Genomic DNA, 54,074 nt, shown 5'->3' on the forward strand with positions numbered 1-54,074 from the left:
CTGCGCCTGTGACACAGCAGCGCAAACGCGCGTGCCCGCGCGATTACGCCGTGTCGTCTGCCATTAAACCGCGTTGCTGAGGTTTTTCTGCGCAATCCAGTCCGGCCGCGTCGTTGCGGCACCAAAGTGATACCCTTGCAGACAGTCCACCCCCAATTTCACCAGCACGTCTGCGTCAGCCTGAGATTCAACAAATTCGGCAACTGTGAGCATGTCGAAATGCTTGGCAATAGTGACCATAGCGGAAGTGAGCGCCTGGTTGTCCGGGTTGCGTGAAATCCCCTGAATGAATTGCCCGTCGATTTTGATGGCGTCAAAATAGAAATCCTTGAAATACCGCAGCGCAGTATAGCCCGCGCCAAAGTCGTCCATTGCGAAACAGATGCCCTTGACCTGAAGCCGGTCCATGAAGTCAATCACCAGTTCCGGAACGGTCATGGCCGAGCTTTCAGTAATTTCCAGAATCAACCTTTCGCCAATCGTCTGGTTGCGGTTAAGCCAGCGATCCAACGTCTTGTTCCATGCGAGATAGCCAATCGACCGGGCCGATAGGTTGATCGACAAACGCAAATCCGGGTTGTCATTGAGCGCGCGCAATCCCAATCCCAGCGCGAGGGTATCCAGTTTGCGCCCCAACTCTGACGTTTCGATCGCGTCCATGAATGCACCGGCCGGTATAACGCGGCCAGATGCATCCAATACGCGGACAAGCCCTTCGTGAAACGCCACCTTGCTTTGGTCGCGTGCCTGCATCACTGGCTGATACGCCAACAATACCTGTTTATGCTCAACCGCAGCCGTGACCATTGAAATGGTTTCGCGATCTCGTGACGAGACGGCAAAGGCGAGAGGGCTGTCGCTGCCCGCTGGTACATCTGCGAGTGCTTTTCTGTTCGGTCCAGGCATGTTGATCCTCGTGCTGACTTGATGTCGTCACATTGACCGCACAGAGCCTAAAATCGAGTTAATATTCCTATTTTGTTCTAATTTTGCATATGCTTTAATCAAGCCAAAGATATTGAAGTTTAAGGGGAAAACATGATCACCCGTTGCGATTGGGCTGGTCCGGACCAAATTTATCTGGACTATCATGACACCGATTGGGGCGTTCCAGAGTTCGATAGCCGCGCGTTGTGGGAGAAATTGATTCTCGATGGTTTTCAGGCGGGTCTAAGCTGGATCACTATATTAAAGAAACGCGAAAACTTCCGTACGGCATTCGACGGGTTCGAGCCTGCTATCATCGCCAACTGGGGCGCGCCGGAGGTCGAAAGACTGCTATGCAATCCCGGCATTATCCGCCACCGTGGCAAGATCGAAGCCACGATTACAAACGCGCGGGTTTGGTGCGAGATCGAAGCGGAGCAGGGCTTTGACCGGTTCTTATGGAATTACATGGACGGGCGGCCCTTGCAAAACGCTTTCCGGCACCAATCCGACGTGCCGACGCAAACACCGCTATCGCTACAGATTTCCAAGGATCTTCGCGCGCGGGGCTTCAAGTTTTGTGGGCCGACAATCGTCTATGCATTTATGGAAGCGGTCGGCATGGTCAATGATCATCTCGTGACCTGCCACCGCTACGAAGAAATAGCGGATATGGGGCGTTGACTCTGTGCGCGTGGCGCGTATAAGCGCGGCTTCATTGGTGTTGGTGGCTCCCGCGAGGGATCGCCTGTCAGGAGAAATCCAGAGGACAACGCCCTTCATCGCCTGTTTTCGGGCCTTATATCGAAGGAGATCAGCCGTGACAAAACGCACGTCTGCCAAGCACAAAATCGATCGCCGCATGGGCGAGAACATCTGGGGTCGTCCCAAATCACCCGTAAACCGCCGCGAATATGGCCCCGGCCAGCACGGCCAGCGCCGCAAGGGCAAGCTGTCCGATTTCGGCATCCAGCTGCGCGCAAAGCAAAAGCTCAAAGGCTATTACGGCGATCTGACGGAAAAACAGTTCCGTCGCATCTATGCCGAAGCCGAGCGTGTGAAGGGCGATACCGGTGAAAACCTGATCGGTCTGCTTGAGCGTCGTCTGGACGCTGTAGTTTACCGCGCAAAATTCGTTCCAACTGTTTTTGCCGCACGCCAGTTCGTGAACCACAAGCACGTGCGCGTAAACGGCCAGATCGTGAACATCCCATCCTACCGCGTCAAAGAAGGTGACGTGATCGAAGTTCGGGACCGTTCCAAGCAAATGGCAGCGATCATCGAAGCCACACAGCTTCCAGAGCGTGACGTACCTGATTACATCGAAGCGGATCACTCCAAGATGACCGCGACCTTCGTGCGCACGCCGTCGCTTGGCGATGTGCCTTATCCGGTCATGATGGAACCAAACCTCGTCGTCGAATTCTACGCGAAGAACTAAGAGTTCGATTGAACAACATTACATTAGGCCGTGCTGGTGCAGCACGGCCTTTTTTATTTCACCGATCAAAACGGCGCGCGTTCGAAAGCCAGGGTTTCTCGACTTTGATACCTTGGTAGATTGCATGCATAAACATATGCGCCGTTACCGGGTCAGACGCGAATGGCGGGCGCCGAAAACGGCCTTCCTTCTCGCCGGGTGACGCCTGAAAGATCACTTTGTCCGCTTTCACCGTCATGGCGACGTCGATTTGGTCAATCGTCTCAGGATCCACGGCAGTTGGATCTTTCGTCAAGATCGCGAAATCAGCCTGCTTGCCCGGTTCAATCGATCCTTTTTCCGTTTCTTCAAAGTGTTGCCACGCAGGCCATAGCGTCATCGCTTTCAGTCCGGTCATGACATCAACGCGCTGTTCTGGGCCGAGAATATCACCCGTCCGTGTGCGCCGGGTGACGGTTGCGTCCAGGACGCGCATGCTGTCTGGGAATGCAACCGGTGCATCATGATGCGTGCCAAACATCAAACCACGCTGTCTGATCCAGCCTGTGGGCGAGATGTTGTCTGCATGCGCCGGTCCGACAGTATGATCGCGATGCCAGTCGCCCCAGTAAAACGTGTGCATTGGAAACACGGATTGAAAGACACCAAGCCGCTGATAGCTGTCTACCTGATCCTCGCGCTGGAACTGTCCGTGGATCAGGACCGGACGGGTCGGTTTTTGCCCATACTCTTTTTGCGCGGTATCCAGTGCGGCGATAAGCATATCTGACGCGCCTTCACCGTTGGCGTGCGTGATGATCTGAATGTCGTTCTCATAGGCCCAGCTGACCGCCTGTTGCGTTTGTTCCATACTGGCGGAGGCATAACCCGCATAGCCGGGAGCATAGTCGCCGACGGGGTCGTAGTAGGGCCTGTCGCGCAATGCGGTGAAACCTTGCGGAGAGCCGTCAATCGTCAGTTTGGCGCCGCCGACCCGCACGCCGTTGATGTAGGCGTCGGATACGTTTGCTGCGATAAAGTCTCGCGCGACGAGAACATCCGGATAGGCCACAACGTCAATCGTGATATCGCCTTCGGCAGCCACGACTTTGAGCACTTCGACCACATCCGGTGAGGCGCGCCCTTCCTGCGCGGTCGTATAGCCATAGCTAGCCCACAAGGCCGACCCTGCGCGCGCAAATGACTTCATGCCGTCAATGCCCAGCCCGCCCAATAGCGGGACCAACGCCGAAAAGAATGCGTTTTCCTCTAAAACACCCGTCGGTTCCCCGTTTTCATCAACGCGGATGATGCCTCCGGGCGGGGATTTCGTGCCTTTTTCGATGCCTGCCAACTCCAGAGTTTTTGAGTTGGCCACGCCGAAGTGGCCGGACTGATGTACGATGATGACTGGCGTATCAACCGAGATCGCATCAAGATCTTCACGGGTCGGCGGGCGCTTTTCAGCAAGTTGGCTTTCATCATAGCCAAACCCTATAATAAGGTTCATGCTTTCGACTGTTTCGGGATTGGCTTCCGCCCAGTCGCGCAGTGTCTTTTGCAAAGACGCGATGTCGGTATTGGGTCCGTCCGGTGGTGGCAGCAAGTTTGCCGAAAGCGCCTGCAGACCGCCCATAACAACATGCCCGTGACTGTCGACAAAGCCGGGGACCATTGTATACCCGTCCAAGTCTTGCAGGACAGTGTCCGCCCCCTGATGCGCCATGAGCGCTGCGAGATCGCCGGTTGCTAGAATGCGACCATCCTTGACTGCCACGGCCTCGACGCGCGGCGCAGCATCATTCATCGTCAGGATAGGCCCACCAGTCCAGATCGTGTCCGCAATTTCCTGAGCCAGAGCGCCGGTTGGCAACAAAGCGATCTGAACAACTGCAAGAAGCTTGTTCATTCTATTCCCCCTTTCGATTTCACAGCGGTAGCCTTCCGAACAAAATAGCGCAGCAATCGTGTTTGCAAATCCTTTCCGGTGCCAATTGATAGCGCAGGCGTCCGGCATTGACGCACCCTTCCTCGTCATGCGACACGCGCGCAAGATAATCAGGAGGCGTTCATGTCCACATATCCAACATACGGGCGGATTGAAGGCCCCATTGTCATGATTGGCTTCGGGTCGATCGGGCGCGGTACTTTGCCTCTAATTCAGAGGCATTTTGACTACGATCCAGAACAGCTGGTGGTGATCGAGCCGAATGCGGATGCTGCTGCAACGCTTACGGGGCAAGGTGTGCGCCATATCGCGCAGAAAATCACGCAAGATAATTACCGCGATGTGCTTGGGGCTCTCTTCAGCCAAGGTCAGGGTTTTTGCGTCAACCTCAGTGTCGATACCTCTAGTCTGGAATTGATGAAATTCTGCCGCGAACTGGGCGTCCTTTATATCGATACAGTCGTTGAGCCGTGGGAAGGCTTTTATTTCGAGACTACGGAAAATGCGCAGCGCACCAATTACGCGCTCCGCCAGAAGGTGCGCGATGAAAAGGCGGCCAATCCCGGCGGTACCACGGCGGTGTCGTGCTGCGGCGCCAATCCGGGCATGGTCAGTTGGTTTGTGAAAGAGGCATTGCTGACCCTTGCGCGCGACACTGGCCACGATGCAACTGTTCCGGTTGATCGCAAGGGGTGGGGCGCTTTGATGCAGTCGCTCGGCGTCAAGGGTGTGCATATCGCAGAGCGGGACACGCAAGCGCGAGAGGTTCCGCGCCCGCGTGGGACATTTGTAAATACGTGGTCCGTTGAAGGTTTCATCTCAGAGGGCTTTCAGCCTGCGGAACTCGGGTGGGGAACACATGAGACATGGATGCCGGACAACGCCCATTCTTATGACACGGGCTGTCAGGCAGCGATCTGGCTTGAGCGACCGGGCGCTGTTACGCGCGTGCATACGTGGTGTCCGACCCCGGGGCCGCAGTTTGGCTTTCTAGTGACCCATAACGAAGCGATTTCGATTTCGGATTATTATACCGTTGGGGCAGCTGATGCGCCGGAGTTTCGTCCGACCTGCCATTATGCCTACCATCCATCTGATGACGCAGTGCTGAGCTTGCACGAAATGTTCGGTTCAGGTCGCCAGCAACAGGTACACCACATTCTGGACGAAAACGAAATCGTCGAAGGTATCGACGAATTGGGCGTGCTGCTCTACGGGCACGAAAAAAACGCCTTGTGGTATGGGTCTCGGCTGAGCAACGAAGAGACCAGAACGCTGGCCCCGCATCAGAACGCAACCGGGCTGCAAGTAACCTCGGCAGTTCTGGCCGGCATGGTATGGGCGCTGGAAAATCCGCAAGCCGGCATTGTTGAAACCGACGAAATGGATCACGCGCGTTGCTTGGAAGTGCAGCGACCCTATCTTGGTCCGGTTGAGGCGCATTACACCGACTGGACACCGTTGCAGGATCGCTGGGAGTTGTTCCCCGAAGACATCGACGAAAGCGATCCGTGGCTATTTCGGAACGTGTTGGCCAGTTGAGTGTGGCGTGTGACAGCGGCTAAAGCTAAGGTCCGCCAGACAGGAGATAATTCGATGACCAACGCTCTTTGCCCGCAGCCGGGCATCATGGACATCGCGCTTTATCAGGGAGGCGCGTCGAAGATACCCGGGCAAACCGAACCGTTGAAGCTGAGCTCCAACGAAAACCCCTTCGGCTGCAGCCCTGCGGCCACGCAGGCCGTCGCAGACGCCGCAATCAACATGCACCGCTACCCGTCCACCGATCATGGCGCATTGCGCGAGGCCATCGCCGAGATACATGATATTGATGCGGATCGGATTATCTGCGGCGTCGGATCGGACGAAATCCTGAACCTGCTGGCCTATGCTTATGCTGGTCCCGGTGACGAGGTCTTGTACCCTGAACATGGGTTTTCCATGTACCGCATCTTTGCGCTAACGGCGGGGGCCACGCCGGTCGTCGCACCTGAAACAGACAGGCGTGTCGATGTCGACGAGATTATTGGCCGGATCACAGACGCGACGCGGCTGATTTACATCGCAAATCCAGCCAATCCGACGGGCACAGCGCTAGAGACAGCTGATCTTGTCCGCCTTGCAGATGCGGTCCCGTCGTCATGCTTGTTGGTGCTTGACGGCGCTTATGCTGAGTACTCCCCGGGATATGATGGCGGCGTGGGGCTGGTGGACGCCCGCGCCAATGTGGTGATGACGCGAACGTTTTCCAAGCTTTACGGTCTGGGTGGCTTGCGCGTGGGGTGGGGTTACGCGCCCCGTCAAATCATCGATGTGCTTAACCGTTTGCGCGGGCCTTTCAACCTGTCCACTGTGGCGCTTGCGGGGGCAGAGCAGGCCGTGCGTGACCGCGGATTTGTCGAAAAGTGCTTAACGGAAAATGCCGAGCAGCGTATGCGTTTGACCCTCGGGCTGCGTCAGCTTGGTATCGCGTGCGATGAAAGCCATGCAAACTTCGTTCTTGCGAGATTTGCGGATGAGCAAGAGGCGGTGGCGGCAGATGCGCATTTGAAAGCTGCGGGTATTCTTGTGCGGCTGGTAAAGGGGTACGGGTTTCCACAAGCGTTGCGCATCACTGTGGGCCGCGCGGATGACATGACCCGCGTCTTGCAGGCGCTCGCAACATTCAAAGAGGTCGCATGAGCCAGCAACAACCCTACAAACGCGTGGCACTGATTGGGCTTGGCTTGATCGCGTCGTCGATGTTCTGGGCGATGAAGCGTGCCGGAATGTCCGCTGAAGTGACGGGATATGCCAGGTCGCAGGAAACGCGCGAAACCGCGCGACGTATTGGTCTGTGTGATCGCGTCTGCGACACCATGCGCGAGGCCGTCGAAGGCGCGGACCTGGTCGTGATGTGCGTGCCGGTAGGCGTTATGGGTAAGGTCGCCGAAGAGATTGCCCCGGCGCTAAGCCACGGGGCGACACTCACTGACGTCGGATCAGTCAAACGTGATGTGCTGGCAAGCGTGTTGCCCCATCTTCCAGACGGGGTGCACTTTATCGCCGGACACCCTTTGGCAGGTACGGAACATTCGGGTCCTGAATCCGGATTTGCAGAGTTGTTTGACAATCGCTGGTGCCTGCTGGTGCCCGCCGAAGGCAGCGACCCTGAAGCCGTCGCCCGGTTGCGCGCTTATTGGGAAGGCTTGGGAAGCAATGTTGAGGAAATGGATGCAGATCATCACGATCTCGTACTGGCGGTCACCAGCCATGCGCCGCACCTGATTGCCTACACGATGGTGGGGGTTGCGGACGATCTGCGCCGTGTCACGTCGAACGAAGTCATCAAATACTCTGCCACAGGGTTTCGTGACTTTACCCGGATCGCCGCCTCCGATCCAACGATGTGGCGGGATGTATTTCTGAGCAACAAGGACGCCACGCTGGAAATACTCGGGCGATTCACCGAGGAGCTATTTGCGCTGCAGCGTGCGATCCGCACAGGGGATGGTGATCATCTGCACGACTATTTCACACGAACTCGCGCGATCCGTCGCGGCATCATTGAAGCTGGGCAGGATACAGACGCGCCAGACTTCGGGCGCGGCACCAAGTCGTGAGGTTTTTGGCGGCGCTACTGGTTTGTTGTGCCGGGCTGGCTGACGCTGCGCCAATCGAAAGCTCGTTGCGCCCTGTAGGACGCCCCGCTTCTACCGCAGGTGGGCCGGTGCAGTTGGAGCCCTCTGGCGCAATAGCGCAACCGGCGCGCGCGCCGCAGTCCATCGCGGGTGTCGCGTCGAAACCCGCGATGGCACAGTCTTTGCGACCGGCACGACGCCCCCGCAGCGTGGAGCAAATCGGCCGCGAACAGGCGCGTCTGCGTCGCCGCGGCGCTGTCTGCGGGGATCTCGGCATTCAAGGTGACGAGATAGGCCGCGTTTTGGGGCGCATTCGCGGGTGTGGTGTTACAGGTGCTGTGCGGGTGCGCAGCGTGTCCGGAGTGGGGCTTAGCCAAGGTGCTGTCATGGACTGCACCACCGCCAAGGCGTTGAAAAAATGGGTCGATAACACAGCCAAGCCGGTTCTGCGCAGTCAGGGCGGTGGGCTGGAAAGGTTGCGCGTCGCTGCGCATTACGCGTGTCGCACGCGTAATAATCAACCCGGCGGGCGCATTTCAGAGCACGGACGCGGCAGGGCCATCGACATTTCAGCGGTCAAGTTACGCAACGGTCGCGAAATAACGGTTCTGAAAGGCTGGAACGACCCGACCAGCGCGCAAATCATGCGCAAGCTGCATGCTGGTGCTTGTGGTCCATTCGGTACGGTTTTGGGCCCCAACTCTGACCGGTTCCACAAGGATCACTTTCACTTTGACACGGCCCGCTACCGGTCCGGAACCTACTGCCGCTAGGGAATGCGCACCGGAGCCAACTGTGCCACAGGAATAAAGCCCAGAAACAACCGCCCGTCGCGCGCCTCAAAGGCGATGTCCAATGCGTCAGCGTTGCCGCCACCATTCGCGATCATACCCAAAATATTTTCGAATTGCGGTCTTGCCTGCTGCGGCAGCAAGTCGGCGTTTTCCAACAAATCAAGCATACCGCGCCAGTTGCGCGCTTGAAACGACATCGCACCATTTGCAAGGCCACGATCGTCAATTTGCAGGGATGCCGCCGCGCGCAGTTGCATCGGGCCCCAAGTGGCGTCTGCCAGCGTCAAATCGAATTGTTGCGGTTGCGGACGCGATACTTCAAGCGTTTGGATATCGATGGGGCGGGTCAAACGCACTTTCAAGTCCAATTGCAGACTATCAAAGCTTTCCGGCACAGCTTGCGGCACGCGCAAGGCTGTGCGGGCCGTTGCAGCGGGGCGCAGTCCCGCAACACTTGCCGTCAGGCGGTAAGCGCTGGCTTCTTCGGCGTCTTGCGTCAGCGTGACATCGAGCCCGTCAGCGCTAAGCTTTCTGTCGCCAAAGACATCAACCTGCCACGCCGCACTACTCAGAACGAGGCTTTGCAGTTCTAACGCCTCGCCTGGATGCAGGCGCATCTCGGCGCGGCCAGATTTAATGAATAGCGTGCTTTTTGCGCGCGGCGTCGCAAAATTGATGCCGTCTTGAGGCAAATCCAGTGTGACATACCCCGGCCACCAGGCAGGGGCAGAGAACGTCAGCACCCCCGCGTCAAAGGCCAAACCGGTTTGCGGGTCACCCAATGCAGGTGCCTCGATGGTGGCATTCAAATGGAACGGAAACCCGCTGATGTGCACGCCGCGCAAATCTGCTTGCCATCCATCGGCACGACGCGCGTCGAACCAAGCGTTGATCTCGCGCGACAGGTTGTAACTTGCAAAAAGCCACCATGTGCTCCAGATCGCTGCACCAAATAGCAATATCCAGATCATTCGCCGCACGGTTTGCCTCTTTTGTTTTGCCAGTAATTGAGGTTTACGCATCTCAAGATAGGAGCGAGAGCGCAATGACAATGTGGGTCTTTGGATACGGAAGCCTGTTATGGAATCCTGGCTTTGAAGTGGCAGAACAGGTTATCGCCCGACTACCGGGTTACGCTCGGTCGTTTTGCATGCGATCGATCCATCACCGCGGGACCGAGGATAATCCGGGTCTTGTCCTCGCGCTGGACGAACAGCCGGACCACGCGTGCGAAGGGGTGGCCCTCGCGGTGCGCGCAGGTCACGAGGACAAGACACTTGCCTATCTGCGAGAGCGTGAATTGATCTCTTCGGCCTATGTCGAACGCGAATTGAACATTGATCTTGTTGACGGGCGTCGGGTGCAGGCGCTGGTTTATGTCGTGGCCCGTGACCACGTTCAGTACTGCGGTGGTTTGCCATTGGAAGAGCAGGCGCAAATTATGTCGCGCGCGGTGGGCGGGATGGGTCCAAACACCGAATATCTGTTCAATACAACGGCGCATTTGAGCGAAATCGGACTGCACGACCCGGATTTGGACTGGTTGAGCCAACGGGTACGCGCGCTGATCTCATAATTTCTTGGCGCTACAGGTTGTTTTCTGTGTAAAATGCGCCCAGAGCAGAACAATAACGGTCAGGAGCAGGGCCGATGACGATGCCAGATCTCGAAACGAGACCCGTTTTTTCGCAGCCAGTGCGACAGATCACGCTGATGCTGATCGTTTTGGGGCTGTCTGGCGCTGGTAGTTTCCTCGCCTTGCCGCGCGTTTTGCCTGTTTTTGAGGCAAATCCATACCTCAACGGCTTTATCATCTTTGTATTCCTGATTGGCGTGCTGGCATGTTTTTATCAGGTCTTTCAGTTGATACGCTCGGTGCGCTGGATCGAACGCTTTGCCACCAACACGTTGGATTCCAGCATCAAGCCGCCTTTGCTGCTCGCGCCGCTGGCTTCGCTGTTACGACAGCGCGGCGCGCGGATGCAGGTCAGCGCCACCTCAACCCGGTCTATTCTCGATTCCGTCGCGACCCGTATCGACGAAATGCGCGAAATCACCCGGTACATCGTAAACATGCTGATTTTTCTGGGTCTGCTGGGCACGTTCTACGGTCTGGCAACCACGGTTCCAGCGGTCGTTGATACGATTCGCAGCCTCGCGCCGGAAGAAGGTGAGGGCGGTGTGCAGGTCTTCAACCGCTTGATGTCCGGACTGGAAGCCCAATTAGGCGGTATGGGGGTCGCCTTTGCGTCCTCACTTCTTGGTCTGGCCGGGTCCCTTATCGTTGGTTTGTTGGAATTGTTTGCCGGTCATGGCCAGAACCGGTTCTACCGTGAACTTGAAGAGTGGCTTAGTTCGATCACACGGATGGGCTTTACCTCTGGCGAAGAAGTTGGCGGCGATCAGACCGGAATGGCTGGTGTGGTCGATCACATGGCCCAGCAAATGGAGCAGCTTCAACAGATGTTTCTCCGGTCCGATGCAAGCCGCACCGAAGTGAACGAGACGCTGGCCGCTCTGGCCGGATCAATCGACCGGATGTCACAGCGGATCGAGGGCGCAGACCCCGCCAGCGCAGCGATGGAGCGCGTCGCCGCCGGGCAGGAACGGCTTATTGCGTTGATTGAAAGCCAGGGACAGGGGGACGGTATTGATGCCGAAAGCCGGATGCGCCTGCGTTCGATAGATGTGCAGATGCTGCGCATCCTCGAAGAAATTTCGGCGGGCCGCCAAGAGAGTATGGCTGAGCTGCGGATGGACATTAACCGGTTGGCGGATGCACTGAGACCACGCAGGGCGCGTCCTGCCATCAAACGCGGTCCAGAGGACATCTGATGGCTCTTTCGCGACGCACCGGCGCACGGTTTCAGGCCTCTATCTGGCCGGGCTTTGTCGATGCCATGACCGGACTTCTGCTGGTGCTGATGTTCGTGCTGACCATTTTCATGGTGGTTCAGTTCGTTCTGACAGAGCGGATCACCGGACAGGAAACAGAACTTGACCAGTTGGCCGGAGAGGTCGCGGCACTCGCGCAGGCGCTCGGCCTCGAGGAGCAAACGTCTGAGCGGTTGCGCGAACAGGTCGGCGCGCTGGATGCTACACTCAACGATGCAGAAGAGCGGATCGCTGCGCTCACTGCCACGCGCGACGCGCAGGCTGCCGCGCTGAACGAGGCTCAATCTCAGATATCCAGTTTCGAGGCGCAGGTCGCGTCGCTTATCGCGGAACGGGACAATGCGTTAGGTACTGTAACGCAGCTTGAGCAAACCCGAGACGACTTGGAAGCAGCACAGGCCGAGTTGTTGAGTGAACAAGAAGCATTGAACCTTGCACTGGCGACCGCACGCACCGAAATCGATGCACAGGCCGAAACGGCCCGTCTGGCCGCCGCTCGACGTGAAGCGCTGGATGCGCTGGTCGCCGAACTTCGTGCGCGCACGCAAGAGGCGGATGGCCAGATCGCCAGCCTGACGCAAGATCTTGACGCAGCCCAAGCTGCCCTGTCCGCCGAGGAAGAGGCGCGGCTGGCGGAGGCGGCGGCGGCTGAGTTGCTGCGGTCGCGTTTGGAAGACGCCGATGCCGAACTGACAGCCATGACCCTCGCGCTGGAAAAACAGCGACAGGAAGCCGAAGATACGCTGACCCTTTTGGCGGCCGCGCGCGCCAGCAACGCAACGCTGGATCAAGAACTAGCGGCGGCGCTCTTGCGTATCGACCGCTTGCAGGACGACGTAGCCGTGGGTGAGCAGGCACAGGACGCGCTCGCCGTGCTGGAAACTCAGCAAGAGATTATGGCCGCGCGCCTGTCAGAACTTCTGGCTGATCTGGACCAAGCGCAAGCCACCGCGGCACTCGAAGCTGCGGCACGCGCTGCCGCCGAAGCGCAGGTGCAGAACCTGTCTGCCGAAGTCGACGGTATGGAAAGTTTGCGGGATCAACTGGCCGCGGCTCTGGCTGCAAAGCTCGCGGCCGAGGCGCTGGTCGAAGAGACGACGGATGCCGCGCAGGATCGCGCGGCACTGCTTGCCGAGGCGCGGCGCGCGTTGGCCGAAGAAGAGCAGATCAGCGCCGAAGCGCAACGCCAGACAGAGTTGCTGAACCAACAGGTCGCAGCGCTCAGAACCCAGCTTGGCGATCTGCAGGCCTTGTTGGATGATGCGCGCGAACGGGATGCGGCAAAAGAAGTACAACTGCAATCGCTCGGCTCTGAACTGAACACCGCACTTGCCCGTGTTGCCGCCGAAGAGCGACGCCGTGCGCAACTTGAAGAAGCGGAACGCAAACGGCTGGAAGAAGAAGCCGCAAGGCTTGCAGAGGAATCCAAGGACTTGGCGCAATACCGCTCTGAATTTTTCGGGCGGTTGCGTGAGGTTTTGGGAAATCAGGAAGGGGTCCGGATCGAAGGCGACAGGTTTGTATTCTCTTCCGAAGTTCTGTTCGAGCCTGCGCGCGCCGATCTTTCCGCCGAAGGGCAGGCCGAGATCGCAAAGGTTGCGCGGATCATTTCGTCGGTGGCTGACGACATCCCGCCCGAAATCGACTGGATCATTCGCGTCGACGGTCACACCGACAACCTGCCGCTCTCAGGCGCGGGTCTGTTCGCGGACAACTGGGAGCTGAGCCAGGGCCGCGCGTTGTCGGTTGTGCGCTATATGGTCAGCGCTTTGGGGATACCACCTGACCGACTGTCGGCCAACGGTTTTGGTGAGTACCAGCCGGTCGCCACCGAAGATACGCCCGAAGCCCGCGCGCAAAACCGGCGGATCGAGCTCAAATTCACGGAGAAATAGCCTAGTCGATGGTGAACCGCAGGCCACGCGTTTCGATTACCGCGCCGTTTCTGATCAGTGTGGCACTTCCTGCGTATTGACCCGCCGGCCAGCCCGCGTCGGGGCGTTTGCGACCCAGTGCACGAAAGAATTGCGCCTGTTGGCGGTCCAGCGCGATCTCTTGAGCGACAATCTGGCCAGCGGGCCCGTTCAGAACAAGCGCAAGCGTGTCATCCACGCGCCCGCCGAAGGCATACGCAAACAGAACCAGAGCGGGGGCGTCACCGTCGAGAGTATTGACGCCCGCGGTGCCTGCTTTCACGCGATCGTAGCTTGGAACGTCGGTGGAAATCCCGATTGAAATGATCCCGCCAGGACGATACGCAATCTCGTCCTCCCACAAGGTTTGCGCGGCGTCCGTGCCGCATCCGGTCTTGGTGCCAGGTTGAAACGGGTCAACGACGGCATCGTTGCGGCGCACGCTCAGGTGCAGGTGGGGAAACTCGGTGCGCCCGCTAAATCCGACCTCACCCAGTTTCTCTCCCCGTGCGACCTGGGCGCCGGGTATGACCGTGATCGATCCTACTTTCAGGTGGCAGTACTGTGTCTCCCATCCGTTTGGGTGGCGCAGCAGCACCCCGTTGCCGCAGTCGCGCCCTTCGGTCATGCCGGCAATGCCGTTGTCGGGCTCGCCATTGCGCACGCCCATCACCACGCCGTCAGCTGCAGCCATGACATCCACACCTACAGTCATGGCCTGCAGTGAAGGCAACGCAAAGTCCGTGCCCTTATGGCCGTCATAGCTGAGTGGCCCGCAGGTGAAGTCTGAAAACCCTGTTCCCGGATCCCGGTCGACATATTGCTGGATGAAACATGTTTCGTTCATCTCGCAGGCAAGCGGCATGCCCAAAGAAAAATCCCCCGCCACGACTGGCGTGGCGAGGGACAAAAAGACTGCAGCAAGGCCGCGGCGCATTACTCGGCGGTGAGCAGAGGCGGTTTGTCGCCGGAAAGCCGGGGGTTGTCCGGACCTTCGATCTTTAGGTCGATCTCGCCGCCTTTAATGCCGACACGCACCACGCCACCCTTGGCCAGCTTGCCAAAGAGAAGGTCTTCGGCGAGCGGTTTCTTGATGTGCTCCTGGATCACGCGGCCTAGCGGGCGCGCGCCCATTTTGCTGTCATAGCCCTTCTCTGCCAGCCACTCGGCGGCAGGCTTGGTCAGTTCGATGGTCACGTTGCGATCCATCAGTTGCGCTTCGAGTTGCAGGACAAACTTTTCTACAACGCGCAGGATGACCTCTTTCGGTAGCGGCGCAAAACTGATCACTGCGTCAAGCCGGTTGCGGAATTCAGGTGTGAAGGTTCGCTCGATTGCGGCGGTGTCTTCGCCCTCGCGCCGGTCACGACCAAAGCCGATCGCTTCCTTGGCCTGTTCGGCAGCCCCGGCATTTGAGGTCATGATGAGGACGACATTGCGGAAATCTACCGTCCGGCCGTTGTGGTCGGTCAGCTTGCCGTGGTCCATCACCTGAAGCAGGATGTTGTAGACATCCGGATGCGCTTTTTCCATTTCGTCGAGCAACAGGACGCAGTGCGGATGCTGGTCGACACCGTCGGTCAGCATGCCGCCCTGATCGAACCCGACGTATCCTGGAGGCGCACCGATGAGACGGGAAACGGCGTGTTTCTCCATGTACTCTGACATGTCGAAACGCAGCAGTTCAACGCCCAGCGTATCGGCAAGTTGCTTGGCGACTTCGGTTTTGCCGACACCGGTAGGTCCGGCAAACAGGTAGTTGCCGATGGGCTTTTCAGGCTCGCGCAGTCCTGCGCGTGCCAGTTTAATGGCCGACGACAATGCCTCAATCGCCTTGTCCTGACCAAATACAACCCGTTTGAGCGACCCTTCGAGATCTTTCAGAACCTCAGCATCATCCTTGGACACGTTTTTGGGCGGAATGCGTGCGATCTTTGCCACAACGTTTTCGATCTCTTTTGTGCCGATCGTTTTACGCCGCTTGGCAGCAACGACCAGATGCTGTGCGGCCCCTGCCTCGTCGATGACGTCGATGGCACTGTCCGGCAGTTTTCGGTCGTTGATGTAGCGCGATGCCAACTCGACGCTCGTCTTGATCGCATCTGCCGTGTATTTGACCGAATGGTGGTCCTCGAAATACGGCTTCAGCCCGCGCAGTATCTTGACGGCATCCTCTACAGAAGGCTCGTTGATATCGATCTTCTGGAACCGGCGGCTCAGCGCACGGTCTTTTTCGAAATGCTGGCGGAACTCTTTGTATGTGGTCGAGCCCATGGTGCGCAACTTGCCACCGGCAAGCGCCGGTTTGAGCAGGTTGGACGCATCCATCGCCCCGCCTGACGTCGCGCCGGCACCGATCACAGTGTGGATCTCGTCAATGAACAGAACCGCATCTTCATGATCTTCAAGCTCGGCCACGACAGCTTTCAGGCGTTCTTCGAAATCACCGCGGTACCGTGTGCCGGCCAGCAGTGCACCCATGTCCAGCGAGTAAATCGTGGTCTCGGCCAGAACTTCCGGCGTCTCGCCGGCGACGATCTTGCGCGCAAGACCTTCCGCGATGGCTGTTTTGCCCACGCCGGGATCGCCCACCAGCAGCGGATTATTCTTGCGACGGCGGCATAGCACCTGAATGCAGCGTTCAACTTCGGAGTCTCGGCCAATGAGCGGGTCCACGTCGCCATCACGCGACTTTGCATTCAGATCGACGCAGTATTTTTCAAGCGCGCTCTCTTTCTTCTCGCCCTCTGTTACCCCTTGCGGCTCTTCGTCCGCCTCGGGCGCACCCGACACAGGCCGCTGTTCGCCATAGGCGGGGTCTTTGGCGACGCCATGGGCGATGAAGTTTACAGCGTCATACCGCGTCATATCCTGTTGCTGAAGGAAATATGCAGCGTTGCTTTCTCGTTCCGCAAAGATAGCGACCAGAACATTCGCTCCGGTTACTTCCGTGCGGCCCGACGACTGAACATGGATCGCGGCTCGCTGGATTACTCGCTGGAAGGCAGCGGTTGGTACAGCTTCAGATCCGTCAATGTCCGTGACCAGATTGCTGAGATCCTCATCGACGAATTCCATCAGGGTTGCGCGCAAATCGTCAGTATCCACGCTGCAGGCCTTCATGACACGTGACGCGTCCGGTTCGTCAATTAGCGCCAGCAACAAGTGCTCTAGCGTTGCGAATTCATGCCTGCGCGCGTTGGCAAGCGCCAGCGCAGAATGGATTGCCTGTTCCAGTGTTGTCGAAAATGAAGGCACTTTGTGTGCTCCTTCTGATCGGGGTCAGTGGGGGTGCCGAAGGATATCAGCCCCTCATCCAACCATAGCCTCTTAATATTAGAGTTTGGTTGATCGCAGCGCCGCTTCAAGTTTTTTCTTTGAAATCTTGGTCACAAATTTTGTGATCGTGACCGCAACGACTACGATATGTGCGTTAAAATGCGTCCTTTCGGGAACGAATTTCGGCGAAGACCTCTGCATCGCTGGCCTCATTCATGTCCAGCAACGCGCGAATGTCAGGGTTTGATGGGCGCAGAAACGGGTTTGTTGCCAATTCTGCGGCCAAGGTTGAGGGAACGGTTGGCGATCCTGCAGCGCGTGCCGCGTCGATCGCTTCCTTTCGTGATATAAGTTGAGGATTATCTGGATCAATGGTTAAGGCAAACTTCGCATTGCTTGCGGTGTATTCATGACCGGAGCAGATGAGCGTTTCAGGTGGCAAGGCGGCTAACCTTGATAAAGAGGCCCACATCTGCGCGGCAGTGCCTTCAAAGAGGCGTCCGCATCCCAGTGCCATCAGACTGTCAGCGGTGAATGCCGCCTGCGCGGCCGCCACGTAAAAAGCAATATGGCCTGTGGTGTGGCCAGAGACATCGATGACCTCCACTTCATGTCCGGCAAAATCAAATCGGTCACCGTCAGCATGGGCCGTGTCCAGTGGTGGCAAGCGGTGCCTATCTGCCTTGGCACCACGAACGTGGGCAGGATGCTGCGCCAACACGGCAGACAGCCCTTGCACGTGATCGTCATGATGATGGGTGATCCAGACCTCGTCCAGGCGCCAGCCGCGCGTGTCCAGCGCGGCAAGGATCGGGGCAGCTTCGGGCACATCGATGAGAGCGGTTTTGCCACTATCGGTGTCGTGCAGAAGAAATGCGTAGTTGTCGGACAGGCAGGGTATAGTTACGAGATCAAGGGGCATGGTCATTCTCCTTCGCCTTTGCGACACTAGCGCTAAGGTGATCCATCACAAGGCCGCCGGCAATGCATCTTGACGTGCAAGACCTGAGAAATTTTTACTACCGCAGCCCACTTGGTCGTGCGGCGCAGGCTTCGTTGCGCAACCGGATGCTGGAGTTTTGGCCCGAGGCCAAGGGTCAGACCGTGGTTGGCTTCGGTTTTGCCGCACCGTTGTTGCGCCCCTATCTGGTCCATGCGCGCCGGGTGATTGCGCTGATGCCGGGGCCGCAAGGTGTGATGCCTTGGCCTGCGCAGATGCCCAACGTGTCTGTTCTCACTGAGGAAACGCTGTGGCCGCTGGAAACCGGGCACGTCGACAAGCTGGTGCTTCTGCACGGACTGGAAACTTCTGAGCGTGCGTCTGACCTGCTGGAGGAATGCTGGCGTGTTCTGGGTCCTGGGGGGCGAGCACTGTTTATCGTGCCAAACCGCGCGGGTCTTTGGGCGCGGCGCGATCGAACGCCTTTTGGATACGGTCGGCCCTATTCTTCCAGCCAACTGGAAACTCAACTGCGCAAGCATCAATTTCTGCCTGAACGTCACCTTGGCGCGCTTTATCAGGTCCCGTCGGCAAAGCGCATTTGGATGAAGTCCGGCCCCGCATTTGAAAAAATCGGCAGGCGCATGCCCACCATGATGGCGGGCGGGGCATTCATGGTAGAAGCGACCAAGCTGGTCTATCCTCCCAAAGGAAAAACAGAGACAAAACGGGTCAAGCGCAGCGTAGGTGTTCTCAGCCCAACTGCGAAACCCGTATAGCGCCTAATTTTTAGGCATTTTGCGAACAATGGGGTGGGGTCGAAGCGGATTTTGGCCTGCGGGAATCGCAAAAATTGGCCATATCAAAACAAGAATTGGAAGTTTTCGACGAGCCAAAGCGTCGCAGTTTAAGCAACCTCCTGAAAACATAGGAAAACTGCCCGAACGAAAGTCGATGCAAGTATGTTGCGGGGGTGGGTACTGTCTGCTACATCACCGCTGATTTCGACGTCTTGATCCAATTCAAGCCGCGCCAACACTCTCGGTGACGCGATCTTTTCGCACATCCGGGGCCAGAACATCGGAAGGGTGGACGTGTCAGAACCAGCTTCGATTTCCACGAGCATTGCAGGGCGATACGCCACTGCCGTGTACGAGATCGCCAAGGAAAACAACGCGGTCAAAGCGATTGAAGACGATATCGCCGCATTGCAGGCCGCCATATCAGACAGCGAAGACTTTCGCGCACTGATCAGCTCGCCTATTTATACCCGCGAAGAGCAGGCAGGTGCCATCTCAGCTCTGGCTTCCAAAATGGGCCTGAGCGAAACGATGTCGAACACGCTCGCACTGATGGCGCAAAAGCGGCGTCTCTTTGTAGTACCGCAGCTGTTGGCGACGCTGCGCGAGGTAATCGCGGAAGCCAAGGGTGAGGTAACGGCGGACGTGGTGTCGGCAAAAGCGCTGACCAAAGCGCAGGCTGACAAGCTGGCCAAGACCCTCAAAGCCTCTACAGGCAAAGATGTAACACTGAATGCGACCGTTGATGAAAGCCTCATCGGCGGTCTCGTCGTTAAAGTTGGTTCGCGCATGATTGATACGTCGATCCGCGCGAAACTGAATTCCCTCCAGAATGCAATGAAAGAGGTCGGATAAATGGGTATCCAAGCAGCAGAAATTTCTGCGATCCTGAAAGACCAGATCAAGAACTTTGGTCAAGAAGCCGAAGTTGCCGAAGTAGGACGCGTGCTGTCCGTTGGTGACGGTATCGCACGTGTATATGGTCTGGACAACGTACAGGCCGGTGAGATGGTCGAATTCCCCGGTGGTATCCAGGGCATGGCGCTGAACCTAGAATCCGACAACGTCGGTGTGGTTATCTTCGGCTCCGACCGCGACATTAAAGAAGGCGACACCGTCAAGCGCACGAACTCTATTGTGTCCGTGCCAGCCGGTGATGAACTGCTGGGTCGTGTCGTTGACGGCCTGGGCAACCCGATTGACGGCAAGGGCCCGATCAACGCGTACAAGTCACTGGTTGCAGACGTCAAGGCGCCGGGCATCATCCCGCGCAAATCGGTTCACGAACCAATGGCGACAGGCCTCAAGGCGGTCGACTCCATGATCCCGATCGGCCGTGGCCAGCGCGAACTGATCATTGGTGACCGCCAGACAGGTAAGACAGCCGTTGCTCTGGACGCGATCCTGAACCAGAAATCCTACAACGATGCCGCAGGCGATGACGAGAGCAAGAAGCTCTATTGCGTCTACGTTGCGATCGGCCAGAAACGTTCGACTGTTGCCCAGCTGGTCAAAAAGCTCGAAGAGACAGGCGCGATCAATTATTCCATCGTCGTGGCCGCGACCGCGTCCGAACCAGCACCGATGCAGTTCCTCGCACCTTATGCGGCAACCGCAATGGCGGAGCACTTCCGCGACAACGGACGTCACGCGCTCATCATCTACGATGACCTGTCCAAGCAAGCGGTTTCCTACCGCCAGATGTCTTTGCTGCTGCGCCGTCCACCCGGACGTGAAGCTTACCCAGGTGACGTTTTCTATCTCCACTCCCGGTTGCTGGAACGCTCGGCGAAACTGGGCGATGCTGCGGGCAACGGCTCTTTGACGGCTCTGCCAATCATTGAAACCCAAGGTGGTGACGTATCCGCGTTTATTCCAACCAACGTGATTTCGATCACCGACGGTCAGATCTTCCTTGAAACAGAACTGTTCTATCAAGGTATCCGCCCTGCGGTGAACACTGGTCTGTCGGTTTCGCGTGTGGGCTCATCCGCTCAGACTTCCGCGATGTCGTCGGTTGCCGGCCCGGTTAAGCTGTCTCTTGCGCAGTACCGTGAAATGGCCGCCTTTGCTCAGTTCGGTTCCGACCTCGACGCCTCTACCCAGCAGTTGCTGGCACGTGGCGCCCGTCTGACGGAACTGATGAAGCAGCCACAATACTCTCCGCTGACCAACGCAGAAATCGTCTGCGTAATCTTCGCGGGTACCAATGGCTTCCTCGATAAGGTCGACGTTCGCGACGTCGGACGTTTCGAAGAAGGCCTGCTGAACTTCATGCGCACCAAGAAGAAAGACATCCTTGACTGGATCACCGACGAAGATCCGAAAATCAAAGGTGACGCGGCAGACAAGCTCAAAGCAGCGATCAGCGAATTCGCCTCTGACTTCGCGTAAGGGGAGACAAGGCAATGCCAAGTCTTAAGGACCTTAAAAACAGGATCGAGTCGGTCAAATCGACCCGCAAGATCACCAAGGCCATGCAAATGGTTGCCGCGGCGAAACTTCGCCGCGCGCAGGAAGCTGCCGAGATGTCACGCCCTTACACAGAGCGTTTCAACTCAGTGATGGCGTCTCTGGCGTCATCGGTCGGCGAAAGTGACAGCGCACCCAAGCTGCTGTCAGGCACCGGCAGCGACAAGGTGCAGCTTCTGGTCGTCATGACCTCGGAACGCGGTCTTTGCGGTGGCTTTAATGCCAACATCGCAAAGAAGGCGCGTGCGCACGCGCAGCAGTTGCTGGCCGAGGGCAAGGAGATCAAGATCATCACCGTTGGCAAGAAGGGCCGCGATCAGCTGAAACGCGATTTTGGCCAGTACTTCATCGCGCACGTTGATCTGACCGAGGTAAAGCGGGTTGGCTACGCCGACGCGCAAAACATCGCCAAGGATGTGCTGGCACGCTTTGATGCAAGCGAGTTCGACGTGGCCACGATTTTCTACTCGAAATTCGTGAACGTGGTCAGCCAGATCCCGACTGCGCAGCAGATCATCCCGGCGAGCTTTGAGGCCGAAGAGGACGCGGGCGACGAAGCCACGACGCTCTTTGACTACGAGCCTGACGAGGAAGCGATCCTTGCAGACCTGCTGCCGCGCGGAGTGGCAACGCAGATCTTCTCGGCTTTGTTGGAAAATGGCGCCTCGGAGCAGGGCGCGCGTATGTCTGCTATGGACAACGCGACACGCAACGCGGGCGAAATGATCGACAGTCTGACCATCGAGTTCAACCGCTCGCGTCAGGCCGTGATTACCAACGAGCTTATTGAAATCATTTCCGGCGCGGAAGCGCTGTAAGATTAAACCGGAGAAACGACATGGCAAATGCAGTCGGCAAAATCACCCAAGTCATCGGCGCGGTCGTTGACGTTCAGTTCGAGGATCACCTGCCGGAGATTCTGAACGCGCTGGAAACAGACAACAACGGCAACCGTCTGGTCCTCGAAGTTGCACAGCACCTTGGCGAAAACACAGTTCGCGCAATCGCGATGGACTCGACCGAAGGTCTGGTACGCGGCCAGAAAGTGACCGACACAGATGGTCCGATATCGATCCCGGTCGGCAACGCCACACTGGGTCGCATCATGAACGTCGTGGGCGAGCCCGTTGACGAACAGGGGCCCGTAAACGCGGACGAAAAACGCTCCATCCACCAGGATGCGCCTGAGTTTGCCGCGCAGTCGACAACGTCCGAAGTCCTCGAGACAGGCATCAAGGTAATCGACCTTTTGGCACCTTACGCAAAAGGTGGTAAGATTGGTCTGTTCGGTGGTGCGGGCGTTGGCAAAACCGTTCTCATCATGGAACTCATCAACAACATCGCCAAGGTGCACTCCGGTTACTCGGTGTTCGCGGGTGTTGGCGAACGTACGCGTGAGGGCAACGACCTTTATCACGAGATGATCGAATCCAACGTGATCAACCCGGACGACCTGACCAAATCACAGGTTGCGCTGGTCTACGGTCAGATGAATGAGCCTCCCGGAGCACGTATGCGCGTGGCGCTGACAGGTCTGACACTGGCCGAGCAGTTCCGCGACCAGTCCGGTACAGACGTTCTGTTCTTCGTCGACAACATCTTCCGCTTTACACAAGCCGGTTCCGAGGTTTCCGCTCTGTTGGGTCGTATCCCATCTGCTGTGGGCTACCAGCCAACACTGGCAACCGACATGGGCGCGATGCAGGAACGGATCACCTCGACCAAAGCCGGTTCGATCACGTCGGTGCAAGCGGTTTACGTTCCTGCGGACGACCTTACCGACCCTGCGCCTGCGACATCGTTTGCGCACCTTGATGCGACAACGGTTCTTAGCCGCGCGATTTCCGAGCTTGGCATTTATCCTGCGGTTGACCCGCTCGATTCCACATCGCGTCTGATGGACCCTGCTGTTGTGGGTGAAGAGCACTACTCGGTTGCCCGTGAGGTGCAAGGTATCCTGCAGCGCTACAAGTCGCTTCAGGACATCATTGCGATCCTTGGTATGGACGAACTGAGCGAAGAGGACAAACTGACCGTTGCACGTGCACGGAAAATCCAGCGTTTCCTCAGCCAGCCATTCGACGTGGCGAAAGTGTTCACCGGTTCTGACGGTGTACAGGTGCCGCTGCAGGAGACCATCGAATCCTTCAAAGCGGTTGTTGCCGGCGAGTATGACCACCTTCCAGAGGGTGCGTTCTACATGGTAGGCGGCATCGAAGAAGTGAAAGCCAAAGCCGAAAAAATGGCGGCAGACGCCGCGTAAGGAGCCTGACTGATGGCAGACACGACGCAATTCGACCTGGTATCGCCCGAGCGGCGGCTTGCAAGTGCGCAGGTCACGTCCGTGCAGATCCCCGGTGCCGATGGCGACATGACAGCGATGGCGGGCCACGCGCCCACCATTACAACGCTGCGCCCCGGTATCCTGACAACCGAAGGGCCAGACGGCACGGCTGAATATGTCGTGACCGGTGGTTTTGCGGAAATCAGCGCCAAGGGTATTTCGGTTCTGGCCGAGCGTGCGATGGCCAAGGCCGATATTACCAAGGAAGATCACGACGCCATGGTAAAAGAGGCCGAAGAGAACCTCGCCAAGGCAAAAGAGACGTTCCAGAACGAGCCAGGGCCTGTCGATGATGCGGCCAAGCTGCTCGCCGACATGGTTGCGGTTGGCGATCACATCCGCGTCTGAAAGGCGATAGAGATCACGGAAAAACCCGCCCTAACTGGCGGGTTTTTTTTATGCTGCGCGTGACTTGGACCTAAGCCATTTCTTAAACGTATTCAGGTGCGGTGTACTGCGCGCCGGAACGCTCACCATGTAGTAGCCCATGTCGTCCTCTGACAGCTCGCAAACTTTGACCAACTGACCGGATGCAAGTTCTCGCTCGACAATCGAGCGGGGTTGAAACGTCACGCCGAGACCTGACACCGCCGCCGACATCACCATTTCATTCGTCATCAAAATGGTCAGCTTCAATGTAGAGAGGTCTATCCCCTCGCGTTCAATGATCATCTTGCGCTCCATAACGTGACCGTCCAGAAGCCACGGCAGATCGGTCAAATCATGGATGGATCGTGTCACCCGGCCAGCCACGAGGTCCGGATGTGCCACGCCCCAGAATGTGCCTTCGGTCAGCATTTCTGCGTCCAGCCCTGCCCAGCTGCCGTCGCCATAGCGTAACGCAAGATCGAACCCGTCGGCGCGCAGGTCGACAAGCGTTACGCTGGGATTGATGTTCACTTCAATCTCGGGGTGTTTCGCCCAGAATTCACCAATGCGCGGCATGAGCCAGTGCGTGGTGAACGCCGGGGTTGCGGTGATCTGCAGCGGTCGATTGATGGCCTGCGCGCGCAAGACGTTCACACCGTCGATGATCGTCGAAAATCCGGTGTTCAGCGTGTCGGCCAAGGTCCGTCCAGCTTCGGTCGGGGCCACACCACGCCCGTCACGCAGCAAAAGCGTTTCGCCGATGTCAGCTTCCAGCCCACGCACATGTTGGGCGATCGCGGCATGGGTCACGTTCAACTCGCGTGCCGCTTGGCTCAGGCTTTTGCAGCGCACTGCGGCTTCGAATGCGCGTAGCGCAGGAAGCGAGGGGATTTCTTTCCAGTTCATATGTAATTTTAACTTACACTTATAAAACGATACTGTTTTGCTTTTATGTGGTGTGCCCCGCTAAATGGATGAAGAAAAGCGAAAAAGGAGCATCCCATATGTTTGGAATTATGTCATCTGTAATTAAAACTGCAAGTCGCGAGGATGTGTGGAGCCACAGGCAGTTCACACCCGAAGATAATGCCATGATGGCCGAGGTCGAACGGCGCGCAGGCGGCGCGCGTGGCCGGTGGCGCAGTTACACACTAGGCCGTGGCAAAAAGTGACCCTCAAGAAACAGCGTGATCGCCAACGTGTTTGTCGACCCATTTGGCGATCATGCGATGCTGCACAGCGGCCTGTGCTGCGACCCGGTAAAAGGTAATTAATTCCCGCACCGGGTTCGACATACGCTCAAACCCCGAGATGAAAGCGACAATTATACCGACCTCGGTTTCACCTTGCATCACAAGGTAGCCGCCAAAGATCAATACGGTGAATGGCCCTAAACCGTTCAGGACATTCAGCGCTGTCTTCAATGCATGCTTGAGGGCGAAATACTTCATCCGGTTGTTAAATATCTTTGGCAGGAATTGTTGCGCATGGTCTTGTTGTGCCTCGCCATTTTGCGAGATGTCGTCTCCCAGATCACGAAGATATTGCACTCGCTTTGCGACCAGATCATTCAGGCGGCGTTGCATGAAAGGGGTGATCAGTGCTTGCGGCACAAGAAACGCAAGCGCAAAGGCGGCGATACGCGGCTCGACGACCAGCATGTACGCCAAAACCCCGACGAGCATCGTGATGTTGACGCAGGCCTGCGACAGAGCTTCTCCGACAAACCCGCCAAGCTTTTCCGCTTCGCTGCCCACAATAGAAACAGCGCGGCCGCTGCGACCGTCATCACCGTCGCTTTCTTTGCCGTATAACGACACAAGGTGCTGTCGGGTATAAAGCCGGGCACTTTCGGCCAGCCAGCTTTGATACATCTTCAATACAAACTTGCCGAACTTGTGGGTGAGGAGAAGCGCGAGATAGACGGCGCCATACTGCAGCAGCACAGGTACGTTTTGACTGTCGACGACTTCGTTGACGATCCGGCGCTGCAATTCGATAGGAATCAAGTCGACCACCGCAAGGGCGACCGCAATCAAACAAACCCAAACCTGATGCCACCCGCTCATGCGCCAAACATATCCCAGAAGACCCGAAGCTGGCGTATCATCGCCTGTGCGCTCCACCTCTCTGGGAGATCGGAATGGTACTTTGAAAACCACTTTAACCTACGCGTCCCACACCCATGAGAGCAAAGCTAGCGCAGGCGGTGCTGATCTCAATGTACAACTATTCGGCTGCGTACATGCCGTCGTAGATCGGGCCCAGAGTTTCCGCCTCAAACAGCGATGATACCGAGGTACCGTTCCAGATGTTCAGGATGGCTTGTGCAAATACGGGTGCCGTAGGCACAACGCGGATGTTCGGTGCATTTTTCACCGCTTCTGTGGGGGCGATGGAATCGGTGATCACCAGCGATTTCATGACGGAGTTGGTAACCCGTTCCACCGCTGGCCCAGATAGCACGCCGTGGGTGATGTACGAATGCACCTCTTTGGCACCGTTTTCCAACAGCACTTCGGCAGCTTTGCACAGTGTTCCGGCAGTATCGCAGATGTCATCGACGATCAGACAAACCTTGTCTTTAACGTCGCCGATCACGGTCATTTCGGCGACTTCGCCGGGTTTCTCGCGACGTTTGTCGACGATCGCCAAGGGGCTGTTGATCCGTTTTGCGAGTTCGCGGGCCCGGGCCACGCCGCCCACATCCGGGGAGACGACCATGAGATCAGACATCCGGTCGCGGAACTCGGTTTTGATGTCGAGAGCAAAGATCGGCGATGCATAAAGGTTATCCACGGGGATATCGAAAAATCCCTGAATCTGTGCTGCGTGCAGGTCCATCGTCAAGACCCGCTCGATCCCTGTGCCAACCAGCATGTTCGCAACCATTTTTGCGGTGATCGGTGTGCGTGCTTTTGTGCGTCGGTCCTGACGGGCATATCCGAAATAAGGAAGAACTGCCGTGACACGCGCCGCTGACGAGCGACGCAAAGCATCGGCCATGATGAGAAGTTCCATCAGGTTGTCATTTGCGGGGTTGGAGGTTGATTGAACGATGAACATGTCTTCGCCGCGGACATTTTCGAAAACCTCGACAAAAATCTCGCCGTCGTTGAACCGCTCTACTCGTGCATCGACAAGGCCGACCTGAACGCCCCTATGCATCGTCATACGACGGGCGATGGCGGCCGCCAGCGGTTTGTTGGCATTGCCGGTTATGAGTTTCGGTTCTTGAACGTGGGGCATGGGCAGGAAATCCGGGGCAGCGACACGTGAATGTGACAGATTCGTGATGTTGACTTCACCTAGCACGCCCGTACCAATCGGCAAAGAACCCAAGCCGGACAAGGAGTGCTAAAATGGCACATATCGACCTCTATTTCTCGACAATCTCCCCATACGCGTATCTTGCAGGCACACGCGCCGAGGAAGTTGCATCGCGGCATGGTGCTACAATCACCTACAAGCCGGTGGACATTATGGGGCTTTTCTCGCGCACCGGTGGGACACCCCCGAAAGATCGTCATCCAAGCCGCGTGGAATACCGCGCGCAGGAACTTGTTCGTCAGGCCAAAATCCTTGGCATGCCTTTGACACTGCAGCCAGCGCATTGGCCAACCAACGCGGCACCTGCTTCCTATGCCATTATTGCTGCGCAGAATGCCGGTGGCGGTGATCTTGGAGCGCTGTGCCATTCCATTCTGCGCGCCTGCTGGGCTGAAGAAAAAGACATCGCGGAGGATGAGGTGATCAAAACCTGCCTGTCTCAGGCGGGGTTCGATCCTTCGCTGGCCGATAGCGGTTTGTTGTCCGGCGCGGAAACCTACGCAGCCAATCTCGAAGAGGCTGTGTCCAGCGGTGTGTTTGGCTCACCGTTTTACATACTGGATGGCGACCAGCGGTTCTGGGGGCAGGACCGAATCGACGATTTGGAAATGGCCCTCGCCGGAAAGCTGTGACCGCGACAGCAGATACGCACTGGCGACAATTCGGGCAAGGCCGCGACCGGGCTCTGGCAATCCATTGCACGCTTGGACATGCCGGGTCGTGGCGTGGGGTTGGTGCGGCGTTGGGCGATGCACTTACCATTCGCGCCTATGATCTGCCCAGCCACGGCAAAAGCGCAAATTGGGATGGGCTGGGTGACTTGCACGACGCCTGCACGGCGCCGGCGCGCGCCGCCCTTGAGCAGCCATTGCACCTGATCGGACACTCTTTTGGCGCGACCATTGCATTGCGCCTTGCCGTCGAGAACCCTGAGGCGGTGAAGACCCTGACATTGATCGAGCCGGTGTATTTCGCGGCGGCGGGCGCGCATGATCCGGCAGCACTGGCCCGGTACACAGCGCAAGCGTCTTACGCTGCAGCGATGGCGAATGAGGACTGGGCGCAGGCCGCTGCCGATTTCAATACCACTTGGGGTGCTGGGCGCGATTGGCGTGAACTGCCGGCGGCGGCCCGAAAGTACATGATCAACCGAATGCCATTTGTGCGCGCACAGACGCCAATGATCCATGATGATAATGCAGGACTGCTGGCGCCAGGGCGCCTTGAGCGCGCAGCCATGCCGTGTCTGCTTTTGAAAGGGTCGATGTCGCCCAAGATTATATCATCAGTGCACGACGGGCTGGCTGCACGGTTGCCCCACGCACATCAGAAGACACTGGAAGGAGTAGGGCACATGTCACCAGTCACGCATCCTGATCGCGTTGCCGCTGCAATCCGACGCCATTTAGAAACAGCTTAGAAATTCTCTGATCTGCTCAGGCGTGATCGACCAGTCGCAAACAAGGCGCGCGGCCAATATTTCTTCCGGGTCGTCGCCTTCCAGTTGGCCTTCCCAGACGTAGTATTTCGCGCCTGCTGCGTGCAGCTTTTTATGAATCCGCCGCGGAAAGGCGGCGAAGATCATGTTGGCATGCGGCTCGTATAGAAATGTGGCGCCTTTGTCCCGCAACCCAGCGGTCAGCTCTGCGGCGCGGGCATTGGCTTGGCGCGCCGTCGACAGCCAAAGATCATCCTTCAAGTACCCACACATCTGCGCAGACAAAAAGCGGAGTTTTGAAAACAGATGCGCCCCGCGTTTGCGTCGAAGTTCGAATTCCCAAGCTTTCTCAGGGTCAAAGAACACAACGGCTTCGACGCCCATGCAGCCGTTTTTCGTACCACCAAAGCTCACGACATCGACGCCACGCTTCCATGTCATCTCTGCCGGCGTACAGCCTAGCGTCACAAGCGCGTTGGCAAATCGAGCGCCGTCCAAATGCACCGGCAGGTCAAAGGATTTTGCGACCTCTGTCAGGCTCGATATTTCGTCAAGACGGTAGACGCTTCCACGTTCCGTGACTTGGGTGATTGATACCGGTCCGCGTTGTGGTCCGTGCACGCCACGGGTCTCTTCGAATGCGATGGCCGCCTGCAGTGCCTCTGCCGTCATCTTGTCGGTGCCGGGAACGAGGGTAAGCTTGGCCCCGCCAGTATAAAACTCCGGTGCGTTGCATTCGTCCTCATGGATGTGCGCGACAGGAGAACAGAAAACTGTCTGCCACGGCGCGGCATAGCACCCCAAAGCCAGCGCATTCGCTGCGGTTCCGGTCGCGACAAAATGGACGGCGGCCTTCGGAGTTTCAAAGACATCGCGTACCATGTCTCGCGCTTCTTCCGTGACCGCATCAGCACCATAAGGCATCGCGTAGCCTTCGTTGGCGCGGATCAGTTCTTCCATGACCTGCGGATGCGCGGGGCCTGTGTTGTCAGAGGCGAGATACATCAGGTTGGCTCCTCGATGATGAATTCTTCCCAATCATCCTGCGGCACGTCGAACTCGCTGACGGTCATGCCACGCACCGAAATCCCCGCATCATGCACCGATTGCGGTGTCCCAGAGATCAACGGGTGCCAGTCGGGCAGGGGGTTGCCCTGCCACAAAAGTCGATAGGCGCAGGTTTCGGGCATCCAGTAGGCGTGTGTGTCAAGATTGTCTGGTTTCAGAACGATACAATCGGGCACGAATTGGTGGCGGATATCGTAATGCGCGCAGCGGCAACTGTCATCATCCAGCAAACGACAGGCCACACGGGTCAGGGCCACATCGCCGGTGTCTTCGTCTTCGAGCTTGTTCAGACAACACTTTCCGCACCCGTCGCAGAGAGCTTCCCACTCTTTATCGGTCATCTCCTTGAGCGGTTTACGCTCCCAGAAGCGCGGGCTCAGCCCATGTCGGTCGATCGGGTCTGTCATAGTGCGGCCCGTATCTCGCGTGCGCGGGCACTGTCCGCATCCATCTGCGCAATCAGTGCATCCAGCCCGTCGAACTTTTCCTCGGGCCGCAAGTGCTCGATCAGGGCCACCGACAGGGGCGTGCCGTATAAATCGCCAGAGAAGTCGAAAATAAAGGTCTCAAGATTCGGTGTGTTTTCGCCAAACATGGGTCTGATCCCCATCGACGCCACCCCGTGGTAGCTGCCCTGATGCGGGCCGGACAAGACATCGACCAGCACTGCGTAGACACCGAAGGCGGGCGGGTGCAGCCCCTCGATAGACATGTTTGCGGTCGGGTATCCCAACTCTCGTCCGCGTTGCTCTCCGCCGATGACCGGTCCTTCGATCCGGTGCCAATGGCCCAGCATCTTTGCGGCTTCGCGCGGCTGGCCGTTGCTCAGCGCACGCCGGATCGCTGTTGACGACACGGTGGTGTCCGAATGCGCAAGAAGCGGGGCAATCGTAACGCCAAAGCCCATTTCCCGGCCAAATTGCGCCAGGTCTTCCGCTGTCCCGCTGCGGCCTCTGCCAAAGCAGAAATCCGAGCCGACAATAACATGGCCGAGACCGAAACCGTCGGCGATCACGCGGCGCGCAAACTCCTCAGGGGTTAATGCCGCGAGACCCGCATTAAAGTTCAACTCGAACAAGTATTCGACACCCAGTTTTTCAAGTCGGCTCGCGCGGGCTTCGCGGCTCATCAGGCGAAACGGCGGAGCATCCGGAGCAAAATAGGCGCGCGGGTGTGGTTCAAATGTCAGAACCCCTAAGGGCGATTGCGGCGAGGCCGTTCGCGCAAGGTCAATCACCGATTGGTGGCCGAGATGCACGCCGTCAAAATTGCCAATCGCGGCGCTGGCACCTCGGTCGTTTGGATCAACATAATGGTAATCGCGCAGGGTTTTCATGCGCCTTGGGTAGCGGTCACGTGGCGGCGACGCAAGCGTCCCGCGGCTCAGCTTGCGAGATCAGTCGAATTTACGTGAAGGCGCGAGCACCGTGGCTTCGCCGACCAGAACTTTTTTGCCGTCAACCCGACATGCGCAGTCCATGCGCACCCGTCGCTTGGCGGGGTCGATATCGGTCACGGTCACTTCGGCGTGCACCAGATCGCCGGGGCGCACGGGGGCCAGAAACTTTAGCGACTGTCCAAGATACACCGTGCCATGGCCGGGCAACTGCTCGCCGATCACCGCCGAGATCAAACCGGCCGTCAGCATGCCGTGAGCGATACGGCCCGCGAAAATAGTGTCCTGCGCGTAGTCGTCGTCTAGGTGAACCGGATTGTGGTCAGTCGATATCTGCGCGAACATTTCGATGTCGTCGTCTGTCACAACCTTTTGCAGGTAGCGTGACATACCCATCTCGATGTCTTCGATGCAGATTGTGCCGCGTGGCAGGTTATCCAACATGATCACCCTCCGGTAATTTTCTGGCGCTGTTAAAGCAATTATTGAAACTTAATTACTTTGCGCGCGCAGAAAAGCAAGGAAAATCTGTCAGCGAAGGTGCCCAATTGTGTATGTTGGGTTGGATTTTTCGGCTTCTAAGTAGGATTGCAGCGCCTCTGCGTCAGGTTGCCGCACGGTTTTTGTCTCCGCAGCGGCCAGTCCGCCCGAGATAAACAAAGAATCGATATCCTCCCCCATGGCGCCGGCAATATCGGTGAGAATCCCGTCGCCGATGGCCAGCGTCCGTGCGTCAGCCACATCATACCCAAGCTCGGCCAGTCGCCGCCGCGCGAGGTCGTAGATGGGTGGGTGCGGTTTGCCAAAGTAAAGGCTCTCGCCCCCCATCTCGGTATAAAGTTTCGCCAATGCGCCGGCACACCATTCGCGCTGGTCCCCGCGGTCGACGACAATATCAGGGTTGGCGCAAAGCAGCTTCAGCCCCAACTGCTTGGCCAGCAAGAACTGCGGGCGCATCACATCCGGATCGGCGAGGCTGTCGAACGGGCCTGTGCAGACCATGCCCTCTGCCTCTTTCAACTCAACCCGGTTGATCTTTATCGGGTCCTCTACAATATTCGGCGGCTCAAAAAACTTTAGGTCAGTTGGCGGGCCGATGTGCCAGACCTCTGTGCCAACAACGCCTCGATACATCGCGGACCGGGCACTGTCGCCGGATGTGGCGATCGTATCCCAGGCGTCATCGGGAACACCAAAGTGGGTCAGTTGCTTTTTGACCCCTTCGCGGGGGCGAGGAGAGTTCGTGACCAGCACGACTTTGCCGCCACCTGCACGATAGTTCTGTAAGGCAGAGACCGCCTCCGGCAGAGCCTCGACTCCATTGTGCACACAGCCCCACAAGTCGACAAAGAGCGCGTCGTATTGTGCGGATATCTCGGCAAGCGAGTCGATGATACGGGACATGGGGGTACCTCTTTGACTGACGAAAGACGATGGCGCTAATAGTAGGGCGTTGTCGCCTCAGATCACGAATGAGGCGGGCTTGGCAAGCGCAGAGCAGTCATTCGTCTTCATAAAGGCAACAAGCGCGGATCAGCCATCGCATGTCACTTTGCTTTTCCAAAACGATGAGAGAGCTGCCACCGCCTGCAGCATCACCTTCTGAAAAGCGCGTGAGACACCAAGCCATATCATTGGAACTGCCATGGTCGATAATTGCAAAGCCTTTGGTATTCGCCTCTGCGGTCCATTCCTCGTGCACGTGCCGGATCGCATCGCGCCCCACAGCAGCCGGACCAAAGGGTGAATGCAGTTGCGCATCACTGGTAAATAACTTGGCGCAGGCGTCAGCATTGCCGGCGCGATAAGCTGCCGTCATTTGGTCAAGCAATGCCTGAATGTCGCGTTTTGAAAGCAAAACAACCCTCCGCGCGCGGAGGGTTGCATGAAGAGCCGCACGGGCCAAGAATATTCTCGGATCAAACCTTGAGGTTGGGGATGATCTGTTTTTTACGGCTCATAATGCCCGGCAGGACAACCGTGTCACCGTCCACCGCGGCGTCAAAGCTCTTTTCGGCAACAGATTTGACCAACTCGTTGGGCACGAGAAGTGTGGCTTCTTCGTTGAGGATGTCCACGACGAACAAAAGCACCTGATCCGCCCCGTCTTCTTTTGCCACGCCGGACATGGCCGCCATCAGAGCGTCCTTACGGTCAAGCACCTGCCCGGGAGACGTGGTTTCCAGAACCGACACCCGGAATTGCTTGCCGCCCACTTCGTATTCCTTGCTGTCCATGCGCAGCAACTCGGCCTCCGAGAAGGCAGACACGTCAGATTTAGCGGCAAACATCTCTGCGGCATATTCGGAAATATCGACGCCAAGATCTTGGGCCAGATCCCAAGCAATTGCCTTGTCTTCATTAGTTGTGGTGGGGCTGCGGAATTCCAGCGTATCCGAAAGAATGCAGGACAACATCGCGCCTTTGATCTCTGTCGGCATCTGCGCCAGATCTTTTCCGATCATTTTCCACATGATCGTTGCTGTGCAGGCCAACGGTTCGATACGAATCTCGATTGGCCCTTTTGTTTCAAGCCCGCCTACCAGCTTGTGGTGGTCGATGATCTGCGTGATGTCGGCGTCGTTGATGTTGTCCGGCAACTCGGCGGGGTTGTTTGTGTCGACGATCACAACAGGCGCGCCCTCGTCCAGTTGGCCCAGTACGCGTGGCATGGTCAGGCCCCAGCGGTCGAGCATGAACTTGGCTTCTGTGTTGGGCTCGCCCAGCAGTACCGGCTCAGCTTTGATGCCCTTGATCTGATTGAGGTACCAGGCCCAGATGATTGGGGAGCCGGTACTGTCTGTGTCGGGCGATTTATGGCCAAAAACAAGCGTGGTCATTGCGATTTCCGTAAGTTTGGATTGATTTGCCGCCCTTATAGAAAGAGCCACGGGGGATGTCACCCGTCGCAATGCCGCAGCGCAACACACCGGTGTGCCCGCTCATTTGGGGTTTGTGCCTGCGGGCTGCCTCTGGTTAGGGTGCGGCATGAGCAAGCTCAGGGAAACCGATCTATATCCTCCGGTAAAGCGTCTGCTGGAAGATCAGGGATATGTTGTGAAATCAGAGGTCGGCCCGGCGGATGTTGTTGCGGTGCGCGGCGCGGAACCACCGGTTGTCGTGGAGTTGAAGCTGTCACTGTCCCTGACGCTGTTTCATCAGGCCGTGGCGCGGTTGCAGGTCACCCAAGACGTTTATATTGCGGTGGCACACGCGCCGGGCAAGCGCTTTGCCAAATCGCTCAAACAATCGGTGACGCTTTGCCGTCGACTGGGGTTGGGGTTGATGACAGTCAGACCTAAGGACAGCTTCGTTCAGGTCCATTGCGATCCCGGGCCGTATGCACCGCGTAAGTCCAAAAAAAGGGAGGGTCAGTTGTTGCGTGAATTCGCGCGGCGGCAGGGGGACCCGAACACCGGTGGACAGCAGCGCATAGGGTTGGTGACAGCCTATCGTCAGGATGCTTTGAAGCTGGCGCTTTATCTGTTCGAGATCGGTGCAAGTAAAGGTGCGGATGTCGCGCGCGAGACAGGTGTGGCAAACGCCACCCGCATGATGCGCGATGACCATTACGGGTGGTTCGAGCGCGTCGAAAAAGGTGTCTACGGCCTTACACCTAAGGGCGCTGAGGCGGTCAGCGCTGCAGATCAGGTTCTGGGCGGCTGAATTCAGCCATTGGGGACGCTGCAGTGCGGCAGAAAAACATGAAATTTTTTGTGATCGAAGCTGTTGACACTACTCTGCCGCATCCCTAGCTATGCGTCGTTAGCACTCGACCCAGGTGAGTGATAACGCAGTCTCCGGCAAGGCCGTCGGAAACTGTAAGGGAGTAACTTTGAGCCTTAAGGAGCTACAAAGATGGCATTGAAACCGCTTCATGACCGCGTGCTTGTAAAGCGCACTGAAAGCGAAGAGAAAACTGCTGGCGGGTTGATTATCCCGGAAAGCGCAAAGGAAAAACCCTCCGAGGGTGAAGTTGTTGCTTGCGGCGAAGGTGCCCGTAAAGACAGCGGCGAGCTGATCGAAATGGCAGTAAAGCCAGGCGATCGCATCCTGTTCGGCAAGTGGTCAGGCACTGAAGTGACCGTCGACGGTCAGGAAATGCTGATGATGAAAGAAAGCGACATCATGGGGATCCTCGAGTAAGCGACCGCGCTACTCGATCCATCCATCGCTTTATTAGATATTCTCAAGAGGAGATAACGACATGGCTGCTAAGGACGTCAAATTCGACACCGATGCCCGTAACCGTATGCTCAAGGGTGTGAACATCCTTGCTGACGCGGTCAAAGTAACACTCGGCCCCAAAGGCCGGAACGTTGTTCTGGACAAATCCTTCGGCGCACCACGCATCACCAAAGACGGTGTTTCCGTGGCCAAGGAAATCGAACTGGAAGACAAGTTCGAAAACATGGGCGCGCAAATGGTCAAAGAAGTGGCTCAGCGCACCAACGACGAAGCGGGTGACGGTACAACAACCGCAACCGTTCTGGCGCAGGCCATCGTCAAAGAAGGCATGAAGTCAGTGGCCGCGGGCATGAATCCGATGGACCTCAAGCGCGGCATTGATCTGGCGACCGTAAAAGTCGTCGACGCAATCAAAGCAGCTGCACGTGACGTGACCGACAGCGACGAAGTTGCTCAGGTTGGCACGATCTCTGCCAACGGTGAAGCCGAGATTGGCAAGCAGATCGCAGACGCGATGCAAAAAGTTGGCAATGAGGGTGTGATCACCGTCGAAGAAAACAAAGGTCTGGAAACAGAGACAGACGTCGTCGAAGGCATGCAGTTCGACCGCGGCTACCTCTCCCCTTACTTTGTCACAAACGCCGACAAGATGACCACAGAGCTGGAAGACTGCATCGTGCTGTTGCACGAGAAGAAACTGTCCTCGCTGCAGCCGATGGTTCCCCTGCTCGAGCAAGTGATCCAGTCGCAGAAACCACTGCTGATCATCGCAGAAGACGTCGAAGGCGAAGCGCTGGCAACTCTGGTTGTGAACAAACTGCGCGGCGGCCTGAAAATCGCAGCTGTCAAAGCGCCTGGCTTCGGCGACCGCCGTAAAGCCATGCTGCAGGACATCGCGATCCTCACAGGTGGTCAGGTCATCTCCGAAGATCTGGGCATGAAGCTTGAGTCCGTGACAATGGACATGCTGGGTTCTGCAAAGAAAATCCAGATCACCAAAGACGAGACAACCATCGTTGACGGTGCAGGCGAGAAAGCCGAGATCGAAGCGCGCGTTGCTCAGATCCGCACTCAGATCGAAGAGACAACCTCTGACTACGACCGTGAAAAGCTGCAAGAGCGTGTTGCGAAACTCGCAGGCGGTGTTGCGGTGATCCGCGTCGGTGGTATGTCCGAAATCGAAGTGAAAGAGCGCAAAGACCGCGTTGACGATGCACTGAACGCGACACGTGCCGCTGTTCAGGAAGGTGTTGTTGTCGGTGGCGGTGTTGCTCTGGTGCAAGCCGGCAAATCTCTCGACGGTCTGGAAGGCGCGAACAGCGACCAGAACGTAGGCATCAACATCATCCGTAAAGCAATCGAAGCGCCGCTGCGCCAGATCGCTGAGAACTCCGGTGTTGACGGGTCTGTTGTTGCGGGCAAAATCCGCGAAAGCAGCGACGTGTCCTTCGGCTTCAACGCACAGACAGAAGAATATGGCGACATGTTCAAGTTTGGCGTGATTGACCCTGCAAAAGTTGTGCGCACAGCCCTGCAAGACGCGGCATCCGTTGCCGGTCTGCTGATCACAACCGAAGCGATGGTCGCCGACAAGCCTGCAAAAGAAGGCGCAGCGCCAGCAGGCGGTATGCCAGACATGGGCGGCATGGGCGGCATGATGTAAGCCACCCTGCTTTGCAAAGTATCAAAGGCCCGCCATCGCGCGGGCCTTTTTTCGTTCTTAGTATGCCAGGCGGGCCTGTCTCTCGACGCGAGAGAAACCCTCAAGTGCGGCTGCCAGTTTTTCGCCTGCAACATCCTTATTGATATAGCCGGTGATCTCGCTGCCGAACCTGCCGGCAAGATCGCGCACGTGGTGATCATCAACAAAGACATAGATTGCCGCGGGCGCCAGCGCGCGTTGTTTCGCGATTTTTTCCAAAAATTCCCACCCGTTCATGCGTGGCATGTTCAGATCAAGAAAAACAATCGTGCCAACATCGGTATTATTCGAAACAGTGCATTCCGTCAGAAAGTCCAACGCCTCGACACCGTCACGCACAATTTTCGTCGCGTGGTCCAGATTTAATTTCCGCAACGCCCGCTGAACGGTCATCGCGAATACCTTGTCATCGTCCACAACAAGGATTGTCGGGCATTTTTCTGGTGGCTGCATGCGATATACCATCTGGCCGTTGCTGCATTTCAATTTGCGATTTCCTTGCGGCTATCTATTGGGTGGAGATTGAAAATTTCTTGCCGCGGCTGAGAAAACCAATGATCTGAAATTAACCGTGTCTTTAGCGGTGCCTGTTAGTGCTGGGCGCGACATCGCAAGGACATTTCATAATGAGCACAGTAACTTCCGCACAAATTTCGCCGCAGCCTGTAGTGTATGTGCCTCAAGTGCCGCCTGCCAATTCGGATTTTGAGGATTTCATCTATCTCATAAGCCACGATGTGCGAAATTCTGTACGCGCCTTGATCGACTTACCCCAGTGGATCGTTGAGGATTTGGAATCGGCGGGTGTAAAGATCGACAAATCTGTCGCCGAGAGTATCGATTTGATGAACACTCATACGGGGCGGTTGGACCGGATGTTGGTCGATCTTCTGGCCTACTCCCGTGTCGGTCGGATGCAAGACGTCGCGGATGTCGACATAGGCACCGCGTTTCAAGAGGTACTTGAAGAAACGCGCATTCCGCAGGGCTTCGGGGTCATAACGGACATCGCACACAAAACACTGCGGATTGGCGAGCGTGACGCGCTCAGCCTGTTGGCAGCGCTGGTTACCAATAGCTTTAGGCACCATGACCGCGACACCGGTACGATCAAACTGTCGGTCATGAAAAGGGGTGGTAGCGTCTGTATCGAGGTGGCAGATGACGGCCCCGGCATCCCGGCAAGCTGCCGCGAACGGGTTTTTGCCGCCATGACCACCCTGCGTCCGCGCGATGAGATTGAAGGCAGTGGCATGGGGCTTGCCATTGTGCAAAAGATTGCAGCCACCTACGGCGGAACAGCAGAGATTGTTGAAACAGGTGCGCCACGCGGCACCTTGGTCCGCGTTATTATACCGGCGCCGATCTCGGTAACGGGACGCGTGTGTAGTTTCTGAATCCTGTCGAAATCGGAAAGTGATCCATGCAACCGAATCTGTCGCCACATGTTGCCGCCGCTACAGTAAACCAGCCGCCTTTATCGCTACTCGCTGTGGATGACAGTGCCTTTGATCGCGCGCGCCTGCGTCGGCTGTGTCATGCGGCAGGTCTGAGATTCCGTTGGCATGAGGCGAACGGAGCCGCCCAGATGATGGAACTCCTTTCGGAGCATGCAGTTGATGTTGTCCTGCTGGATTACTTCCTACCGGACATCGATGGGCTGGCATGCGCGGCCCGATTGCGATCGGGGCGGGAAGATCATGCAATAGGGATCGTGCTCGTTTCCGGGCGTGCGGACGATGAGCTTGGGGCCCGCGCAAGTTTGGCCGGATGCGACGTGTATCTCGAAAAGTCGGGTTTGAAACCCGATGACGTTCGCAAAGGCGTCTTGCGCGCACATTTTGTCCAGACCATGCGCGTGACGCTGTCGACGCTGACGGGGCGCCGTGGACGCTACCTTATGTAACGCGCGGACCTTGGTGTCGCGGTCGATTCCAGGTCGCGTTTTTCACGAGGATCGCGCCGCATAGCACCCGGTGGCGAAACCGGCATCACATCAGCTTGTCGTGATACCGGGCCTGTACCCTTGGCTCCGGTTCCATTCGCCTTTATGCCCTTGGCCATGCATGTGGTCCTACTCACCGCCTTTACGATGGTTGCTTTTGCCGCCAATTCGATCCTGACGCGACTGGCGGTAGATGGCGGATATGCAGACCCGATGAGTTTTGCCGTCCTGCGGGTGTTGGCAGGTGCGCTCGTTTTGGCCGCGATGGTGCTGCCACGCACGCGTCGCATCCCGTGGAAAGATCCTATGCGCGCGGTCGGTGCAGCCAGCCTTGCCATTTATATGATTGGATTTTCGCTGGCCTACGTGACCTTGGACGCTGGCCTCGGCGCGTTGATCCTCTTTGGTGTCGTTCAGATTACCATGTTTTTGCACGCCGCAGCACGGGGACAAAACCCGACGCCCCGCCAGATCATCGGCGCGTCCATCGCGTTTGCAGGACTGGTGCTGGTTCTTTGGCCCGCGCCCGACAGTGTAAGCGACCCGATCGGTGCTGCAGCAATGGTCGTCGCCGGACTGGGCTGGGCGGTCTACACAATTTCGGGCCGAAACGCGCAGCACCCGTTGGCAGCGACGGCCGCGAACTTCTGTATTTGTCTGCCTCCGCTTGCATTGGTCCTGCTGCCATTCGTCAGCTTTGTAACCCCATGGGGCATCGTGCTCGCTCTTGTCTGCGGCGGCGTGACATCCGGTCTCGGCTACGCTTTGTGGTATCGCGTGCTCCCACGGCTCCAACAAAGCGTGGCCGCCGTGGTGCAACTGAGCGTGCCGATCATCGCCATTCTGACCGGTGCGGCTTTGCTGTCAGAAAGCGTTACGTTCGTGGTGATCGCTGCGGCACTGCTGGTGGTCTTTGGCATCGGCCTTGCGGTCACATCACGACCAACTCCAGCGGATCATAAGCCGCCACCTGCTCCGCGCTAAACGCCACCCGCGCCAGACTGTCAGGTTTTACCATCAACTCGGCAAACATCTGTGCATCCGCCCACAGATGCTTGGACACGATATTTTCCGGATCGCGCCAGGCTGGATCAATCTCGGCATCGCTTAGAAGGTGGCAGCGGAAAAACACCTCGATCTGGTGAAATCCGGAAGCGGGGTCATGAAACTCGTTCACCAGACACGGAGCGCCAACCTCAACGCGCAGGCCGGTTTCCTCATAGACTTCACGTGCAAGGTTCTCGGGCATGGAACTGCCCGGCTCGACACCGCCGCCCGGGGCGCACATCAGTGCGCTTTTCCCGCCGGGCCATGCATTCACGAGCAACAGCCGCCCGTCCCGGATAATGATCCCCCGGACGGCAATCCGTGGCGACTTTGCAGGCATTTTATCTCTCCTTGGAAAAATTGCGCGACGTCGTCCTTTTGTAGACCGGGCACAAGGGTTATCTCAATGCGCATGAAAAGGGCTGTAATTGCATATGTGGTGACCTTCGGTCTGGCGCTGGTCGCTGCACCCGCGCAAGCCCGTTGCGTGATTTTGTTGCATGGGCTGGCACGGACGGAATTTTCGTTCGCTGTGATGGAGGCCGCGCTCAGCAATGAAGGCTATACGGTTGTCCGCCCCGGCTACCCTTCAACCGAAGCGCCCGTCGGCGAGTTGGTCCAGCGCACGCTGCCCGATGCGGTTCGCGACTGCGGTCCAAAGCGCAAAGTGGATTTCGTGACGCATTCGATGGGCGGTATTCTTTTGCGCAAATGGGCTGCGGATAACGGCGCGGACCGGATCGGTCGGGCGGTGATGCTTGGCCCGCCCAATCAGGGCAGCGAGATTGTCGATGCGCTGGACGACATTCAGGCATTTGACTGGATCAACGGACCAGCCGGCGCGCAGCTTGGCACCGGACAGGATGATCTGCCGCGCAGTTTGCCGCCGCTCAATTTTGAGGCGGGAATCATCGCAGGTGACCAGTCTCTCAACCCCTATTTTTCGTCTCTGCTGCCCGGAGCAGACGACGGCAAGGTTTCGGTGGCATCGACGCGCGTGGCTGGCATGGCCGATCACATCGTCCTGCCGGTGACACACACTTTCATGATGAATAATCCTCGCGTTATCAGTCAGGTTGTGACATTTCTCCGGGTCGGGCGGTTTGATCGTGATCTGACGTGGTTCGAAGCGGTGCTGGATCAGATCGGCTGCCCCGACGGAAGTTGCGTGCCGGGGATAGGAACGGAAATTGGTAAACCTTGATATTGTTGGCGCCGAGGTGCTGCACCCAGACGGGATGCGGCGCGAACCGTTGTCAGTTGCTGATGGCAGGATCACGCAGGAGCGTGCAGGCAGATCGGTTGATCTGACCGGCTTTATGGTTCTGCCCGGTATTGTCGACGTGCATGGTGACGGCCACGAGCGTCACATGGCCCCGCGTCGCGGTGCGATGAAACAGATGGACGAAGGTCTGGTCGCGACCGAGGCTGAGCTTGCAGCAAACGGTGTGACCACAGGAGTGATCGCACAGTTTGTAAGCTGGGAAGGCGGCGTGCGCGGCGAAGAGTACGCAGAGCAGGTCTTTTGCACCATTCGCGATACTGCGCCGTCGCTGGTCACAGATATTCGCGCGCAACTGCGTCTCGAAATGCATATGTTGCATCTCTATGAAGACGTGCCCGATATGATGACACGCTGGGGCATTGATTACATCGTTTTCAATGATCATCTGCCGCACGACAAGCTGTCCAAGGGCAAGCAGCCAGCGGGCCACATCACGCAGGCGTTGCGCGCCCGGCGCAGCCCCGAGGCGCATTATGCGCTGATGATGGAGCTTTACGAGCGCGCGGGCGAAGTCCCCGATGCCGTCGATAAACTCTGCGCGGTTCTGCGTCCCAGAGGTGTGCGCATCGGCAGCCACGACGATGCCACCAAGCAAGGCCGGGCAGACTGGCACGCGCGGGGCGCGCAGGTGGCCGAATTTCCTGAAACTATCGAAGCAGCCGAAGCAACGCGGGACGCTGGCGACCTGATCGTCTTGGGCTCGCCGAATGCGGTTCGGGGGGGGTCACACAAGCGAAACGTCAGTGCGGTCGACCTCATCTCAATGGGGCTGTGCGATGCACTGGCATCAGATTACCACTACCCCAGCCCGCGTCGCGCGGCGCTGATGCTCGCACAAAGCGGTGTTCTGCCGCTGCCGGAGGCTTGGGCGCTGATCTCTTCGGGGCCGGCCGCTGTGTTGGGTCTGACCGACCGTGGTACGCTGGCCCCCGGGCAACGCGCGGATATTGTCATCCTCGACAGCCAGACAAAAAGGGTTGCGGCAACCATGGTTGAAGGCACGTTTAGCTATGTGACCGGCGGCATGGCAGAGCGTTTGCTGGGCTGAGGTGTTAGCCGGTGATCCGGTTGACATGTCCCATTTTGCGCCCGGGCTTGGTTTCAGCCTTTCCATAAAGATGCAGCGCCGTGCGCGGCTCTTTCGCCAGATCTGCCACCCGCTCCACGTCGTGCCCAATCAGGTTTTCCATGGTGACATCGGCATAGCGCGTCCCATCCCCTAACGACCAGCCCGCGATGGCGCGTACATGCTGTTCAAACTGGTCGACACTACAGCCATTCTGTGTCCAGTGGCCTGAGTTATGCACACGCGGTGCGATCTCGTTCACGATCAGGCCTTCGCGGGTGACAAACAATTCGACCCCGAGCACACCAACGTAGTCGAGTGCATTGAGGATTCTGGCTGCGATCAGCACCGCGTCGGTACGCTGGCTCGCGCTCAGTCTGGCGGGTACGGTTGTGGTGTGCAGGATGCCGTCTCTGTGCACGTTCTCGCCGGGGTCAAAGCAGGCAACTTCACCGGTGCTTGAACGCGCGGCGATAACAGATACCTCGTGGCTGAATTCGACAAAACCTTCCAAAACAGCAGGGGCACCGTTCATGTCTGCCAGCGCCGCTTCTGCGTCTGCGGAGGTTGCCAAGCGCGCCTGTCCCTTGCCGTCATATCCAAACCGGCGGGTTTTGAGGATGGAGGGCGCACCGACCGCGTTGATCGCGGCCAAAAGCGATGCCGCGTCCGAAACCTCGGCAAACGGCGCAACCGTGAGACCAAGTTCGGAAAGGTAAGTTTTTTCAATCAGCCTGTCCTGACTGACACGTAGCGCTTCGCGTCCGGGTCTGATCGGGGCATGCGCCTCGATAACGTCCAACGCGCCGGTTGGGATGTTTTCGAATTCGTAGGTGACGACATCGACCGATTTGGCAAACCGCGTCAGTGCCGCGTCATCCTCGTAGGACGCCGTCGTAAGCTCTAAGGCGGTTTGTGCCGCAGGCGGGGCTTTGCCCGGCTCAAAGATATGGCAGGAGAACCCAAGGCGCGAGGCTGCGACAGACAACATACGACCAAGTTGCCCGCCACCAAGGATACCGATTTTTGCACCGGGCTGCAGGGTGTCAGTCATCGCTGGGGGCCTCGGGGATGGATGCGGAAAGCTCCGCGCGCCACTGGTCAAGCCGTGCAGCAAGGTCTGCATCCTGCAGCGCCAGAATTCCGGCAGCCATCAGGCCCGCGTTAGCGGCACCCGCTGCGCCGATTGCCATCGTCGCCACCGGATAGCCGCGCGGCATCTGAACAATGGAATACAGCGAATCAACTCCTGCCAGCGCCTTGGTCTGAACCGGTACACCGACGACCGGCACCCGCGTCTTGGATGCCATCATCCCAGGCAGATGCGCAGCCCCGCCCGCACCGGCAATAATGACCTGCAAGCCCCGTTCAGCCGCGGTTTTGCCGTATTCCCAAAGCCGGTCCGGCGTGCGGTGCGCCGATACAATGCGCTTTTCGTATGCAATCCCCAAGGTGTCGAGGATTTCGGCGGCCTCTGCCATGGTCGGCCAGTCTGACTGGCTGCCCATGATGATGCCAACGGCAGGAGTGGTCATAGATCGTACGGCCTTTTACCGGGGTGGGTCGGAGTGCGGCACTATAGACAAACCGCGCAGACGCGCAATCACCGGGCGGCGGGTCAGGCGATGATATCGGGGGTAAGACGGTCTTCTATGCGGGCAATCAGGTCTTTCAGGCGCAGTTTGCGCTTTTTGAGACGCTGCAACGTCAGCTGATCTGCCGTGCCTTTTTCGGTCAGCGCTGCAATAGCGTCATCCAGATCGCGGTGTTCGCGCCGAAAGACCTCCAGCTCGACCCGGAGCACTTCATCGGTTTTCATCGATAGATCGGTAGGAGCGTTCATGAACGGGTGATTCCATCGTTGATCATGGCGGTATCATAAGCCTTTGGCATCAAACGGCATAGCCCTTGCGAAACAGGGAAAGTCTCCCCATATTTCACACGTGGGCTGCCGTTACGGGGCCCGCGTTTGACTGTCGCTTGATCCATGAGGACGTGTCGCATGACAAAAATGACTCTGGGTTCTTATCCCCATATGCTGGGATTTGAACAGCTGGAAAGGTTGCTGGAACGCACGGCAAAATCCGGCAATGAAGGGTACCCGCCTTTCAACATCGAACAAACTTCAGATTTTTCGTACCGCATCACGCTGGCCGTCGCCGGCTTTGCTGAAAGTGATCTGTCAATCACCGTCGAAGACCGACAGTTGGTTATTCGCGGGCGGCAGAAAGATGACAGCGAGGGTAGGGTGTTCTTGCACCGCGGTATCGCCGCGCGCCAGTTCCAACGCAGCTTTGTGCTGGCCGACGGCGTGGATGTGGGCGAAGCGATAATGGAAAACGGCTTGCTGCACGTCGATCTTACTCGTGAAAAGCCTCAATCCGTTGTCCAAACCATCAACATCAAGAAAGGATAAGACAATGCAAAACCCATTTGACGCAGCCCCGGCCAGCGATCGCATCGTCTATGTCAAAGCCGTTGATGTGACCGACCTGCCGGACGAAGTGCAGACGCAGGTTGACGGGTTGGAGCAGCTTTACGCCGTTCACGACAGTGACGGGCAGCAACTTGCTCTCGTTGCCGACCGGAAACTCGCGTTTCATCTGGCCTGCGAAAATGACTACGCCCCGGTGCCGGTACATTAAAACGCTGTCGAACAGACCGAAACCGTGAAGGCCGCAGATTTCTGCGGCCTTTTTTTGCGATTGCTGAGCAGTTTTATGCAGCGCGCAGCACCACGGGCAGACCGCCTTTGGGTTTCGGGATGGGCATGCGCTGCCATGTCGGGGCCCCGCCGGGCAGCAAAACGCGACGGTCGCGCAGCAGTGTCGCGATAAAAAGCTTTACCTGCATCGTGGCGAAATGCATCCCGATACATTTGTGCGCCCCGCCGCCAAACGGCGTCCACGCAAATCGGTGCACCCGGTCCTCGGCGCGCTCGGGCGAAAACCGGTCAGGGTCGAATTTGTTTGGGTTGGTGTAAAGATCAGGAGACAGCATCGTCGGGCCGGGGTTCAGCGAGATCGATGTGCCTGCCGGAATGTCATAGCCTTTCCAGTGAAAATCGCGCGTGGCAAGCCGCGGGATGAACGGCACGGGGGGCACCAGCCGCAACGCTTCCCGAAACACTTTGTCGGTTTCTGTCATGCGGGCCAGTTTTTCCTCATCCAATGGCCCTTCGCCAAGGCTGGCAACTTCGCTCACCAAACGCTTTTGCCAAGCCGGATGCTGCCCGAGAGCCGCCATCATAACTGTCAGGGACGTCGCGGTCGTGTCATGCGCCGCCATGATTAACAGGTTGAATTGATTTACGATTTCATCCTCGCTCCAGCTTTGGCCGTTATCGTCGGTCGCAAGGCACATCTGCGAAAAGAAATCATCACCGCCGGTCGCGCGTCGCGCAGGGATCAACGCGCGGAACGTGTCGCGCAGAAAGTCTCGCCCGCGCACGCCATACCACATCGGCGTAAAAGGGATCGTTTGCCGGATCGGCGTAACCGACGCGCGGATCTCGTCTGTGATCGCACGATTGATCTGTTGCGCGAGCGCCCCGTCCAGCGGCAGCCCCATGAACACCGCACCGCCCACGCGCAAGGTGAGATGTTTGATCGCTTCGTAAAAGCAGAAAGGTTCATTGGCTGGCCACTGGTGCAACATCCGGCGCATCGTCTCTTCCATGCGCACGCGGTAGTCTCGAATGGCCGAGGCGCGAAACGCGGCCATCATGATCCGGCGGTTTTGCCGGTGATGGTCAAAGTCCTGCAGGATAAGCCCGCCGGGATAGATCTTTTGCAGCGCGTCCCAGCCCCCTTCCGACGAAAATATCTTGTCCTTGTCGAGCAGCACATATTCCAGCGCATCAACACCGCACATGTTGACCCGCCAGACGCCGAGCATTTTGACTTTGTACGTGTCGCCAAAGCGGCGCATATAGTCCGCTTGCGTGCCGTAACTGTCGCGTGCAACGGCAAGTGTGTGGCCGATCAGCGGCGGGGTCGGTGGGCCGGGGATGTGTGACAGGGCAGCGCGCGTCGGCATGGTTCACCTCGTGGACAAACTCGGATCATGAATTGGTGATCCGGGTTATCCCCGAGGTTGGTCAGCGGTCGCTTAATCCACCGTACGCACGCAACACCCCGTAAAACGCGGGGTGAGCAGCGCAGGGCTATTCTGCCGCGCTTTCCGCGACCTCTGCGCCGTAGCCCAAGGGCAGCGAAGTGTCTTCACCCTCATTCTCCGCCAGAAACCTTTCTGCTTCGAGAGCTGCCATACAGCCCATGCCGGCAGAGGTGACTGCCTGTCTGTATTTGTGATCCGTCAGATCGCCTGCGGCAAACACGCCGGGAATAGAGGTCTCGGTACTGTCAGGCTTGGTTACGACGTAGCCGCCCATATGCGTCTCAAGCACATCTTTGACCAGTTCATTGGCGGGCGCATGGCCGATGGCCACAAAGACGCCCTTGGCGGGGATTTCCGTGATCTCGCCGGTCTTTGTGTGCTTGACCCTGACCGCTTCGACGCCCAGTGGGTTTTCGGTGCCGACAACCTCCTCCAGCGTATGGAACCACAGCGGCTCGATCTTGGGATTCTTCATCAACCGGTCGATCAGAATCTTCTCCGCGCGAAGCTCGTCGCGGCGATGTACCAGTGTCACTTTCGATGCAAAATTCGTCAGGAACAGTGCCTCTTCAACCGCAGTATTGCCGCCGCCCACGACAACGATTTCTTGTCCGCGATAGAAAAATCCATCGCAAGTTGCGCAGGCAGACACGCCGAACCCTTTGAATTTCTCTTCCGACGGCAGCCCAAGCCACTTGGCGCGGGCACCGGTGGCCAGAATGACAGCATCTGCGATGTAAGTTGTGCCACTGTCACCTGTTGCTTTGAAAGGTCGGGTGCTGAGATCAAGATCGGTAATGATGTCCCCGATAATTTCTGTGCCCATGGCCTTGGCATGTGCCTCCATGCGGACCATCAAATCCGGTCCCTGCACCTCTGTGTCGCCGGGCCAGTTTTCCACCTCGGTTGTGGTTGTCAGCTGTCCGCCCGGTTCGATCCCCTGCACGAGAATGGGTTCAAGCATGGCGCGGCTCGCGTAGACGCCGGCGGTATAGCCCGCAGGCCCGGAGCCGATGATTAGAACGCGCGTGTGTCGAGTGTCGCTCATGGAGTTCCCCAATTCAGTCAAAGCAGCGTGTTCGGTATATAAGCCCTGCAGCGCAGCTTAAACCCCCTCTTCTTATGGTCTGTGCGCAAATCTGCCATGTCACCAAGCACAGGATGGGAAAGAAAATTGCGCTCTGGTGAAATATTATTGCGCACGCTACCGGTAGTGGTATAACAACCGCAAAAGACTGGGGGGGGAACATGGCGTCGACGCGGTTAGATCCTATTGATCGAAAAATATTGGCAGAGCTTCAGGCCGACGGTCGAATGACCAATGTCGAATTGGCCAAACGCGTGGGCATTTCTGCGCCACCATGTTTGCGGCGTGTACGCACGCTGGAAGAAGCGGGTTACATCAAGGGCTACCATGCAGATGTCAACGCGCGCGAGCTTGGATTTGAGGTGCAGGTGTTTGCGATGGTAGGTCTGGCCAGTCAGGCAGAATCCGACCTTGCCGCCTTTGAAGAACGCTGCGTTGCGTGGCCGCTCGTCCGCGAATGCCACATGCTCAACGGCGAGGTTGATTTCATCCTGAAATGTGCAGCACCCGATTTGTCGAGCTTTCAGCGGTTTCTCACTGGCGAGTTGCTGACCACGCCCAATGTGGAAAGCGTCAAGACGTCGCTTGTGATCCGGGGTGCAAAGGATGAACCGGGCGTACCCTTTGATGTGCTGGAAAAGCGGCTTGAAGGCGCCAGCGCCTGAGGCTCTGGCGCTGTCATTGCTCAGGCCATTTTTTTCGCATCTTCAATTCCGGGGGCGCGCGGTGTGCACAGCACGCCAAAATCGCTGATCCGGTGGATATGCGGAAATACCGACATGAATACCGACCGCAAGGTGTGTGACAGCATCTGCAAGGGCTGCGCGCCGGGGTGATAGCTTTCTACTTCGAGACCACCTGCCAGCAACAATGCATGGTTCTGCAGCGCGACATGGAACAGACGGATCGGTGTGGGCGGCGTAACCTCGATGACGTTTACCCCGTCAACAAACTGTGCCGCAGGCGTAGTTACCTTTTTGTCGCCGAGGTCGGACCGCATTGCCGCTGGAGTCTGTAAAACACGCGCTGCAGACCCGACACTCACAAAAGACTGCGGGCGGTTGACACCGAAACTGTCTGCCATGATGCGCGTCACTTTCATGCGCTCGCCGGGATCTGACGCAGAAAACGTGGCCGATCCGATCCATGTGACTGTTTCCTGACCACCGTCTGCGGTCGTCAACTGGTCACCGGGGCGCAGGTCTTCAACCGCGATATACCCCTGCGGGGCCTGAAAAACGGTGCCCTGTGCAAATGCTCCAAAGGCTTGGTCAAAATGCGGAGTGGTAGGGATTTTGCGTTGTCCAATCACGGTGCTGCCATCGGGCAGCATCGCGGCAATATCGGCAATGCGGACGCCAAATGCCGGTCTGACGGACGGTTGGATCAGGGTATCTCCGACCACAGATTTGGCCGAGGAAGACGACTGGCGGGCATTCAAACTGGAAAAAGATTGTGTAAGGCTCATGCGGTACTCTTTAAAAATACGTCGCATTCCGTGCCGGCCCCACCGACGAACACGGAAAGGACAAAGGGTTGCTCTTTCGTGTCTGGATACGCACAAGTTCACAGCCCAACGCGTAATTTGTCAAAAATTGAGATCAATTAACGCAACAGCGGCACATAATCGAAAATGAGGCAGCGCTTTGTTTCGCCTCAAACCGCCTTCCCGTCACATTTGCGTAACGAAAACGCCCCGCCAGGCGATTCGCTGGCGGGGCGGTTATTGTCGTGAAGCTTTGCGCCTTTGGAGGGGCCTTATCACGCGTATTTGCGCTTCACACTTGCCTGCTGTGCGCGCTTTGCGATGAACGCTGCGCGCTTTTTGCCTCGTGTCCATGGCATTTCCACAGATGTCTGCTCTGCTGTGGCGATCACGGATTTGATAAAGCGTTTGTTCATTGTCGTTCTCTTCTGGTTCTGCTGCTCGTTAAGACTGCGTGGGCGTTTGCCTCTCGTTGAGCATCAAATTGTCAGATCAATCGGGCGGGTTTGGGGCGAGATGGATAAAAAATGCGAAAAGCAAAATTTTTCTTTGCTGCAATTTTGAACGAATTGCCCAAATCAGCGGGTTCGCGCTGCTGCCCTTCATTTTATGGGTTTTGTGCCTAACCTATGCGCGAACTTCGCACCAATAAGCGTGAAAAAGGCGGATTGTTCACGTGAAATGGGGCGGCGCGGGGGCGCATTGCGCCTCGATTGCGCCTTATTTGGCCGATTTTCACACGCGGATCGCGGCGATCAAGCGGCCATAATCAGCCTCTTTTGCGTGCGTACTGCGGCGATAGCTGTAAAATCTCTCGGGGTCACGGTAGGTGCAGTGCCGTGTCCACTCGGCAGAGCCGATCCCTGCTTTGCGTAACCTGTGCAGCCCGAAGGCAGGCAAATCGAATTGCATGCGGTCGTCCTGACCATTGGCGAAAAAACGCGCATAGGCTGGGTCTTCGGCCATGAAGACATCGAAAAATTCCGGCCCGACTTCGTAGGCCGCCTGCGATATGCTCGGGCCAATCACAGCGGTGATCTGTTCGCGCTCTGCACCGAGTTCGACCATGGCGTCCACCGTTGCTTCGAGCACGCCATCAAGTGCGCCGCGCCATCCCGCATGCGCTGCACCGACAACTCCGGCCTCGGGAGCGGCAAACAATACAGGCTGGCAGTCTGCCGTCAGCACCGATATCGCCAGCCCCGGTGTCCGGGTCACGATTGCATCTGCCTCGGGGCGGGGGTCTTGCGGCGCCTCCGCGACAAACACACGGGCTGAATGCACCTGATGCACGCCTGTCAGCTGTGATGCCTTAACGCCCATGGCATCGGCAACGCGGGCGCGGTTGATCGCGACCACTTCTTTCTGGTCGCTGCTGCCATGCCCGCAGTTCAGACCGGCAAAAACACCGGAAGAGGCCCCGCCCTTGCGCGTGAAAAAGCCGTGCGTGACAGGCGAGAGACTGTCTGCGGTCAGAATTTCCAGCGTCATACTTCCAATCCCGGCGGTGGCGCTTTGCCTTTGGGAAAAAGGCCGAGCACTTTGAACAGGTTTCCCATTTGCGCGGGGTGCGTCAAGCGCCGATGTGCGCTGACGAGTGCCTCCAGCGCGTCGCCGCTGCGCGAAGTGGCAAGCTTTTGCGCACGTTGCGTGATTCCGAGCCGTTCCAGAAAGACACCCTGCGGCGTGAGCCGGGTGTACGTGCAAGGCGCAGCTGTCGCGATCGCTTCGAAATCGACATGCGCGGTCAGATCGGCCGTGCCGGGACCGTCGAGAGGGTCGACAGGTTCGTGGGCGCGCAGGGCTTGCAACGTGTCTCCCAGACTGCGCCAGTCGCCGTAATCCACGATCAGGGCTGCGCCCCCCCGGGTTTCGATGCGGTGTCCTAACGCCTCGGCAATCGGGGCTGCCGATGCCGCAACTTCGACCAGATCGCCCTCGGTCGTATCCGCGAGGCGCTGTGCCAGCGCGGGTTGCGGGGTTTCTGCGCCCAAACCAAAGGAAAGCGCCCCGTTATCCAGCCCGACTTGCCGTTCGCGCCAACCGGCTGCGGTGCGCAAAAATTGCCGGATTGGCAGCGCGTCGAAAAACTCGTTTGCGGTTGCGAACACAGGGCCGTCAGGCAAATGATCCACCGTTTCGATCCAACGGGCCGGTGTTTTGCCCAGTGTCGCGGCTTGCACGTCACGCAGATGTGCGGACGTCTCGACCAGCACGATGTCCGCTGCCGCGTGAAAACCGGGCACCTGCGCGGTTGCGCGCAGCATATCGGCCATCATCGTGCCGCGCCCGGGGCCGAGATCGGCAAATGTAAAACGGGCCGGCTGGCCCTGATCCACCCAAGCCTGTGCAAGGCAGAGGCCCAGCAGTTCGCCAAACATCTGCGAAATCTCGGGCGCCGTTGTGAAATCTCCTGCCGTGCCGAACGGGTCGCGCGTCGCGTAGTAGCCGTGAACGGGATGCATCAGGCACTCGGCCATATACTCTGCGACACTGATAGGCCCGGTCTGCGCAATCCGCTGGGCAAGCAGCTCGCTAAGTGACATCAGCGGCGCACCCGCGCCTGCAGGATCAGGATGATCCCGGTCAGGATCATTGGCAGTGACAGAATCTGCCCCATGGTCAACCCGTAGCCGCCCACGTGCCATGCCAGTCCCAACGGGTTGTCCGCCGTGATGAATTGCGCATCCGGTTGGCGATAGAACTCGACGAAAAAGCGCGACAGGCCGTATCCGGCAAAGAAGGTGCCGGCCACGGTTCCGGGTCGTTTGAGCGCGCCGGATCGCCAGACCAGCCAGATCAGCACCGCGCCCAGCAACAGCCCTTCCAGCCCGGCCTCGTAGAGTTGTGACGGATGGCGGGCGCAGATTCCGTCGATGCCCGGACAGTCCTGTGCGGCCTGCGTGGGAAAGGCGACCCCCCATGGCACGTCCGTGGGTCTGCCCCACAGTTCGGCATTTATGAAATTGGCAATGCGGCCCAGCAGCAAACCAGGCGGCACACCGAGAGCCATGAGGTCTGCCGCGCTGAGCCGTGCGATCTGGTGCCGCCACGTAAAAACAAGCGCCGCGACGATCACGCCGATCAAGCCGCCGTGAAAGGACATGCCGCCCTGCCAGATCGCCAGTATTTCGCCCGGGTTGGCGAGGTAATAGCCCGGCTGGTAGAACGCCACATAGCCGAGCCGCCCGCCAAGGATCACGCCCAGAATGATCCACGTCAGTAAGTCTTCAATCTGGCGCGGTGCCATCACAGGCTGGTCATCGGGCCAGAGGTCTGCGCGTTTGGCCGCACGCAGGGCCAACCGCCAACCCAGCACGATCCCGACGATATAGGCCAGCGCATACCAGCGCAGTGCCAGTTCCACACCAAAAAGGGTGACAGAGAAGATCTCGGGCGAGATATCGGGAAAGGGCAGGCGTGCTTGCATGCCGCATCCTTGCCCTTGGCGCCTGGGGGAAGTCAACCTTGCACAGACCCGTTCCGAGGCCCATATAAAGGTCAAGCAAGGTGGAGAGCCCAAATGCAGACTCGTAACAAGATTTTCGATGATATTTCCCAGTTGATGACAAATGCCATGGGGGTCGCGCAGGGTGCGCGCGACGAAGCCGAGACGGCGATGAAAGGCATGATGGATCGCTGGCTTGCCGACCGCGATTTCGTCACACGCGAAGAATTCGACGCGGTCCGGGCTATGGCGCAAAAGGCGCGTGAAGAAAACGAGGCGCTCAAAGCGCGTCTCGACGCGCTGGAAGCCAAAGACTGATCCAGCGGCGGCGCTGACGCGCCATTACATTATTTGATTTGGCACCCCGCGGATCTGTTTTGCGCGGGGGCGCCGTTTCGGTCGCACCGGCGAACAAGTCGTTAACGCGTCCGGTTCCCTGCGAGAGCCTGTTAAGCTTTGCCTGCAAATTGCGCTCTGCAGACGCTATATCCACAACTTATTGTGTGTCACCTCAAGAATAGGGGTTGCCAGATAGTGTTTCACACCGCACCATATCTAGTACGGGCACGGGGGATCGCCCCGGTCTGTAGAGCAGGCACCTAGGATTGGGGCCCGTTACGGCCTCAATCGCTAGAGCGATATAAAGAGGTGACACCATGGCCTTGTCCGAGCAATATCTCGAAGACGACATCCACCCCATCGACATAGTAGAACATCTGGCAGCCCATCATGATTGGGATTTCGACCGCATTTCAGATGAGCAGATTGCGATGGCCGTAGAGGGACAGTGGCGCACCTACTCGCTCACACTGGCTTGGTCCGCCTATGACGAGACACTCCGCATGGTGTGCACTTTCGAGATGGAACCGCCCGAAGAGAAGATGTCTGATCTCTATGCGTTGCTGAACCAGGTCAATGACCAATGCTGGGCCGGTTCTTTCACCTTCTGGGAAGAGCAAAAGCTGATGGTCTATCGTTACGGCCTCGTGCTCGCGGGGGGGCATGTGGCAAGCGCCGAACAGATCGACACGATGATCGGCGCGGCTGTCATGAGTGCAGAACGCTACTATCCCGCGATGCAACTGCTGATCTGGGGCAATCAATCGCCCGCGCAGGCGCTTCAGGTCGCCATTGCAGAGGCGTACGGACGCGCGTAAACCTCTCCCCCGATGCTATGTGAACGGGGGAGATCATGGAAAACAGCAGATGCGCAGCCCGGGGCCTTGTGTTGCTGGGCTGCGGCAAAATGGGAACGGCCATGCTGCAGGGCTGGCTGGCGCAGGGTCTGCCCCACTCCTCGGTGTGGGTGATTGATCCGCACCCTTCGGACTGGCTCAGAGAGTCCGGCGTCCACCTGAATGTAGACCTGCCAGCGCACCCCGCCGTGGTGCTGGTCGCCGTAAAGCCCCAGATGATGGCCGAAGCGCTGCCGACCCTAAAAGCGATGGGAAGTGGGGATACGGTTTTCGTCAGCGTCGCAGCGGGCGTCACGATAGCCTATTTCGAAGACATCCTCGGGCCCGCCACGCCGATCGTGAGGGCAATGCCCAATACACCTGCGGCGATCTCTCAGGGCGTGACGGCCATTACTGGCAATGCGCAGGCGGGCACCGCAGCTTTGACCGAAGCCGAAGATCTGCTGCGCGCAGTAGGTGACGTCGTCCGCGTCGAGCAAGAAGCCCTGATTGATGCGGTGACCGGCGTCAGCGGTTCCGGCCCTGCCTATGTGTTCCACCTGATCGAAACGA

At 57.9% G+C, this 54,074-nt stretch carries 59 protein-coding genes and 1 pseudogene (1 of these 60 running past the window's edge); 32 read left to right on the forward strand and 28 right to left on the reverse strand.

The annotated features are described in order from the left end of the window. Positions 1 to 63: 63 nt before the first annotated feature. Positions 64 to 906, reverse strand: a complete 843-nt coding sequence (locus AC2D8V_RS04135) for an EAL domain-containing protein (protein WP_484732246.1) — start codon at positions 904 to 906, stop codon at positions 64 to 66. 132 nt (positions 907 to 1,038) lie between these two features. Here AC2D8V_RS04135 and AC2D8V_RS04140 point away from each other — a divergent pair, with 132 nt between their 5' ends. Both AC2D8V_RS04140 and rpsD read left to right on the forward strand, forming a co-directional pair. After that, on the forward strand, positions 1,039 to 1,611 hold the full coding sequence (locus tag AC2D8V_RS04140; RefSeq protein WP_484732247.1) for a DNA-3-methyladenine glycosylase I: 573 nt from the start codon (positions 1,039 to 1,041) through the stop codon (positions 1,609 to 1,611). A gap of 136 nt (positions 1,612 to 1,747) precedes the next feature. Then, positions 1,748 to 2,368 (forward strand): 30S ribosomal protein S4, encoded by a 621-nt coding sequence (rpsD, locus tag AC2D8V_RS04145; protein WP_484732248.1) that lies wholly within the window; start codon positions 1,748 to 1,750, stop codon positions 2,366 to 2,368. A 58-nt stretch (positions 2,369 to 2,426) separates the two neighbouring features. Here rpsD and AC2D8V_RS04150 read toward each other — a convergent pair whose 3' ends face one another. After that, positions 2,427 to 4,256 (reverse strand): amidohydrolase, encoded by a 1,830-nt coding sequence (locus tag AC2D8V_RS04150; RefSeq protein ID WP_484732249.1) that lies wholly within the window; start codon positions 4,254 to 4,256, stop codon positions 2,427 to 2,429. A 162-nt stretch (positions 4,257 to 4,418) separates the two neighbouring features. Between AC2D8V_RS04150 and AC2D8V_RS04155 the strand changes: the two genes are divergently transcribed. The 4 genes from AC2D8V_RS04155 to AC2D8V_RS04170 are packed head-to-tail and all read left to right on the forward strand — an operon-like array spanning position 4,419 to position 8,688. Next, a complete protein-coding gene (locus AC2D8V_RS04155; RefSeq protein ID WP_484732250.1) occupies positions 4,419 to 5,837 on the forward strand; it encodes a homospermidine synthase in 1,419 nt (472 codons plus the stop codon). Between the two features lie 54 nt (positions 5,838 to 5,891). Further along, the gene (gene hisC / locus AC2D8V_RS04160; protein ID WP_484732251.1) at positions 5,892 to 6,977 is read left to right on the forward strand and encodes a histidinol-phosphate transaminase; all 1,086 of its coding nucleotides are present in this window, start codon (positions 5,892 to 5,894) and stop codon (positions 6,975 to 6,977) included. Beyond that, entirely contained in the window at positions 6,974 to 7,897 is a 924-nt protein-coding gene (locus AC2D8V_RS04165; protein WP_484732252.1) for a prephenate/arogenate dehydrogenase family protein, read from the forward strand. Before hisC ends, AC2D8V_RS04165 begins: the two co-directional genes overlap by 4 nt. Continuing rightward, a complete protein-coding gene (locus tag AC2D8V_RS04170; RefSeq protein ID WP_484732253.1) occupies positions 7,894 to 8,688 on the forward strand; it encodes an extensin-like domain-containing protein in 795 nt (264 codons plus the stop codon). The genes AC2D8V_RS04165 and AC2D8V_RS04170 overlap by 4 nt, the downstream gene beginning before the upstream one ends. A gap of 77 nt (positions 8,689 to 8,765) precedes the next feature. Here AC2D8V_RS04170 and AC2D8V_RS04175 read toward each other — a convergent pair. Next, positions 8,766 to 9,731, reverse strand: a pseudogene (locus tag AC2D8V_RS04175) (DUF2125 domain-containing protein); the annotation flags it as partial. A 23-nt stretch (positions 9,732 to 9,754) separates the two neighbouring features. On the opposite strand from AC2D8V_RS04175, the gene AC2D8V_RS04180 reads away from it, so the two are divergent. The 3 genes from AC2D8V_RS04180 to AC2D8V_RS04190 all read left to right on the forward strand — a co-directional run bounded on the left by AC2D8V_RS04180 (position 9,755) and on the right by AC2D8V_RS04190 (position 13,499). Continuing rightward, positions 9,755 to 10,285: a gamma-glutamylcyclotransferase gene (locus AC2D8V_RS04180; protein WP_484732254.1), complete on the forward strand. Its 531-nt coding sequence runs from the start codon at positions 9,755 to 9,757 to the stop codon at positions 10,283 to 10,285. Positions 10,286 to 10,359: 74 nt separating this feature from the next. Continuing rightward, complete coding sequence (locus tag AC2D8V_RS04185) at positions 10,360 to 11,544, forward strand: biopolymer transporter ExbB (RefSeq protein WP_484732255.1); 1,185 nt, start codon at positions 10,360 to 10,362, stop codon at positions 11,542 to 11,544. Further along, positions 11,544 to 13,499 carry a peptidoglycan -binding protein gene (locus AC2D8V_RS04190; RefSeq protein WP_484732256.1) on the forward strand — a complete coding sequence of 652 codons (1,956 nt, stop codon included), beginning with the start codon at positions 11,544 to 11,546 and terminating at the stop codon, positions 13,497 to 13,499. Before AC2D8V_RS04185 ends, AC2D8V_RS04190 begins: the two co-directional genes overlap by 1 nt. Position 13,500: 1 nt before the next feature. Here the strand turns inward: AC2D8V_RS04190 and AC2D8V_RS04195 are convergent, their stop codons facing one another. The 3 genes from AC2D8V_RS04195 to gloB all read right to left on the reverse strand — a co-directional run bounded on the left by AC2D8V_RS04195 (position 13,501) and on the right by gloB (position 17,718). Further along, on the reverse strand, positions 13,501 to 14,454 hold the full coding sequence (locus tag AC2D8V_RS04195) for a M23 family metallopeptidase (RefSeq protein ID WP_484732257.1): 954 nt from the start codon (positions 14,452 to 14,454) through the stop codon (positions 13,501 to 13,503). Further along, positions 14,454 to 16,775, reverse strand: coding sequence for an ATP-dependent Clp protease ATP-binding subunit ClpA (gene clpA, locus AC2D8V_RS04200; RefSeq protein ID WP_484732258.1), 2,322 nt, complete (start codon positions 16,773 to 16,775; stop codon positions 14,454 to 14,456). The genes AC2D8V_RS04195 and clpA overlap by 1 nt, the downstream gene beginning before the upstream one ends. A gap of 175 nt (positions 16,776 to 16,950) precedes the next feature. Further along, positions 16,951 to 17,718, reverse strand: coding sequence for a hydroxyacylglutathione hydrolase (gene gloB / locus AC2D8V_RS04205; protein WP_484732259.1), 768 nt, complete (start codon positions 17,716 to 17,718; stop codon positions 16,951 to 16,953). 62 nt (positions 17,719 to 17,780) lie between these two features. On the opposite strand from gloB, the gene AC2D8V_RS04210 reads away from it, so the two are divergent. From AC2D8V_RS04210 to AC2D8V_RS04235, 6 genes are all read left to right on the forward strand, one after another. Beyond that, on the forward strand, positions 17,781 to 18,515 hold the full coding sequence (locus AC2D8V_RS04210) for a class I SAM-dependent methyltransferase (RefSeq protein ID WP_484732260.1): 735 nt from the start codon (positions 17,781 to 17,783) through the stop codon (positions 18,513 to 18,515). A gap of 315 nt (positions 18,516 to 18,830) precedes the next feature. Next, positions 18,831 to 19,391, forward strand: a complete 561-nt coding sequence (locus AC2D8V_RS04215; protein WP_484732261.1) for a F0F1 ATP synthase subunit delta — start codon at positions 18,831 to 18,833, stop codon at positions 19,389 to 19,391. Continuing rightward, positions 19,392 to 20,930, forward strand: coding sequence for a F0F1 ATP synthase subunit alpha (gene atpA, locus AC2D8V_RS04220; protein ID WP_484732262.1), 1,539 nt, complete (start codon positions 19,392 to 19,394; stop codon positions 20,928 to 20,930). A 14-nt stretch (positions 20,931 to 20,944) separates the two neighbouring features. Further along, the gene (locus tag AC2D8V_RS04225; RefSeq protein ID WP_484732263.1) at positions 20,945 to 21,826 is read left to right on the forward strand and encodes a F0F1 ATP synthase subunit gamma; all 882 of its coding nucleotides are present in this window, start codon (positions 20,945 to 20,947) and stop codon (positions 21,824 to 21,826) included. Between the two features lie 20 nt (positions 21,827 to 21,846). Continuing rightward, positions 21,847 to 23,271 carry a F0F1 ATP synthase subunit beta gene (gene atpD, locus AC2D8V_RS04230; protein WP_484732264.1) on the forward strand — a complete coding sequence of 475 codons (1,425 nt, stop codon included), beginning with the start codon at positions 21,847 to 21,849 and terminating at the stop codon, positions 23,269 to 23,271. 12 nt (positions 23,272 to 23,283) lie between these two features. Beyond that, entirely contained in the window at positions 23,284 to 23,700 is a 417-nt protein-coding gene (locus AC2D8V_RS04235) for a F0F1 ATP synthase subunit epsilon (protein ID WP_484732265.1), read from the forward strand. Between the two features lie 48 nt (positions 23,701 to 23,748). Here AC2D8V_RS04235 and AC2D8V_RS04240 read toward each other — a convergent pair whose 3' ends face one another. Next, positions 23,749 to 24,627: a LysR family transcriptional regulator gene (locus AC2D8V_RS04240; protein ID WP_484732266.1), complete on the reverse strand. Its 879-nt coding sequence runs from the start codon at positions 24,625 to 24,627 to the stop codon at positions 23,749 to 23,751. A gap of 98 nt (positions 24,628 to 24,725) precedes the next feature. Between AC2D8V_RS04240 and AC2D8V_RS04245 the strand changes: the two genes are divergently transcribed. After that, positions 24,726 to 24,893 carry a hypothetical protein gene (locus AC2D8V_RS04245; RefSeq protein WP_484732267.1) on the forward strand — a complete coding sequence of 56 codons (168 nt, stop codon included), beginning with the start codon at positions 24,726 to 24,728 and terminating at the stop codon, positions 24,891 to 24,893. Positions 24,894 to 24,896: 3 nt separating this feature from the next. On the opposite strand, the gene AC2D8V_RS04250 is transcribed toward AC2D8V_RS04245, so the two are convergent. Beyond that, positions 24,897 to 25,790 carry an ABC transporter transmembrane domain-containing protein gene (locus AC2D8V_RS04250; RefSeq protein WP_484732268.1) on the reverse strand — a complete coding sequence of 298 codons (894 nt, stop codon included), beginning with the start codon at positions 25,788 to 25,790 and terminating at the stop codon, positions 24,897 to 24,899. 160 nt (positions 25,791 to 25,950) lie between these two features. After that, positions 25,951 to 26,970 carry a ribose-phosphate pyrophosphokinase gene (locus tag AC2D8V_RS04255; protein ID WP_484732269.1) on the reverse strand — a complete coding sequence of 340 codons (1,020 nt, stop codon included), beginning with the start codon at positions 26,968 to 26,970 and terminating at the stop codon, positions 25,951 to 25,953. A 113-nt stretch (positions 26,971 to 27,083) separates the two neighbouring features. Between AC2D8V_RS04255 and AC2D8V_RS04260 the strand changes: the two genes are divergently transcribed. Beyond that, positions 27,084 to 27,683, forward strand: coding sequence for a DsbA family protein (locus AC2D8V_RS04260; RefSeq protein ID WP_484732270.1), 600 nt, complete (start codon positions 27,084 to 27,086; stop codon positions 27,681 to 27,683). After that, the gene (locus AC2D8V_RS04265) at positions 27,680 to 28,471 is read left to right on the forward strand and encodes an alpha/beta fold hydrolase (RefSeq protein ID WP_484732271.1); all 792 of its coding nucleotides are present in this window, start codon (positions 27,680 to 27,682) and stop codon (positions 28,469 to 28,471) included. The genes AC2D8V_RS04260 and AC2D8V_RS04265 overlap by 4 nt, the downstream gene beginning before the upstream one ends. On the opposite strand, the gene AC2D8V_RS04270 is transcribed toward AC2D8V_RS04265, so the two are convergent. The 7 genes from AC2D8V_RS04270 to AC2D8V_RS04300 form a co-directional block, all read right to left on the reverse strand. Beyond that, positions 28,457 to 29,494, reverse strand: coding sequence for a threonine aldolase family protein (locus AC2D8V_RS04270; RefSeq protein ID WP_484732272.1), 1,038 nt, complete (start codon positions 29,492 to 29,494; stop codon positions 28,457 to 28,459). The two genes, AC2D8V_RS04265 and AC2D8V_RS04270, sit on opposite strands and share 15 nt — an antisense overlap. After that, the gene (locus AC2D8V_RS04275; protein ID WP_484732273.1) at positions 29,494 to 29,964 is read right to left on the reverse strand and encodes a YcgN family cysteine cluster protein; all 471 of its coding nucleotides are present in this window, start codon (positions 29,962 to 29,964) and stop codon (positions 29,494 to 29,496) included. The genes AC2D8V_RS04270 and AC2D8V_RS04275 overlap by 1 nt, the downstream gene beginning before the upstream one ends. Next, on the reverse strand, positions 29,961 to 30,893 hold the full coding sequence (locus AC2D8V_RS04280) for a bifunctional riboflavin kinase/FAD synthetase (RefSeq protein WP_484732274.1): 933 nt from the start codon (positions 30,891 to 30,893) through the stop codon (positions 29,961 to 29,963). The genes AC2D8V_RS04275 and AC2D8V_RS04280 overlap by 4 nt, the downstream gene beginning before the upstream one ends. Positions 30,894 to 30,953: 60 nt before the next feature. Continuing rightward, the gene (locus AC2D8V_RS04285; RefSeq protein ID WP_484732275.1) at positions 30,954 to 31,397 is read right to left on the reverse strand and encodes a MaoC family dehydratase; all 444 of its coding nucleotides are present in this window, start codon (positions 31,395 to 31,397) and stop codon (positions 30,954 to 30,956) included. A gap of 87 nt (positions 31,398 to 31,484) precedes the next feature. Continuing rightward, positions 31,485 to 32,357 (reverse strand): TIGR01459 family HAD-type hydrolase, encoded by an 873-nt coding sequence (locus AC2D8V_RS04290; protein ID WP_484732276.1) that lies wholly within the window; start codon positions 32,355 to 32,357, stop codon positions 31,485 to 31,487. A gap of 97 nt (positions 32,358 to 32,454) precedes the next feature. Further along, positions 32,455 to 32,859: a YybH family protein gene (locus AC2D8V_RS04295; protein WP_484732277.1), complete on the reverse strand. Its 405-nt coding sequence runs from the start codon at positions 32,857 to 32,859 to the stop codon at positions 32,455 to 32,457. 13 nt (positions 32,860 to 32,872) lie between these two features. After that, on the reverse strand, positions 32,873 to 33,793 hold the full coding sequence (locus AC2D8V_RS04300; RefSeq protein WP_484732278.1) for a manganese-dependent inorganic pyrophosphatase: 921 nt from the start codon (positions 33,791 to 33,793) through the stop codon (positions 32,873 to 32,875). Between the two features lie 148 nt (positions 33,794 to 33,941). Here AC2D8V_RS04300 and AC2D8V_RS04305 point away from each other — a divergent pair, with 148 nt between their 5' ends. The 3 genes from AC2D8V_RS04305 (at position 33,942) to groL (ending at position 36,804) form a co-directional block, all read left to right on the forward strand. Beyond that, positions 33,942 to 34,619, forward strand: a complete 678-nt coding sequence (locus tag AC2D8V_RS04305) for a DUF2161 domain-containing phosphodiesterase (RefSeq protein WP_484732279.1) — start codon at positions 33,942 to 33,944, stop codon at positions 34,617 to 34,619. 192 nt (positions 34,620 to 34,811) lie between these two features. Further along, a complete protein-coding gene (locus AC2D8V_RS04310) occupies positions 34,812 to 35,099 on the forward strand; it encodes a co-chaperone GroES (RefSeq protein ID WP_484732280.1) in 288 nt (95 codons plus the stop codon). Positions 35,100 to 35,160: 61 nt separating this feature from the next. Continuing rightward, complete coding sequence (gene groL / locus AC2D8V_RS04315; RefSeq protein ID WP_484732281.1) at positions 35,161 to 36,804, forward strand: chaperonin GroEL; 1,644 nt, start codon at positions 35,161 to 35,163, stop codon at positions 36,802 to 36,804. 57 nt (positions 36,805 to 36,861) lie between these two features. Here the strand turns inward: groL and AC2D8V_RS04320 are convergent, their stop codons facing one another. Then, positions 36,862 to 37,296 carry a response regulator gene (locus AC2D8V_RS04320; RefSeq protein WP_484732282.1) on the reverse strand — a complete coding sequence of 145 codons (435 nt, stop codon included), beginning with the start codon at positions 37,294 to 37,296 and terminating at the stop codon, positions 36,862 to 36,864. Between the two features lie 173 nt (positions 37,297 to 37,469). Between AC2D8V_RS04320 and AC2D8V_RS04325 the strand changes: the two genes are divergently transcribed. The 3 genes from AC2D8V_RS04325 (at position 37,470) to AC2D8V_RS04335 (ending at position 39,772) form a co-directional block, all read left to right on the forward strand. Then, entirely contained in the window at positions 37,470 to 38,240 is a 771-nt protein-coding gene (locus AC2D8V_RS04325; protein WP_484732283.1) for a sensor histidine kinase, read from the forward strand. A gap of 26 nt (positions 38,241 to 38,266) precedes the next feature. Beyond that, positions 38,267 to 38,749 (forward strand): response regulator, encoded by a 483-nt coding sequence (locus tag AC2D8V_RS04330; RefSeq protein WP_484732284.1) that lies wholly within the window; start codon positions 38,267 to 38,269, stop codon positions 38,747 to 38,749. Between the two features lie 156 nt (positions 38,750 to 38,905). Continuing rightward, on the forward strand, positions 38,906 to 39,772 hold the full coding sequence (locus AC2D8V_RS04335; RefSeq protein WP_484732285.1) for a DMT family transporter: 867 nt from the start codon (positions 38,906 to 38,908) through the stop codon (positions 39,770 to 39,772). Here AC2D8V_RS04335 and AC2D8V_RS04340 read toward each other — a convergent pair. Continuing rightward, positions 39,720 to 40,175 carry an NUDIX domain-containing protein gene (locus AC2D8V_RS04340; protein ID WP_484732286.1) on the reverse strand — a complete coding sequence of 152 codons (456 nt, stop codon included), beginning with the start codon at positions 40,173 to 40,175 and terminating at the stop codon, positions 39,720 to 39,722. The genes AC2D8V_RS04335 and AC2D8V_RS04340 overlap by 53 nt on opposite strands. Positions 40,176 to 40,247: 72 nt before the next feature. Here AC2D8V_RS04340 and AC2D8V_RS04345 point away from each other — a divergent pair, with 72 nt between their 5' ends. Together AC2D8V_RS04345 and AC2D8V_RS04350 are read left to right on the forward strand one after the other, a co-directional pair. Next, a complete protein-coding gene (locus AC2D8V_RS04345) occupies positions 40,248 to 41,039 on the forward strand; it encodes an alpha/beta hydrolase (RefSeq protein WP_484732287.1) in 792 nt (263 codons plus the stop codon). Continuing rightward, positions 41,026 to 42,168: an alpha-D-ribose 1-methylphosphonate 5-triphosphate diphosphatase gene (locus tag AC2D8V_RS04350; protein WP_484732288.1), complete on the forward strand. Its 1,143-nt coding sequence runs from the start codon at positions 41,026 to 41,028 to the stop codon at positions 42,166 to 42,168. The genes AC2D8V_RS04345 and AC2D8V_RS04350 overlap by 14 nt, the downstream gene beginning before the upstream one ends. A gap of 4 nt (positions 42,169 to 42,172) precedes the next feature. On the opposite strand, the gene AC2D8V_RS04355 is transcribed toward AC2D8V_RS04350, so the two are convergent. The 3 genes from AC2D8V_RS04355 to AC2D8V_RS04365 form a co-directional block, all read right to left on the reverse strand. Further along, entirely contained in the window at positions 42,173 to 43,240 is a 1,068-nt protein-coding gene (locus tag AC2D8V_RS04355; protein WP_484732289.1) for a 5-(carboxyamino)imidazole ribonucleotide synthase, read from the reverse strand. Then, positions 43,233 to 43,721: a 5-(carboxyamino)imidazole ribonucleotide mutase gene (gene purE / locus AC2D8V_RS04360; protein WP_484732290.1), complete on the reverse strand. Its 489-nt coding sequence runs from the start codon at positions 43,719 to 43,721 to the stop codon at positions 43,233 to 43,235. The genes AC2D8V_RS04355 and purE overlap by 8 nt, the downstream gene beginning before the upstream one ends. An 83-nt stretch (positions 43,722 to 43,804) precedes the next feature. Beyond that, complete coding sequence (locus AC2D8V_RS04365) at positions 43,805 to 44,029, reverse strand: YdcH family protein (protein ID WP_484732291.1); 225 nt, start codon at positions 44,027 to 44,029, stop codon at positions 43,805 to 43,807. Between the two features lie 159 nt (positions 44,030 to 44,188). On the opposite strand from AC2D8V_RS04365, the gene AC2D8V_RS04370 reads away from it, so the two are divergent. Continuing rightward, complete coding sequence (locus AC2D8V_RS04370; protein ID WP_484732292.1) at positions 44,189 to 44,602, forward strand: Hsp20 family protein; 414 nt, start codon at positions 44,189 to 44,191, stop codon at positions 44,600 to 44,602. Positions 44,603 to 44,606: 4 nt separating this feature from the next. Continuing rightward, positions 44,607 to 44,831, forward strand: a complete 225-nt coding sequence (locus AC2D8V_RS04375) for a DUF1150 family protein (protein WP_484732293.1) — start codon at positions 44,607 to 44,609, stop codon at positions 44,829 to 44,831. 73 nt (positions 44,832 to 44,904) lie between these two features. On the opposite strand, the gene AC2D8V_RS04380 is transcribed toward AC2D8V_RS04375, so the two are convergent. Then, positions 44,905 to 46,224, reverse strand: a complete 1,320-nt coding sequence (locus tag AC2D8V_RS04380; RefSeq protein WP_484732294.1) for a cytochrome P450 — start codon at positions 46,222 to 46,224, stop codon at positions 44,905 to 44,907. 127 nt (positions 46,225 to 46,351) lie between these two features. Beyond that, positions 46,352 to 47,353 (reverse strand): thioredoxin-disulfide reductase, encoded by a 1,002-nt coding sequence (trxB, locus tag AC2D8V_RS04385; protein ID WP_484732295.1) that lies wholly within the window; start codon positions 47,351 to 47,353, stop codon positions 46,352 to 46,354. Positions 47,354 to 47,553: 200 nt separating this feature from the next. Here trxB and AC2D8V_RS04390 point away from each other — a divergent pair, with 200 nt between their 5' ends. Further along, positions 47,554 to 48,057 carry an Lrp/AsnC family transcriptional regulator gene (locus AC2D8V_RS04390; RefSeq protein WP_484732296.1) on the forward strand — a complete coding sequence of 168 codons (504 nt, stop codon included), beginning with the start codon at positions 47,554 to 47,556 and terminating at the stop codon, positions 48,055 to 48,057. Positions 48,058 to 48,077: 20 nt separating this feature from the next. Here the strand turns inward: AC2D8V_RS04390 and AC2D8V_RS04395 are convergent, their stop codons facing one another. The 5 genes from AC2D8V_RS04395 to lgt form a co-directional block, all read right to left on the reverse strand. Next, positions 48,078 to 48,860, reverse strand: a complete 783-nt coding sequence (locus tag AC2D8V_RS04395; protein ID WP_484732297.1) for a Hint domain-containing protein — start codon at positions 48,858 to 48,860, stop codon at positions 48,078 to 48,080. A gap of 293 nt (positions 48,861 to 49,153) precedes the next feature. Then, positions 49,154 to 49,294, reverse strand: a complete 141-nt coding sequence (locus AC2D8V_RS04400; RefSeq protein WP_484732298.1) for a hypothetical protein — start codon at positions 49,292 to 49,294, stop codon at positions 49,154 to 49,156. 319 nt (positions 49,295 to 49,613) lie between these two features. Continuing rightward, positions 49,614 to 50,369 carry a peptidoglycan editing factor PgeF gene (pgeF, locus tag AC2D8V_RS04405; protein ID WP_484732299.1) on the reverse strand — a complete coding sequence of 252 codons (756 nt, stop codon included), beginning with the start codon at positions 50,367 to 50,369 and terminating at the stop codon, positions 49,614 to 49,616. Beyond that, on the reverse strand, positions 50,366 to 51,424 hold the full coding sequence (locus tag AC2D8V_RS04410; protein ID WP_484732300.1) for a class I SAM-dependent methyltransferase: 1,059 nt from the start codon (positions 51,422 to 51,424) through the stop codon (positions 50,366 to 50,368). Before AC2D8V_RS04410 ends, pgeF begins: the two co-directional genes overlap by 4 nt. Continuing rightward, positions 51,424 to 52,308, reverse strand: a complete 885-nt coding sequence (gene lgt / locus AC2D8V_RS04415) for a prolipoprotein diacylglyceryl transferase (RefSeq protein ID WP_484732301.1) — start codon at positions 52,306 to 52,308, stop codon at positions 51,424 to 51,426. The genes AC2D8V_RS04410 and lgt overlap by 1 nt, the downstream gene beginning before the upstream one ends. Before the next feature lie 93 nt (positions 52,309 to 52,401). Here lgt and AC2D8V_RS04420 point away from each other — a divergent pair, with 93 nt between their 5' ends. The 3 genes from AC2D8V_RS04420 to proC form a co-directional block, all read left to right on the forward strand. After that, the gene (locus AC2D8V_RS04420; protein ID WP_484732302.1) at positions 52,402 to 52,644 is read left to right on the forward strand and encodes an accessory factor UbiK family protein; all 243 of its coding nucleotides are present in this window, start codon (positions 52,402 to 52,404) and stop codon (positions 52,642 to 52,644) included. A 338-nt stretch (positions 52,645 to 52,982) separates the two neighbouring features. Further along, positions 52,983 to 53,483: a type III secretion system chaperone family protein gene (locus AC2D8V_RS04425; RefSeq protein ID WP_484732303.1), complete on the forward strand. Its 501-nt coding sequence runs from the start codon at positions 52,983 to 52,985 to the stop codon at positions 53,481 to 53,483. A gap of 35 nt (positions 53,484 to 53,518) precedes the next feature. After that, positions 53,519 to 54,074: the 5' portion of a pyrroline-5-carboxylate reductase gene (gene proC / locus AC2D8V_RS04430; RefSeq protein WP_484732304.1), read on the forward strand. 260 nt of this gene lie beyond the right edge of the window; only the first 556 of its 816 coding nucleotides appear in the window; the start codon lies at positions 53,519 to 53,521; its stop codon lies beyond the right edge, outside the window.

It is taken from the genome of Roseobacter sp. YIN89, from assembly GCF_057219365.1.

Bases quoted from the DNA above. Each gene is read 5' to 3' on its own strand.
- AC2D8V_RS04245 (WP_484732267.1), top strand. From the start codon at position 24,726: ATGTTTGGAATTATGTCATCTGTAATTAAAACTGCAAGTCGCGAGGAT.
- AC2D8V_RS04300 (WP_484732278.1), bottom strand. From the start codon at position 33,793: ATGACCACGCTTGTTTTTGGCCATAAATCGCCCGACACAGACAGTACC.
- AC2D8V_RS04395 (WP_484732297.1), bottom strand. From the start codon at position 48,860: ATGAGCCTTACACAATCTTTTTCCAGTTTGAATGCCCGCCAGTCGTCT.
- AC2D8V_RS04380 (WP_484732294.1), bottom strand. From the start codon at position 46,224: ATGCCGACGCGCGCTGCCCTGTCACACATCCCCGGCCCACCGACCCCG.
- lgt (WP_484732301.1), bottom strand. From the start codon at position 52,308: ATGCAAGCACGCCTGCCCTTTCCCGATATCTCGCCCGAGATCTTCTCT.
- atpA (WP_484732262.1), top strand. From the start codon at position 19,392: ATGGGTATCCAAGCAGCAGAAATTTCTGCGATCCTGAAAGACCAGATC.
- AC2D8V_RS04335 (WP_484732285.1), top strand. From the start codon at position 38,906: ATGCATGTGGTCCTACTCACCGCCTTTACGATGGTTGCTTTTGCCGCC.
- AC2D8V_RS04310 (WP_484732280.1), top strand. From the start codon at position 34,812: ATGGCATTGAAACCGCTTCATGACCGCGTGCTTGTAAAGCGCACTGAA.
- AC2D8V_RS04140 (WP_484732247.1), top strand. From the start codon at position 1,039: ATGATCACCCGTTGCGATTGGGCTGGTCCGGACCAAATTTATCTGGAC.
- AC2D8V_RS04135 (WP_484732246.1), bottom strand. From the start codon at position 906: ATGCCTGGACCGAACAGAAAAGCACTCGCAGATGTACCAGCGGGCAGC.
- AC2D8V_RS04180 (WP_484732254.1), top strand. From the start codon at position 9,755: ATGACAATGTGGGTCTTTGGATACGGAAGCCTGTTATGGAATCCTGGC.
- AC2D8V_RS04210 (WP_484732260.1), top strand. From the start codon at position 17,781: ATGCATCTTGACGTGCAAGACCTGAGAAATTTTTACTACCGCAGCCCA.
- hisC (WP_484732251.1), top strand. From the start codon at position 5,892: ATGACCAACGCTCTTTGCCCGCAGCCGGGCATCATGGACATCGCGCTT.
- AC2D8V_RS04325 (WP_484732283.1), top strand. From the start codon at position 37,470: ATGAGCACAGTAACTTCCGCACAAATTTCGCCGCAGCCTGTAGTGTAT.
- AC2D8V_RS04425 (WP_484732303.1), top strand. From the start codon at position 52,983: ATGGCCTTGTCCGAGCAATATCTCGAAGACGACATCCACCCCATCGAC.
- AC2D8V_RS04260 (WP_484732270.1), top strand. From the start codon at position 27,084: ATGGCACATATCGACCTCTATTTCTCGACAATCTCCCCATACGCGTAT.
- AC2D8V_RS04280 (WP_484732274.1), bottom strand. From the start codon at position 30,893: ATGAAAACCCTGCGCGATTACCATTATGTTGATCCAAACGACCGAGGT.
- AC2D8V_RS04270 (WP_484732272.1), bottom strand. From the start codon at position 29,494: ATGTATCTCGCCTCTGACAACACAGGCCCCGCGCATCCGCAGGTCATG.
- AC2D8V_RS04240 (WP_484732266.1), bottom strand. From the start codon at position 24,627: ATGAACTGGAAAGAAATCCCCTCGCTTCCTGCGCTACGCGCATTCGAA.
- AC2D8V_RS04365 (WP_484732291.1), bottom strand. From the start codon at position 44,029: ATGAACGCTCCTACCGATCTATCGATGAAAACCGATGAAGTGCTCCGG.
- AC2D8V_RS04400 (WP_484732298.1), bottom strand. From the start codon at position 49,294: ATGAACAAACGCTTTATCAAATCCGTGATCGCCACAGCAGAGCAGACA.
- AC2D8V_RS04330 (WP_484732284.1), top strand. From the start codon at position 38,267: ATGCAACCGAATCTGTCGCCACATGTTGCCGCCGCTACAGTAAACCAG.
- AC2D8V_RS04195 (WP_484732257.1), bottom strand. From the start codon at position 14,454: ATGCGCCGCGGCCTTGCTGCAGTCTTTTTGTCCCTCGCCACGCCAGTC.
- AC2D8V_RS04305 (WP_484732279.1), top strand. From the start codon at position 33,942: ATGAGCAAGCTCAGGGAAACCGATCTATATCCTCCGGTAAAGCGTCTG.
- AC2D8V_RS04345 (WP_484732287.1), top strand. From the start codon at position 40,248: ATGAAAAGGGCTGTAATTGCATATGTGGTGACCTTCGGTCTGGCGCTG.
- AC2D8V_RS04250 (WP_484732268.1), bottom strand. From the start codon at position 25,790: ATGAGCGGGTGGCATCAGGTTTGGGTTTGTTTGATTGCGGTCGCCCTT.
- AC2D8V_RS04390 (WP_484732296.1), top strand. From the start codon at position 47,554: ATGGCGTCGACGCGGTTAGATCCTATTGATCGAAAAATATTGGCAGAG.
- AC2D8V_RS04255 (WP_484732269.1), bottom strand. From the start codon at position 26,970: ATGCCCCACGTTCAAGAACCGAAACTCATAACCGGCAATGCCAACAAA.
- AC2D8V_RS04275 (WP_484732273.1), bottom strand. From the start codon at position 29,964: ATGACAGACCCGATCGACCGACATGGGCTGAGCCCGCGCTTCTGGGAG.
- AC2D8V_RS04320 (WP_484732282.1), bottom strand. From the start codon at position 37,296: ATGCAGCCACCAGAAAAATGCCCGACAATCCTTGTTGTGGACGATGAC.
- groL (WP_484732281.1), top strand. From the start codon at position 35,161: ATGGCTGCTAAGGACGTCAAATTCGACACCGATGCCCGTAACCGTATG.
- AC2D8V_RS04420 (WP_484732302.1), top strand. From the start codon at position 52,402: ATGCAGACTCGTAACAAGATTTTCGATGATATTTCCCAGTTGATGACA.
- AC2D8V_RS04285 (WP_484732275.1), bottom strand. From the start codon at position 31,397: ATGTTGGATAACCTGCCACGCGGCACAATCTGCATCGAAGACATCGAG.
- trxB (WP_484732295.1), bottom strand. From the start codon at position 47,353: ATGAGCGACACTCGACACACGCGCGTTCTAATCATCGGCTCCGGGCCT.
- AC2D8V_RS04410 (WP_484732300.1), bottom strand. From the start codon at position 51,424: ATGTCACTTAGCGAGCTGCTTGCCCAGCGGATTGCGCAGACCGGGCCT.
- AC2D8V_RS04165 (WP_484732252.1), top strand. From the start codon at position 6,974: ATGAGCCAGCAACAACCCTACAAACGCGTGGCACTGATTGGGCTTGGC.
- purE (WP_484732290.1), bottom strand. From the start codon at position 43,721: ATGACCACTCCTGCCGTTGGCATCATCATGGGCAGCCAGTCAGACTGG.
- AC2D8V_RS04340 (WP_484732286.1), bottom strand. From the start codon at position 40,175: ATGCCTGCAAAGTCGCCACGGATTGCCGTCCGGGGGATCATTATCCGG.
- AC2D8V_RS04370 (WP_484732292.1), top strand. From the start codon at position 44,189: ATGACAAAAATGACTCTGGGTTCTTATCCCCATATGCTGGGATTTGAA.
- AC2D8V_RS04355 (WP_484732289.1), bottom strand. From the start codon at position 43,240: ATGACTGACACCCTGCAGCCCGGTGCAAAAATCGGTATCCTTGGTGGC.
- AC2D8V_RS04190 (WP_484732256.1), top strand. From the start codon at position 11,544: ATGGCTCTTTCGCGACGCACCGGCGCACGGTTTCAGGCCTCTATCTGG.
- AC2D8V_RS04235 (WP_484732265.1), top strand. From the start codon at position 23,284: ATGGCAGACACGACGCAATTCGACCTGGTATCGCCCGAGCGGCGGCTT.
- AC2D8V_RS04155 (WP_484732250.1), top strand. From the start codon at position 4,419: ATGTCCACATATCCAACATACGGGCGGATTGAAGGCCCCATTGTCATG.
- AC2D8V_RS04290 (WP_484732276.1), bottom strand. From the start codon at position 32,357: ATGTCCCGTATCATCGACTCGCTTGCCGAGATATCCGCACAATACGAC.
- pgeF (WP_484732299.1), bottom strand. From the start codon at position 50,369: ATGACGCTGGAAATTCTGACCGCAGACAGTCTCTCGCCTGTCACGCAC.
- AC2D8V_RS04185 (WP_484732255.1), top strand. From the start codon at position 10,360: ATGACGATGCCAGATCTCGAAACGAGACCCGTTTTTTCGCAGCCAGTG.
- gloB (WP_484732259.1), bottom strand. From the start codon at position 17,718: ATGCCCCTTGATCTCGTAACTATACCCTGCCTGTCCGACAACTACGCA.
- AC2D8V_RS04150 (WP_484732249.1), bottom strand. From the start codon at position 4,256: ATGAACAAGCTTCTTGCAGTTGTTCAGATCGCTTTGTTGCCAACCGGC.
- AC2D8V_RS04375 (WP_484732293.1), top strand. From the start codon at position 44,607: ATGCAAAACCCATTTGACGCAGCCCCGGCCAGCGATCGCATCGTCTAT.
- AC2D8V_RS04225 (WP_484732263.1), top strand. From the start codon at position 20,945: ATGCCAAGTCTTAAGGACCTTAAAAACAGGATCGAGTCGGTCAAATCG.
- atpD (WP_484732264.1), top strand. From the start codon at position 21,847: ATGGCAAATGCAGTCGGCAAAATCACCCAAGTCATCGGCGCGGTCGTT.